A 56,844-nucleotide genomic window follows, 5' to 3' on the forward strand; every position below is an offset into this window, starting at 1 on the left:
CATCGTGGTCTTGGTAGGCCGTTACCCCACCAACTAACTAATGCGCCGCGGGCCCATCTCACAGTGACAGCCGAAACCGTCTTTCAACATCTCTTCATGCGAATAAATGGATTATTCGGTATTAGCCCCGGTTTCCCGGAGTTATCCCCATCTGTAAGGTAGGTTGCCCACGTGTTACTCACCCGTCCGCCGCTAATCTTTAGGAGCAAGCTCCCAAAGATTCGCTCGACTTGCATGTATTAGGCACGCCGCCAGCGTTCGTCCTGAGCCAGGATCAAACTCTCCATAAAAGAGAAATTCGAGTTAGCTCGATTTCTTGCTGGCATCATTTAAGATACTCATTTTGTTTATGTCATCGACAGAGTCGATGCACAAACGTTTATTTCGTTAACGTTTTGCTGTTCAGTTTTCAAGGTTCATTTGGTTAAATAATATGGAGCGGGTGAAGGGAATCGAACCCTCATCATCAGCTTGGAAGGCTGAGGTTTTACCACTAAACTACACCCGCATATAAATTGTAATGAATAGCATGTTTGGTGCGGTAAAGAGGACTTGAACCTCCACGGGGTTAACCCCCACTAGGCCCTCAACCTAGCGCGTCTGCCATTCCGCCACTACCGCTCTGTTTTAGCGACAAACTCTATTATACATGATCGAAATGATAAGTCAACAACTTTTTTTGAAAAAGTGGTGAGCCATACAGGATTCGAACCTGTGACCCTCTGATTAAAAGTCAGATGCTCTACCAACTGAGCTAATGGCTCGTTTTGAAAGTAAAAAACGAGATGTTCCAAATACCATACTTGATCCTTATAACACTTTAAAAAGTGATGTTATAAAAATGGCTGGGGTAGCTGGATTCGAACCAACGAATGACGGAGTCAAAGTCCGTTGCCTTACCGCTTGGCTATACCCCACTACTGATAAACTGTTCGTCAGACTTCTAGGCATTCGTTTAATTTTACTAAAGTGACCCCTACGGGATTCGAACCCGTGTTACCGCCGTGAAAGGGCGGTGTCTTAACCGCTTGACCAAGGGGCCTTAGTTATATTGTCCGGTAAACTAATGTGCGATTTGTTCCGCATGTCTCAGTCGACTTTTCCTATTATAGACAGGGTCATCAAATTCGTCAACCTTTTTTATCAATCTTTTTAAAAAAACTTTCATTATTCTTCTAGAACCTTGATTTAACAAGCTTTCACTTTAAATTTTTTTGTTTTATTTTGTATAGCCTCTATCCCGATTCTAAGATCCTTCTGAAAACATTTCACTTTAACAATACTTGCTTGTGGGTCAAAAAAACTTTTTATTCATTCTTGGAAAACGCTATTACGATGAGAATATATAATATAAGACTGGTATGGTCCTACGAGACTTTAGCGCGTCTCACTGAGTTCATTGCCAATATTTACGAGTAAAGGCTGCCATATAAAAGACATTTCAGTTTTTCATGACAGCCCTTTTCTTTATTTATACTACTTTGACGATCTTCCCCGCACATTTTCCGCAACGATATTTACGGCAATCCATTCGTCTTCGTCTTTGATAGTTGCACCCACAGGCAGTACAACGATAATGGTGGACGACCGTACTTTTCGTTCTTCGCTCTGCAAGCGGCTTACAATGACGTGGCGAATTTGTCTGTCGTAACAGTTTTTTAAAATCGGTATCCCCATGTTTATATCCTTTACCTTCTAAATGAAGATGGTAATGGCATAGTTCATGTTTGATGATTCCAACCAATTCATCCTCGTCGTAAAGTTGGACAACAAGTGGATTAATCTCAATATAATGATTGGATAGCTTATAGCGTCCTCCTGTTGTACGCAACCTTTTATTAAAGATTGCTTGATGGATGAAAGGTTTATAGAAGACGTCGAGTGAGATTTGCTCGACTAGTTGTTGTAGTTGTTCATCCGACATACTCATATTCTCCCTTACTTAGATAAAGGCAGCATGGATAAAGCAATACGTCCCTTTTGTCGATCAACTGAATCGATCCACACTGTCACAATGTCACCGGAGGCTACGACGTCTAATGGGTGTTTGACGAATCCTTTTTTCATCTTCGATATGTGAACCAGACCGTCTTCGGAAACACCAATATCAACAAAGGCACCAAAATCCACGACATTTCGGACAGTCCCTTGCATTTCCATTCCTTCGTGCAGATCTTTAATATCCAAAACATCCGCTTTCAGTAATGGTTGTGGATAGTCGTCACGAGGGTCACGGTTGGGGCGTTGCATCGTTTCGATAATGTCCTTAAGCGTGATCTCTCCAACCTCTAGCTGTCTAGCCAGTTGTGCAATGTCGACTTTCCCCAAAGCCTCTGTCGCTTCACTCGTTCCCAATTGAGTTTTATCCAGCGCTACTTCTTTCAAAACGGATTCTGCAATTTTATAGCTTTCCGGGTGAATCCCTGTTGTATCAAAAGGTTCTTTGGATTCTGGTATGCGCAGGAAGCCGATTGCTTGCTCATATGTTTTGGAACCTAATCTTGGAATCTTCTTTAAGTCTGTTCGCTTTTTGAATTTACCTGCTTCTTCCCTTGCTTTGACGATGTTTTCAGCTACAGTTTTTGAAAGCCCTGAAACATATTGCAAAAGTGAAGAAGAGGCGGTGTTGACATTGACACCTACCTGGTTTACTGCCGTTTCTACGACAAAGGACAAGGACTCCGACAGATTCTTTTTTGCCACGTCATGCTGATATTGCCCCACACCTATTGACTCAGGATCAATTTTGACGAGTTCTGACAGCGGATCTTGCAAACGACGTGCAATCGATACAGCGCTACGCTGTTCGACTTGGAGATCAGGGAACTCTTCCCTTGCTTGCGGTGACGCCGAATAGACACTGGCACCTGCCTCGTTTACTATCACGTAGGAAACTGGCTCTTCAGCTTCTTTAATTAGTTCGACAATGAATTTCTCGGTTTCTCTTGAAGCTGTTCCATTGCCGATTGCAATGATCGAAATCGGATATTTCTTCAATAAATCCATTATTACTTTTTTCGATGCCTCTTTTTGCGGTTTGGGCGGATGTGGATATATCACGGAGATATCATGAAGCTTACCCGTCTCATCTACGACCGCCAACTTACACCCTGTACGGAAAGCAGGGTCCACGCCGAGAACTGTTCTGCCTTTTAAGGGAGCTTGCAGTAAAAGGCTCCGAAGATTTTCGGAAAACACATGAATCGCCTGCGCTTCGGCTTTTTCAGTCAACGCTGTTCGTACTTCCCTTTCAATAGAAGGAGCGATTAACCGCTTGAATGAATCTTCCAATGCGTTCTTTATATAAGATGCAGATGGCGAACCTGTTTGTTTGAGGTACGCCCGCTCCAGATCTCCGACAATCCGATCAGCCGGAAAACCTACACCGACACGCAGTACATCTTCCTTTTCTCCACGATTGATAGCAAGCACTCTGTGAGGAACAATTTTATTCAACGGTTCTTCGTAATCATAATAATTTTCGAAAACTTTCCGCTCATCTTCCGCACCTTTTTTCAAAGCAGCCGTCAAGCGTCCTGCAGACCACGTAGTTTTACGGATACGTTCCCGCATTGTGGCGTCTTCAGAAACTCTTTCCGCAATAATGAATTTAGCACCTTCAAGAGCATCTTCGATTGTGTGAACCTCTTTTTCCGTGTTCACGTACACAGCAGCTGACTTTTCGATACTACTGTTTGTTTGTTGCATCATCTCATCAGCCAGCGGTTCTAAACCGCTTTCGATAGCGATCATCGCCTTCGTTCGACGTTTTTGCTTGTATGGACGATATAAGTCTTCAATTCGCTGCAATACAGTCGCCCGCTCAATATCGGCCTTTAATTGATCGTTCAGCTTTCCTTGCTCTTCGATCAAACGAAGTACTTCCTCTTTTCGTTGTTCCAATGATTTTACATAGTGATAAGAGTCTTCAATCTCTTTTATCTGCACTTCATCTAATGAACCTGTCGCTTCTTTACGGTAACGCGCAATAAAAGGTACTGTGTTGCCTTCTTCCAATAGCGCGATAACACTTGCAGTTTGACGTTTGCCAATGCCTGCTCGGCTCGCGGTTGCTTCCATAAGATCTATTGACAATTCAACCACCCCTTCTTCTTTCCATATAATAGCATAGGTCGAATTCAGATTCCTGCCTTACCTATCTGATAAGTACATACAAAAAAACCCACTTCAAATTAATGAAGCAGGCTTGCCGCGATGAATGTCGCATCATCATTCGAATCGATTGTACTTTCAATTTTTCTGTACAATTGATAGGATGTGGTGTTCTCTTGTAAATACTTTTTAGGGCTACGCAAGCTCACGCCATCTGAATGTAAGAAAAATCGATCATTCTTATGATATGGATAGCGTTGCGTACGAAGTGATTGCGGACGTCCTGACAGGTAGCCCATGACAGGCAACGGATAAATCATCTGACCATTTGACTGTAGGATATATAGACGGATATTACCAACACAACTGTACTCCAAAGTTTGCTGGGTAAAATAAACTTTTACAATTCCGACCGCTGCGCCACGTTTGTGGAACATTAATTTATTGCAACGTAGCAACAAATCGTCAGGTGATTCATGATGGTACTCTTCCAATACGTTCGGTATCACTTCGGCGGATTCCTTAGCGTCTGTTCCGCTTCCTAAACCGTCTGCGATTGCACAAATGAAATAATCTTCTTCTGAATGAATGTAGTATGCATCCCCAGAATCCTTATTTCCCTTTTTCGACTGTTGGTATATATATGCCTCTACATATTCATTCTCGAAAGTTTTCACTACTTCGCACCACCACTTGTTAGTATTACTTCTTGCAGTTTCTTAATTGCTTTTCTTTGCAGTCTAGATACATGCATTTGAGAGATATTCAGTAATTCCCCAGCTTCTTTCTGACTCATCTGGTCAATATATGTATACTGGATAATTTGGCGCTCACGTTCGCTCAATACACTTAATGCATCTAAGACCAGCATTCGTTGGTCTGTCTTTTCAAATCCACCGTCTGTTTCACCTATAATATCAAGCAGCGTAATTGTGCCACCTTCTGAATCCGCATCCAGCGTATGGTCAATGGATAACGCTTGATAGCTTCTGCCCATCTCCATTGCTTCCAATACAAGTTCTTCGTCAGTGTCAAGATACTCTGCTATTTCGTATACCATAGGCGAGCGTTGAAACTCTGTTGTCAGCGTCTCAACAGCCGCTTTAATTTTAGGGCCCAATTCTTTTATACGTCGCGGTACATGGACAGCCCATGTCTTATCGCGAAGGAAACGCTTGATTTCGCCTATAATTGTTGGTACGGCAAATGCTTCGAAACTTCTTCCTTGCTCAGGATCATAGCGACGAATCGCACCTAATAACCCGAGCATACCTGCCTGCACGATGTCTTCGTGATGTGATTGGCCACGGGAATATTTTCGGGCAATCGAATGAACCAAACGCTCGTAATGCAAGACTAACTGCGTTTGGGCGTCGTCATCTTGTGTCTCTTGATATTCATGTATCCACTGGATTACTTGTTCCTTTGTCTCATTGTCACGAGAAGACCGTTGGTTTGACATGTCCTTCTCCTCGCTCTCTGCCCAAGTATTTGGTCATGAAGACGATGACACCCTCCCCATGATCAATCTTCACTTCATCCATTAATGCTTCCATCAAGTAAAGGCCTAATCCTCCTTCCCTTAATGGCGATTCCTCGTTCCAGTCTTGGTATGGACCAATCTTCTTCTTCGTTTCTTCAAAATCGAAGCTTCTGCCATGATCTGTCACGACAATTTCTAATCGGTCCTCATAAAGGGCACAGCCTAAAATCACTTCACCTACTTTCTCGTCATTGTAGGCGTGCTGCACTGCGTTCGTCACAGCTTCACTTGCAGCGATTTTCAAATCCTCGATCTCGTCGTATGTAAATCCTAGACGGCTCGCCAAGCCTGAAATCGCCAATCGAGCTACCCCAACATATTGTGGTTTCGCCGGAACTTTCACTTCAATATAATCAAACGCTTGCATCATCTTCGCCACCTTCTATCTGTTCTATCTCCATAATTTCATTCAACCCTGTGATTTCGAATAATCGATAGAGGCGCTGATTCAATCCTTTGATCACCAGTTTAGCGTTATGTGCTTTAATCTCTTTATAGAAGCCGACGAAAACGCCTAATCCTGTACTATCCATGTAATTGACCTCAGATAAGTCCAGCTCAACTTCCATTCCTTCTGCCTGCTCCAGCTTTGCCAAATGTTCCTTCAACTTTGGTGCCGTATATATATCAATCTCACCAATAATCTTAAATTTATGAACTAAATCTTTGTCTACTTGCTCAACTTGTAAATTCATTTCGCCACCCCGATCGGTTTCTCTATTTTTCCAATTTATGCGCATCATCATTTCGATATTTGCACACATCTTGTAATATACCCGCTTTCCAAACTTCAAAACATTTATTTTGTTTTTTTCAAAATAACCAGTGTAAAGTCATCATGCAACTGGTAGTCTTGCATTCTAGAAAGTTCATTAAATAAATAGTCGACCATCGCTTGTGCATTTTCGGACTTCACTTGACACAGTAAGTTTTCGATAAAATCCATTTCAATGAATCCATTTTCCGTTCGAGTTTCACTTACACCATCCGTCATTATAACGACAAAATCATTCACTTCGAGCTTAACTGTACGTTCCTCGTATTTCGCTTCTTCCTGAACTCCAAGCAGAAGCCCTTTGCTCTCCAATAGCTTAAACTCTTTTTCGGCTGCACAATAAAAAAGGGCTGGTTCATGTCCCGCTGAAGCATAGCGAAACGTAGCGGTATCCGTGTCATACTTTCCATAGAACATGGAAACGAACATCGAATCGGAAATGCTTTTTTCAATCATTTTATTAATAAAACTGAGTACTTCAGATGGACTTCTCTTTTCGTAGCGCAGACTATCCATGCCGAATTTCACCATGGACATATGCATAGCAGCAGACATCCCTTTGCCAATAATATCCGCCACCGCTAAGCACACTTGACTTGAAGTTTCATTCAAAAAGTATACATAGTCCCCATTCATCTGTTTAGCAGGCTTTGAGATCCAGCCGATGTCCAGTCCTTGTACTTCAGGAGTCGCGGTCTGTAACAGCGTATTCTGCATCCTTACCGCAATATCCATCTCCATTTGAATGGCTTCTTGCTTACGAATTAGACTTTGGTGTTCTTTCAAAGCTAGTCCATAATGGATCATCATTTCAATTAAAAAATCAAAAGAAATACTTACTTCCGGGGGCAGGTCCTCGATCAACTCTTCAATAGAGGTTTTGTGAAGGCTGATGACATCTTCAGGCGCAATTTTCTTTTCTATAAAATTACGACTGAATTGCTGACCTAAATAAAGATCTTCTTCCCCTTGGGTGCGCAGAAAACTCTTCAGCATTTGTTTATACTGTTTGCCTGTCTCCTGTGGCAATGTTCTTCAACTCCTAGTGCAACCATTTCGTCGCTGTAATGGTAGTACCAATACCCACTTCCGTCTCAACGCGAAAGTCATCCATCAATCGCTTGACTCCAGGCATACCGGCACCCAACCCTCCAGAAGTAGTAAACCCATCCTCCATCACTTTTTGCAAGTCAGTAATACCCGGGCCTTCGTCTGAAGCCGTAATAATCAATCCTGCTCGCTGACCAGCCCGGACAGGCTCGATTTTAATTACACCTTTTCCTGCATACAGATATATATTTCTTGCCAATTCGCTGATGGCAGTTGTAATTCTTGCCTGGTCCACTGTTCCAAAACCAGTTTCCTTCGCCTCATTACGGCCAAGCTGCCTTGCTGCAACAATGTCCCATTCCGTATTGATCTCTATAGAAGACCCGTGCTCCATGGTCAGGCCTCCAATTCTCTAGTCAATTTCTCTAGCCCATTTTCTAGATCTAATGCAGTCTTCACATTTTCCAAGCGTATGCCAAGTTCAATAAGTGTGATGGCTACTGATGGTTGAATACCTGTGATGACCACTTTCGCTCCCATCAGACTGGTCATGTGAATCACGTCACCAAGTACTTTCGCGATAAATGAATCAATGAAGTCAATTGGCGTCAGATCGATTACCACACCGCGGGCTGATGTCTTATGCAATTGATCCAATAAATCTTCTTGGAATTGCAAAGCGGTCTGATCGTCTAGCTCTACTTGAATGGATACGATTAATGTATCTTTTAACTTTAGAATCGGGATTCGCATCTTCATACTATTCCTCCTCCACTATCGTACGTCCTGTCATCTGCAACGCCTCTTGCATCCCTCGTCTCAGTGTGCTGGTCGTTGAAAAGTCCGTTAAGTTAATACCCAATGTCACGATAGTCTGAGCAATTTCAGGACGAATACCGACCAACATACATTTCGCTCCGACAAGCCGCACTGCATCTGCAGCCTGAATTATATGATGAGCCACCATTGTATCCACGACTGGTACGCCTGTAATATCAAGCAACACCACTTCGGCACGTTGTTTTACGACACCTTCCAACAAATTTTCCATAATCAGTTTGGCGCGCTCTGTATCGATCGTCCCTACTAACGGCATAACGGAGATTTTTTCAAATACTGGAATCAAGGAGGCTGATAATTCCTGCAAAGCAATTTTTTGCAGGCTATCTGTTTGTTCCCACTTCGTAGCGTATTCTTCAATAATACTCTCGCGCAATGGGTTGATCCAGCTGGAGAAAATGTCCATACCTTGACGCAGATTTGAATTCGTCAGAACACCCGTTTCGAAAAACAACTCATATACAACTGCGGAGAATGTATCAATCGCACGGTTAATGAATTTGATGGACCAACCAAAATGAATGATCTTCTCCGTGAACTCGTCCAATCTTTCTTTATCCACTTTCTCTCGATGGGATAAGTTAGAAGTCATTAATGTAGTAAATTCCCTGCTCGTCGTTTCTACAACACTCGCCGGCATTAAATCTAAAAATCGCTCACTGGAGTTGTCCTTCATTTGCTCCACCCAGCGTTTGGTGATGGTATCTATATTGTCGGATATGCTTTGTTTCATTACTTCATTCATCGCCACTTGTTCCTCCCTATACCTTCAGTTATCTCTATTGTAACGAAAATTTGTACAAACTACATGTATTTTGCTGTTTTTTTATTAAAGAACTATACAAAAAAAACACTAGAGCCTATTGGCAGTAGTGTTTTAGGGTAGCAGCCATCTTGTACTGCTTTTTAAAAAAACTGTAGTTAGAATATGTATGCTAAAATTTAATGAGCCCGAAACTTACTTGCAATGACTCATCGACTTGTTTCATTAACGCATCGTCTAAATGTGTTATTTTGTCTGTGAGCCTCGACTTGTCGATTGTGCGGACTTGCTCGAGCAGGATGACTGAATCCCGCTCGAATCCATGCCGTGCCGCCGTTATTTCGACATGTGTCGGCAATTTTGCTTTTTGTATTTGTGCAGTAATGGCTGCCACGATTACTGTGGGACTAAACCGATTTCCGATGTCATTTTGTATGACGAGAACCGGTCGGGTCCCTCCCTGTTCAGAACCGACTACAGGTGACAAATCTGCAAAAAAGACGTCTCCACGTTTAATTGCCAACTTTTCATCCTCCGCTGACGCAACGTTCCACGGTATGCTGAGCTTCAAATTCCGCATATAAACACTCTGCCGCTATGTTTAGGTTAATCTGCGACATTTCAACATAACCTCTGATCATAGCTTCCCGCAATAAGGAAGCTTCACCATACTCCATATGTCTCTCTGTCGTCATATAAACGAAATCATCTTGCATCTGCTCCCGCTGAAAGATTGCGTCTTCATTTTGCTGCAGCAATCTTGTTGGGGCTATACTAATTATTTCTTTTTCGTTTTTATTCGTACGCAACTTGAGCACCTCCGACAAACCCATCCCTTATTTCTATATCAAATCTATCTTACCATCGAAATACTAATAAGAAAAGACAAGGTTTGAACTCTTATGACAAGAAATGCAAATTTATTCAGTAGTTTGTCGAAATAAATGGCCGTTGCTGTGAAAGTTGCATCGAATTGTACGAGAAATATTTTACCTATAAACCCTAGGAATACGCGCTGAAAATGTTACGGCTATTTCATAAGGGATGGTACCTAGCCGTCCCGCCCATTCTTCTATCGTGATCTCCTCATCTCCTTGCCTGCCGATTAATATCACTTTTTCACCTTCTGGATATTCGTACGGGAGTTTGATCATACATTGATCCATGCAGATCGTGCCGACAATCGGGACACGTCTGCCTCCTATCAATACTTCTTGCCCTTCTAATGAACGTTTTAAACCATCTGCATAGCCGATCGGCAACGTGCCAATCCATTCATCTTCTTCTGTTTCATAGGTCCCGCCATAACTGATTTGTTCGCCGGCAGGCAACTTCTTCACATAAGCCAACTCGGTTTCAATCGACATTGCTTTTTCAAGCACAAAGGGTAATTTTTTCTCAACGGCTGCGGATGGTGCGATACCGTACAGACTCACACCAAAGCGAACCGCATCTAGTGCATATTCAGGGAACATCAGTGTCGCAGCACTATTAGAAGCATGAACCAGGCGCGGCTTTTTCGGAAAACAGTCGACCAGTTGTGTAAATCGTTTAAATTGCAATCGAGTCGGCTCTGCATCCTTTTCATCCGCCCGGGCAAAATGAGTAAACGTTCCTTCAATAGACAGGTGATCGGACTGATTAATCAACTCGGTCAGATTAGTCAACTCCGATTCAGTCCGTACCCCGATTCTACCCATTCCGCTATCAATTTTTACATGTACTTTGCATTTTTTATCGAATTGCGGTTGATCGTTAACTTGTTTCACCCATGCAGCGCTTGTAATAGTCAGCATAATACCTTGTTCTGCCGCTACTTTCGCAAATGAAATAGGTGAAGGACCCATCACGAGAATGTCGACTGCATGATGATGTTTCCTAAGCGTGATTGCTTCGTCGGGCGTAGCCACAGCCAGCATCTCGGCTCCGGCCTCCAGCGCAGCATTTGAAATCTGTACTGCGCCGTGACCATAGCCGTCCGACTTCACAACCGCGATCAATTTCGTTTTGTTAGGAAGATAAGAAATAACACGCTGGACATTATGCTTAACTGCTGTTGTATCAATAATCGCTCTTGTTGGCCGATAATCGGTCTCGTTGAACATCTCGCTTCACCTCATTGGATAGACTGTGTCTTGTTTAATTAATTATCTATCCGAACGCAGGATCAAGTCAATTGATTCAACCGCTGATTATTTCGCTTCTGTAACGGTCATGGAATTCGCAACAGTGATCAATTCTTCTTTGCTCAATGTTTCAGAAGCGACAAAGAAGGACACTCCATTTACTTCCCAATGGATGGATTGGTCCGTTAACGCTGCTACAGCAAATCCTAAATCCACTGGATCACCCTCTACTGAGACAGGCAGTTGGTTCATCGGCTTTTCTGCAGGTTCCTGAATAACCACAAATTCTTTCTCTCCGCTGAACGTCATCAAGATACGTTGACCATTTTCAGTCGTCACGCTCTTTTCGTCTGATAGCGTCGATCCTTCCCAATTCACTGCTGGATAATAAGTTTGAAAGCCTGTTGTTTTTTCATCAGCATCCGCTTTTTCATCAGCGCCGGCTTCCTCATCATCAGACCCCGCTTGATCACTTTCCGCTTTTGGTTGCTCCATTTCGACCGCATAATCCGCAACCTTATGCTCTACACCCAAAGAAATTTTAGAGAACTTGATCGAAATCTTTTCCTCGCCCGTTTCGTCATGGATTGTTACATGAGTCGGCAAGAGTGTTTTCTTATCGATATGAATCTTTTGCGTAGGCAATAATTTTTTATGATTATTGCGAGTTTCCGTTTCAAAGACATACTCTTTTTCCTTTTCTTCCATTGTCGCCGCTTTATCAACCTTAATGTCTTCCGCTAGCGTACCAATCAAATATCCTTGGCTGTTTTGAGCAGGCCAGTCACTTTGAAATTTATAGGTTTTGCCCAAGGACGGTGTAATGACAAAGACACCTTCTTCATTACGGACTATCATTTGTGAATCTTCATTCCCCGATTGCGTGACATTCACTTTGTAAAATTCGGGCTTTGTATGCCATACCTCCACATCGTATACCCGAGGTTCTGCGCCCGTTTTAATTTCCATTGAGGCATTCAATTCATAGCCTTTCGTTTCGTTCCATTTATTGCTGAGCTTTTTCATCACATCTTCTTTAGAAGGTTTACCGCATCCCCCTAAGACTAGCAAGACTGCTACGACAACTAACAACAGAAATCGTTTCCGCATTCAATTCATCCTTTCTCCAATCAATTCGGGTAGCTTATCTTATGAGAGTGATGAATCGAATATGCGAGCTTGTTTCAAAGTTTTGGATTGTCACTTCAGTCTTCCATTAAAATTACCTGTGCTGCCGCAACAGTTTGTGTATGTGTGATGCTGATGAACCCTTTGACAGGCTGTCGACGGAAGTACAATGCGGGTCGGCCGCTTGGTTCCGCAATCACTTCGATATCTAGAAAACCGCAATCTTGACCTATGCCTGTGCCCCGCGCTTTGGAAAACGCCTCCTTTGCCGCGAAGCGACCCGCCAAATACTCCGTTTTCCTATGACCGCTCATTTTTTCATAGATTTGCAATTCAGATGAAGACAAAATACGTTCACGGAACTTAGAGTTACGTTTGTCCAAGCGCGCAACACGCTCTAATTCCACTATATCCAGTCCAATTCCTTGTATCAAAACAGACATCTCCTTTCCCATCAGTGTGATTTACAGGTATAATCAGTACAGAAGATTGAGGTGAAACTATGTTTATACGTACAGAAAACTTTTCGCAATATGTTCGCGCTTATCCTATCGTGACATTCTTATTGGCATTGAATATCGGGATTTTTATATTGACGTGGATTCCCGGCATTGGGAACCAACTCCTTCTGTTCGGTATCGGCGATAACTTTTTAATCGCTAATGGAGAATATTGGCGCCTGGTCACCCCGATGTTTTTACATGGCGGGTTGACGCATTTACTGTTCAATATGTTTTCTTTATTCATTTTCGGTCCTGAACTAGAGAAGATCGCAGGGAAGGCTCGTTTTATTACGATCTATATGTTGGCAGGCTTGTTCGGCGATGTCGCCACGTACTTCTTGCAATCAGGAGACTATCGTCACTTGGGAGCAAGCGGTGCGATTTTCGGAGTGTTCGGCGCGTTCGGTGCGCTCGTTTATTATACGAAGCACGTCTTCCCGCAATTGAAGCAAGTGATTTTGCCGATCATCGTTATAAGCGTTGTCATGACATTTGTCGGGACGAATATTAATGTCACTGCACATATCGCAGGATTGATCACCGGTTTCCTCATCGGACTCAGTTATTTCAATCCAAAGAATATCGTCAGTTGGAGAAAGAAACGATAGATGAACAGAAAGCCAGACAAGTGATCTTGTCTGGCTTTTTCATTCTTTACTTTCCGTGGGATATTCATACCATAAAAGGAATTGCTCTGCTTGTTCTTGCGGCATGTGTCGGACCGCAGGAGCATCGACAGTCATGCCCGATTTGACATTGACCGTGACAGTGGCCACCTTTCTTCTGCGGTGGAAGTAGTTCTGATCTACCTCCATTGATTGGATACGATTCTTTTCCATAAACACGGTGTGTCGGCTTATGGACCGGAAGCGCATGGTCAACTGTTTGGGTAAGATTGAATAAGCTGCTGTCTTATATTGCCAGAGTCCGAGCCCCCACACGAATGGGAGCAACAATAACGATAATAAACCGTATGGGAATAAAAAGTACGAAGCGGCCGCCACGAGTACAAGCGTCAGGAAGAGCTTAAAGCGATAATAAAAACGTTTCCCCCGCGCATCCAGCACTTCCGTCGGCTCACCGAAATCCAAATTCGGAAACAACTCTTGCAGCGGCTCAATTATCCGATCACGTTTAGCCAATGGAAAAAGCTTGATACGCGCACCTTCCCCTACTCCCCCTGCACTGCTCAGAACGACGCTCGCATAACCAAATAACTGACGAAATGGATTCTCCACAATCGAGACATTTTGAACCCGATTCAGCGGAACCGTCACACGTTTTTTTTCGAGCAGTCCTCGCGTGATAACGAGATCATCTTTTTCCAATTTCACTTTAAAATCGTAATTCGCCAAGAAGGTCATCGCAACGGATAATAACCAAACCAGTATGAAACCTAGCAAAATCAGAATGCCGATCACAAACACGCCAAAACGAACGAATGATTCCAATTCGCCAAATAGCCAATCAAACGGGATGATTTCCTCGATTTGCGACAAAAATACGACGGCCCCCGATAAAATGACCCCAATTCCTCCCGACGTAGTTGCCAACATGAGCAAATCACCTGTTGTCATCGAAAAAACAGCGCGTACTGATCGTTCTGTTTCTTGCGTAATTTCACGGTCTCCGTGAAGCAACAATTCTTCATTTTCATAACGACGAGGAATCGGCCCTGTTATTTGAACTCGTTTCGCTCGCTGAATTTCCTGTTCAATTTGCTCGGCTGCATCCTTCGTGATGGCGGTCAATTCCGCTTCTGCATCCTTGCCCGAAGCAGAACCCGCAGTTTCTACTTTCACTTTCACCAAATTAAATGGACGATGAAAAATCCCTTCCGTATAATCAAGGCTTTGTATACGGTCAAATGGAATATAGCGTTTTTTTCGCACGAACAAACCCGAAACCATCCGCAATTCCTGATCCTCAAACCAATAGTCAAAACGACGCCATTTGACGATACCCGCTACTAGTGTAGACACAAGTAGAATACCGAATAAAATTAGGGACCAATACTGAACGAACCAAGGTTGTGTAGACTCCCCTTTAAATCCGTTGGCAACGACCAAGATAACGAAAGGTGCGATCATATCTTTCAATGTTTTGACCGTTTCCACTACTGCCGTGATCCAATGCAATTTATAGCGTTGTTCAGACATCATCTTTCGCCACCCTTGCAAACGTGGAAATCCGATTGCGCAATTCATCCGCTTCCTCCGTCACCAAAGCGGGAATAGAATGGTTCGTTGCCGCGGTGGAGATGGTAATCGAAGCCAAACCATATTTACGCAAAATCGGCCCTTCCGCTGTATCCACATGTTGCACGCGAACCATTGGAATTAACGTCCGATTGACAATAAAAAGGCCATGTTGCAGCTCGATCTCTGCTTCACGCACTTCATAACGCCACCGTTCCCATCTAATTTTCGGGAATAGATAAATAGAGAAAAATGCATACAGCATGACAACCACTGCCGCTACTATACCTATCCAAATAGGCCATTCAAAGTAATACATGAGAAAACCGATGCCGATCGCGACGGCCATTAAAATTAAAGTTTGTATAATTCCATACAATCTCCAGACGGTCAGTCCTTTTCTTGAGATTTGATTTGCAGGTTGCTGTCTCAATCACATCTACTCCTTTCCACAATACCTACTATGTATACGAAATAAACTTGAAAACGTTTCATTCTGATTGATCATATCATAACATCTAAAAAAAAATCCGAACTGCTGGAAGCAAGTTCGGATTTTGAATACTCTATTTTTATCGTTCTGTACGGTTGCTGCGTGAACGGCTGTCTCTTCTGCCGCCGTCGCGTCCACCGCCACTGCTGCGTCGTGAACCACCAGTACCGCCGCTGAAGCTTCTGCTGCGTCCGCCTTGAGAACGTCCGCCGCCGCTACGGTTGCCTTTATAGCCACCACGGTTGCCGGATGAAGTTCTACGTGAAGGCAATGGGCGTTCTTCCGTAATAGTGACCGGTGTCTCATCTACATCTTTAGTCAACGAGCGAAGAGCTGCTGCCACAATGTCTTTTGCATCATACTGATCAAGCAATTGTGCTGCAAGTCCTGCGTAGTCTTCTAAATTATTTTGCTTAATTGTTTCTGATAAAGATTCAACCGCTATCTTCTTCTGTTCGAACAATGCTTCGTCAGATGTTGGCGGACGTAAAGGTGTCATACGCTTCTTAGTTGTTTCTTCAACTATACGAAGGTAGCCCATTTCACGTGGTGTGACAAAAGTAATCGCCATCCCGCTTTTACCTGCACGGCCTGTACGTCCGATCCGGTGAACATAGCTTTCTGGATCTTGTGGAATATCAAAGTTGTATACATGTGTTACACCTGAAATATCCAATCCACGTGCCGCTACGTCTGTTGCCACTAGAACATCAATTTTGTTATCTTTAAATTGACGCAAAACTGACATACGCTTTGCTTGTGTCAAGTCACCGTGAATTCCTTCTGCCAAGTATCCGCGGATGCTCAATGCATGTGCTAACTCATCGACACGACGCTTTGTACGACCAAAGACAATTGCAAGTTCTGGTTGGTGAACGTTTAACAATCTGGAAAGAACATCGAACTTCTCACGCTCATGTGCTTTAACGAAAAACTGTTCAATATTTTCGACAGTCATCTCTTTGGATTTAATCTTCACGATCTCAGGGTTTTTCATAAATGTTTCTGCGATTTTACGAATCGGAGCTGGCATAGTTGCTGAGAATAACAGCGTCTGACGCTCAGCCGGAACGCTCGCAAGAATCGTATTGATATCTTCGATGAATCCCATGTTCAACATTTCATCTGCTTCGTCCAATACAAGCGTTTGGACATTGTCTAGCTTCAATGTTTTACGGTTAATATGGTCCAAGATTCGTCCCGGTGTTCCGACTACGATGTTTGGATTGTTGCGTAGTGCACGGATTTGACGCCCGATTTCTTGTCCGCCATAAACGGAAAGAACTTTCGCACGGCTGCCGTAGCCCACTTTGTAGATTTCTTCGGATACTTGGATTGCCAACTCACGCGTAGGTGCAATGACTAATGCTTGGACTGCCGGATTTTTCGGATCAAGTTTCTCGATGATCGGAATACCAAAAGCCGCTGTTTTCCCTGTACCTGTCTGAGCTTGACCGATTACGTCTCGGCCTTCCATACCAAATGTAATCGTACCTTCTTGGATCGGTGTTGCTTCTTCAAACCCCATGCGTAGCAAAGCGTTTTGTGTTGTTTCACTAATATTCAATTCTGAAAACTTCGTCAAAATATTCAATCTCCTTTGTTTCTTCATTTGACAATTGGTTACATTTGCAAATGAAAGCGCGGCAATTCGAGCCATGTACTTTGAAAGTTGGGAGCCTTTCCGATATATCCATCTGGCGTTTGAAATCTCTAATGGAAGGATTCCTGCGGATGCAGAGGGGGCATATCAATTACATCTAGCGTAATTGTGTCCAGATTTATTATGCAGCACAATGCGAAACCTGTGACATACAAGGAAAGCTCAGTCCTTGCCGAGCGGTTGGATCGGCAACTCATTGCTAGTTTGCCTAAGTATCCACCGTTTTATTCAAAAAAAAGTACTCTTCACAAAACGGAAGAGTGCTGTTGTAAATGTATCCAATTCCTTTCATTAGTCTAACACGCATCACCCCGGACTGCAACGAATCAGCTTATGTTCCATTAATCAGTCTTCTGTCAAGAAGTTCAGCACCTTAGAAAACCACAAATCTCGGTCATCGCTATAGCAAATATGATGCTTTCCGCGTTCCGAATAAATCAATTTCTTATGCTCTGATCCAAGCTGTCTGAATAACACAGTAGCTGTGGAAGCAGGTACGATTCCGTCTTGTTCACCTTGTACGATGCAGACCGGCGTCCGCACCCTATGGTAATACGGTTTCACCAAACGGACGACACGCAAAAATTCAAGCGTCGCCCGCATCGGTGTATGTGTGAGTTTGTAATTGTACAAGTGGTAGAAAGAATCTGCGGGATAGCGACGCTGAATGGAAGATATCATCATGACATGTGCATCTTCCATCAATATCCGCGGACTTATGTATTTCGCTGCAGCGCTTAGCAACACAAGCTTTGCTATTGGATAACGCAAAGCCAAGTACATGGCGATTAAACCACCCATCGAGAAACCGATGACAATCACATGATCCACTTCTTTCTGCAACTTCTGTAACTCAAGCTCTGCCGCCATCATCCACGAAGCGGCAGAACCTTCTTGTAAACCGATTTCCAATTCATGTCCCGGTAAAACGGGAGACCTCACAATCCAATCGGTACGAGCATTCAAAAACTGCTTCAAGGGAGCGATTTCAAAAGGGCCTCCTGTAAATCCGTGAACAAAGAGCACGCCAGTCGTCACGGCGTTTCCTCTGCCAGGGCCTGGATGATTCGCTCTAACTCCATTCCTCTTGAACCCTTAAACAGCACGACTGTCTGTTCCGTCAATTTTGGTCTAAGTGCATCCGTAATCAGTTCGACATCATTCGCAGTCCACATGATTTCACCCGGAAAGTCCGTCAGCTGATCCGCCAGCCATTTCATCCGTCTGCCGAATAGTGCGATGCCTTGCAGATCAAGCTCGTTCAAATCATTTGCAAGCCCTTCGTGGTAGTCTTGCTCTTCTTCCCCAAGTTCCAGCATATCTCCAAGAACAAGCCATTTATCTCGACGAACGGATGTATCCTTAATAAAACGGAACGCCGCCCGCATAGAAGTAGGTGCTGCATTATATGCATCGTTAATCAGCAAGGAACCATTAATTCCTTCTACGGGTTGCATGCGCATATCAGTCAGTTCAGTCTGCTCCAATGCGTTTTTAATTTGCTCATCCGTTAGCCCGAGTTCATCGGCAATGAGTATCGCCGCCAACGTATTTTTCACTTGATGGGCACCATAAACAGGAATCGTGAATTGTCCTTGCAGTTTACCCCGAACAGCAAAAGAACTGCCTTTGTCGGTAGACTCAATTTGTTCCGCTGTCAAATCCGCTCGTTCGTATCCGAATGACATACTGCGCACTGCAGGCTGACTCGCAATAAGGTTCTGCAACAACGGTTCGTCGCCGTCATAAAGCAGCAATCCGTCTTTCTTCAGCCCATCGATTATTTCAAACTTCGCTTTCGCAATTCCTTCACGAGAGCCAAGGTCTTGCATATGCGCTTCCCCAATATTGGTGATCACCGCGAAGTGAGGAGCCGCAAGCGTTGATAAGAAAGAGATTTCCCCAAACCCACTCATGCCCATTTCAAGTATGGCAACTTCGGTTTCCTCTTCGACCGACAATAACGTCAGTGGAAGACCTAACTCATTGTTGAAATTACCTTCCGTCTTCTTCACTTTAAAATACGGAGACAACACACCAGCTAATAAATCTTTTGTCGACGTTTTACCATTGGAACCTGTTACGCCGATAATCTTACAGTTTAACTTTTGCCGATAGCTGCGTGCAATTTGCTGTAGTGCCAGTTCTGCATCCTCGACAAATAAAAGTGGCAGGTGAGCAGGCGGGTTGGGTTCGTCTTTCAGCCAGAGTGCGGCGACGGCGCCTTGTTCGATCGCACCCTCCACAAATTTGTGGCCATTCACCTGTTCCCCACGAAATGGTATAAACAAATCCCCGGCCTGGACTTGGCGGGAATCGATACATACGCCTGTTACAAGTTGTTGTGCAATATGCTGGCCATCCGCCTTCAACCACCGCTGTATTGTTGATAGATTTCGTTTCACGTTATATCCTCCGCTCAATCCATTGTGTAATGCAATTTCTGCTTTTCAGCATGACGTTCAAATGCCAGCTCGATCAGTCGGTCGATCAGATCCGGATATGCAAGCCCGGATTTTTGCCAAAGCAATGGGAACATACTTGTCGGAGTAAAGCCCGGCAGAGTATTTACTTCATTGATCAACACTTCATCGTCTTGTGTCACGAAAAAATCTGCACGAACAAGCCCAGAACAATCGAGCACTTTGAATGCACGGAACGCCATGTCTTTCATATGCCGTGCCGTTGGATCAGAAATTTCAGCCGGTATTGATAATTCGGTGCTTTGATCCTGATACTTTGCTTCATAATCGTAAAACTCTGCGACCGGACGGATTTCACCTGCAACTGATACTTCCGGGTGATCGTTACCAAGTACCGCCATCTCGATTTCACGCGCTTGGATGCCTTGTTCTATAATGATTTTACGATCGAATCTCAGTGCCAGTTCGATTGCCAGTTGAAGTTCGTTTCGATCATCCGCCTTGCTGATCCCCACACTCGAACCAAGATTTGCCGGTTTAACAAACATCGGATAGGACAATTTCTGTTCTGCCTGGTCTAATAAAGCTGCGGCGTCCTCCTGCCATGCATTGCGAATGAAATGAATATATTCTACTTGAGCCAATCCGGCTTGAGCGAATAATTGTTTCATGACAACTTTATCCATGCCCGCTGATGAAGCAAGCACACCATTTCCTGCATATGGAATATTCAGCACTTCAAACAATCCCTGGACTGTACCGTCTTCCCCATTCGTTCCATGCAGAAGTGGAAGGATCACATCCGGCATATCCCCTTTTAAAAATTCCTCAATATGATCCGGTTGCGACACCCCTTCTTTTTTCAGACGCAAAATGTCGATTTCCGTGACCGGTCCTTCGAGCGGCTGACCTTTCAGCCATTCTCCTTGCAGCGTAATGTAAATCGGCAGTACTTCATATTTATTCAAATCCAGCGCCTGTGTAACTGCACGCGCTGTGGAAAGTGAAACTTCATGCTCCGCGGATTTCCCGCCATATACTAGCCCTAATCGTTTTTTCATACAATCTCCTCGCAATCCGTAGATTTGATTCATATAGTTTACCATGAAACGAGACTGTTCATGAACGGAAAACTAACGTTGGACATTCTTTTTACAAGTTATAGAAACCATTCATTTCACAAAGCGTCAATTAATAGGTGTACTTCTTAAAAACATTTACGATATAATAAGTGATTGTAATGAATATTGATAAAAGCTAGCAAAATGATGGCTATAGAAAAGGTGAGTTCGTAATTGAAACAAACAAACAGGCTAGGTGAACGATTCGACTGGACACTTGCCTTTATCATTATGTTATTCGGGGTTATTAGTTTAGTTGTCATTGGTTCTGCTCAAACTTCTGAGCAATATACTCAAAACTTTGTTATCAAACAAGTTACATGGTACGTTCTTGGATCGTTCATTGTCGCGATGGTAATGTACTTTGAACCAGATCAATATAAGAAAATTGCTTGGTATGTATATGGCTTCGGGATTTTCTTATTGCTATTCCTTATGCTTGCACCGGGCGGACCGGGTCAAATCGCAGAGATGCGCTATAGTGCGAAGCGCTGGCTTCACCTACCGGTTATCGGAACGATCCAGCCTGCCGAGTTTATCAAAACATTTTTCATTCTCGGGCTTGCACGGATGGTCAGCTCACATAATGAAAAAGTGTTGCATCGGACCTATCAATCAGATCTCAAGTTACTTGGTAAGATTGCACTCATGCTGGTCGTGCCATTGTTCTTCATCATGAAGCAGCCCGACTTAGGAACTTCTCTCGTTTTCGTCTCGATTACAGCTGCGGTCGTCATTGTGTCGGGTATTTCCTGGAAGTTGCTCGCTCCATTGTTTTCAATCGGAGCGGCACTGGCAGCAAGCGTGCTCTGGATGGCTATCTATGCGCAGGATTTCTTGGATAAAATCGGATTTTCCCCTTATCAATTCAAACGAGTGTACTCATGGCTTGATCCGTATTCCTATCCAACAGATGAGGGGTATAACTTGATCACGGCGATGACTGCTATCGGCTCTGGAGAGTTAACAGGGAAAGGCTTTCTTGGTCGTATTGTCTACATCCCTGAAAATCACACCGACTTTATTTTCAGCGTTATCGGTGAAGAATATGGATTTATCGGTGCTTGTGTCGTCATCACTTTATATTTTATTTTGATTTATCACTTAACCAAAGTGGCGCTTTCACTTCACGATCCATTCAGTGTCTATGTGTGTACAGGTATTATCGCCATGATCTCCTTTCACGTGTTCGAGAACATCGGCATGAATATTCAGCTGTTACCGATTACCGGTATACCTTTGCCTTTCATAAGCTATGGCGGTAGTTCCTTGTTCAGTAATATGCTGGCGATCGGTTTGATTTTCAGTATGAAATTCCATCATAGAACGTATATGTTCGCTTCAGACGATGAAGACTGATTATGCGTAAAAAAGAGACCTCCTTTCCTGACAGGTAGAAGTTGTGTAAACTGTACAGAAAAGGGGGAGTTTTTTATGCCAACATTACCAAATTGTCCAAAGTGTCAATCTGAATATACATACGAGGATGGAAACCTTCTCGTGTGTCCTGAATGCGCGCATGAGTGGACAGAGGAATCCATGGAAGAGTCTGATCACGAGAGCCTAGTAGTGAAAGACGCCAACGGAAATCTCCTGCAGGACGGAGACACGGTTAGCGTTATCAAGGATTTGAAGGTAAAAGGAAGTTCCACTGCACTGAAGATGGGGACAAAAGTGAAAAGCATTCGCCTGGTCGACGGCGACCATAACATCGACTGTAAAATCGATGGATTCGGCGCCATGCAGTTGAAGTCTGAATTCGTCAAGAAAATTTGAAGAATCCCTAATAAAAAGATCACCTCCGAGGATTCAGAGGTGATCTTTTTATCTTATTGCAAATTTAATTGGGTTGTACGGGCGGTGCTTGTACAGCAGGCGTCAGAGATTGAAGCATATCACTTCTCGATTTCGTCAACGTTGCGGAAACTCCAAGCTTTGCCAAGTTGGATATAATTTTCTTTATGTCCATTTCTTTAGCCATTCATCCCACCTCAACCTTCCTAGTTAATTATATAGACGCATTACCAGCTTATGAAGTTCTATTTTGATGATTAATTCTTATTATCCCTATTATACCACTGTGAAAGCATTTTAAATCTTTCATTTTTGTTACAGTTTCATTTATTTTGCAAGTATTTTGCATTGGAATATAAAATCTGAAGCAATGGAAAAACAGAACTTCTTCATTACTGATTGGTTGTAGATGTCATTTTAGTTCTCTCGATACTTGAACGCTATCCGCATTCATCGTACGATGTGAGAGAAACTAATTACTCAGAAAGCGGGTTACCTATGAAGAAAACGATTCTTTTATTGATGTCCGTCCAATTCTTTGTCTATTTGGGATTTGGCATTATTATTCCTATCTTACCCGAAGTCATCCTGGCTGAAGGCTATTCAGAAGTACATGTCGGAGGATTGCTGACCATTTACGCCCTTTCCTCTTTTTTCACGGCTCCATTATGGGGTTCACTATCTGACCGGACAGGCAGAAAGAAGCTGATCATGATTGGATTGCTTGGTTTTAGCGCAAGCTTCTTCTTGTTCGCAGTATTCATGCACCATTTACCGCTATTATACGTTTCACGGATTATCGGCGGCATCTTTTCTGGAGCTCTTTATACAGCGGTCACCGGCTTTGTAGCGGACTTAACTACAGAGGAGAACCGTAATAAATATATGGGGCTTCTCGGCATGTCAATCGGACTTGGTTTTATTTTCGGCCCTGCAATTGGTGGGATACTTGGTGATATACAGTTGCAAATTCCTTTTCTTGCATCGGGCACGCTGACACTTTTATTAACCGTTTATGCGTCCATCATTCTAAAGGAACCCGACAGACATAATTCTGCAAACAAACGGGCGATCATACCAAAAGGAGCCTCTACACTTTGGACGTATCGAATTCGCTATTTATTCATCACTTCTTTCATCATAACTTTCTTATTGGCAGGCGTGGAGTCGACATTCCAGTTGTTCCAAATTGATAAAATTCAAATTACGCCTTTGCAGCTCGGTTATTTGTTTATGGTCAGCGGTTTGGTGGATGCCGCAATTCAAGGCGGAGTCGTGCGCAGAGTAAAAAATGGAACAGAGACTTCCTGGATTATCGTTGCGCAAATTGTCACGGCTATTGGTTTGGCACTCATTCCGTTTTCAATGAACTTAATTTGGGCAGGTTTTGCGATGAGTGTCTTCACAGCAGGAAATGCGCTTGTGCGGACTGTTCTTGTCTCACTGACAACCAAGGAAGCAGGAGGTATGTATGGAACGGCTGCCGGTCTGTCCTATTCCATGGATAATATGGGACGGATCATCGGCCCATTGTTATTCACTTGGATTTTTACGATGGAGGCAGGGAATATGTACTTTATTTCCGCCATATTAGCGATCCTTTCGATTGGGCTCGTGTGGATTTTCCGAAAATCTACTCGTTCTTTGAAAAACGTAACGGAAACAGCCGTTTCTTGAAAGGCTAGGCAGGACGTACTCTCTAGTAATCCTTTCTTTTCCTACTAACTCCGTTATACTATAGAAATAGTATATAAATCTACGGGAGGAAGAATATGACGCAAGTGATTAGTTTGATTATCACAGGCACTTTGATCATTAACATATTTTTAGCAATTGCTTTGATCTTTTTAGAGCGCAGAGATCCAACCAGTACATGGGCTTGGCTTCTCGTCCTATTTTTCGTGCCTATCGTCGGATTCATCATTTATTTGCTACTCGGCCGCCAACTACGTGAAAAACATTTATTCCGCTGGGAAGGCAGGAGTAAGATTGGGATTGAAAGGCTCATCGATTATCAACTTGAAGCGATAGAGGATGAATCCTTTGAATTTTTGAAGGCAGACACTGAGCAATACCATGATATGATCTATCTCCATCTTCGTAATAATCATTCTGTTCTTACGCAAGATAACGATGTGCACATCTTTACGGATGGCAATGAAAAGTTTGAATCACTGCTGGATGACTTAGAACATGCTAAAGATCATATTCACATTCAATATTATATTTTCCGTTTAGATGGGATTGGACAAAGAATTGTCGATGTCTTAATACGTAAAGCTAAAGCAGGCGTGAAAGTTAGGATGCTGTTTGACGATATCGGTTCACGAGACTTACACGTGAATCATTTGCATGAGCTGACAGAGAGCGGCGGCGAAGTAGCTGCATTCTTTCCTGCCATTCTCCCGCTCATCAATCCCCGATTGAACTATCGGAATCACCGAAAGCTTGTCATCATTGACGGTCGTGTCGGCTATATTGGTGGATTTAACGTAGGTGATGAATATTTAGGACTGAGTAAAAAATTCGGTTACTGGCGTGACACACATCTGCGGATGGAAGGCAGTGCAGTTCATCCACTACAGACACGCTTCATCTTAGATTGGAATCAAGCATCTGCCAAAACTCATATTCAGTATGACGAGAGATTCTTCCCAGCAATACCACGCAAAGGTACAGTCGGCGTACAAATCGTTTCCAGCGGACCAGATTCGCAATGGGAAGATATTAAAGATGGCTACTTAAAAATGATATTCCTTGCTAAAGAGTATATTTACATCCAAACACCTTATTTCATTCCGGATACAAGTGTACTCGATGCATTGCGCATCGCTTGTTTATCTGGCGTGGACGTTCGAATTATGATCCCCAATAAACCGGATCACATGTTTGTTTACTGGGCAACATACTCAAATATCGGTATTTTACTCAAGGCAGGAGCAAAAGTCTATATTTACGAAAATGGCTTCATTCATTCCAAAATGATCGTCGTGGATGATCAAGTATCCACCGTCGGCACGGCAAATATTGATGTGCGCAGCTTCCGGCTGAATTTCGAAGTGAATGCTTTCATCTACGATCGCGAAAAATCACATGAACTGGCAGAAATCTTCGAGCAGGACATCCAACTCTGTACGGAGCTAACATTTGAGGATTACTATAACCGACCACGATTCATCAAAGTGAAGGAATCTGTTTCACGTTTGCTATCCCCTATATTATGAGAAAAATAGCCGGCAAAGGATATGTTCATCCTTTGCCGGCTATTTCATTAGTGAACTCCTAAATACTCTTCCAGTGTTATATTCCGCTTAAATATTTGCTCCGCTTTTTCCTTGCCAACATACCGATAATGCCAAGATTCATGCATATATCCAGTGATCTCTTCTTTTCCTTCAGGATAGCGAAGGATAAAGCCATACTGATTAGCATTTGCACCCAACCATTTCGCGGCTTCCGTATCGCCAAATGAAGTGGATGCCCAATGTTTTTCATGGTTGACTTCACCGATATCGAACGCCAACCCTGTCTGGTGCTCGGAATAACCCGGTCGTGCACTATAGCGGTCAGCTGCCTCCCGCCCATCCCTTTCTACGTACCGATTATACAAAGTAACTTGATAGTCATAAGAACGGTATGTACTGAATGCCTGTAAATTGATACCTGAGGTTGCGGCGGCGGCTGCCATTTCATCAAAAGCAGCTCTCGCTTCCTTACTTTCACCAGGTGCGAAATCCTTCGGTAACGGATATTGCTTACTGGCAATTAAAACTCCCTTAATATATTTAGGTTCAGCAGGCAATTCCTGTCCTTCTATATACCCTATTGGATTAGAAGGCTTCTTCTGTGCCTGTTCCGATTGAACCTTTGATTCTCCTTCTTTGGGGTCTTCTGCTGCGTTAGGCGCCTCTTTGACCTCTCTAAGAGGCGTTTCCTCAAGTTCGTTAGCTTTTTCTATTTCACTTTCCGTTGTTGCATCGTTATCTAGTTTGGGCTCGATTTCCTCAAACTCACTAGGCTGTTCAGTATTCCCTTGCAAGCTCTTAACCGCCCGTTCTACATTCCATCCATTCGCTCCGATCCAAACAACACTCCCTATTAAGAGAATAAATATCAGCCCTACTATCATATTCGTCCATTTAGTTGTTCGTTTACGTTTTTGAGTGGAAAATCTTCCTCTTTTTTTCATCCTACTTTACCCTGCTTTCTTTCTCTGAGTCGCCTATCAAACAAATCAATTACTATTCATCCTATACTCTTTTTATATAGTGTATCATCATTTTTCTTTTTAGTCTGTCTATGCTACCATTTAAAGAAATCTATCATGAGACTAATTGCGAGGTAATAAAATTGAATAATCAGCGCTGGCTCTCGATGAGTTTCTTTGCTTTTTTCTTTACATGGGGTGTTTTCTTGCCCTATTGGACTGGCTGGCTAACATCTACGAAAGGGCTTTCCGTTACGCAAGCGAGTATTATTATGGGAGCAGGCATGATTGCACGCTCATTCTCGACCTTTTTTCTATTTCCATATGCCATGCGACACATGTCTCTTCTACGCGTAATACGTTGGACTACACTGCTTTCTTTTCTGATTGCACTAGCTTACTTACCTGAAAGTCCATTTTTCATTCTGTTTGGACTGACCGTCTTATTTAGTGCAGTTTATCCGGTCATTTTACCCGGCGTTGAAAGCGGAGCTTCTTTACTCATGCAATCAGAGCAAATCCATTATGGAAAAAGCCGCTCTTTCGGTTCGATTGGCTATACCGTCGCCCTTTTACTAATAGGTATTGTGACGGCTGTTTGGGGTGAACACACCATCTTATACATGATGATTATCGGATTAGGCGCAGCCCTATGGTTCTTCTATCAAAACGCACCAGATGCCTTGCAGGCGCTGCCAACTTCTGCTTCGAACGAACAGAAAGGCCAATTACAAATTCTTTTTGCAAACAAACCTTTTCTCATTGTTCTATTCATCGCAATCTTATTGCAGGGAGCACACGCATCCTACTATAATTACGGATTCATTTTTCTGAATGACTTAGGCATCAACGGATTTTATATTGGGGTGATCCTCAATATTGCTGTTCTGTTTGAAATTTTATTTTTTAGCCAAGCAGATCGTCTGTTTTCGGAAACCAAAACCTCTACAATATTTTTGGTTGCAGCTATCGGCTCCGCAGTGCGATGGTTCTTGATCTTCCTATTTCCTATGACAAGTGTATTCGTTGCTACACAAGTATTGCATTCTGTTTCATTCGGCTTGGCGCATTTTGGGTTCATTCAATATATATCAAAAAGCTTACCTCACAATTTAATCGCCTCTGCACAAGGTGTTTATGCAGCAGTTGCCATGAGTCTCAGCGTTGCAATTTTGACATTTCCCGCAGGTTATCTGTATGATCATACGCCTCGACTGGCATTCTTAAGCATGGCGGTCTGCTCTGTTGCCGCTTTCTTCTTAACTCTACGTTTCAAAGGAAGATTTATAGTCGAAAACAGCTAAGAGGAAAGGTCACTTCTTGAGAGCGCCTTTCCTCTTATTTTTATTCAGCAGAAGACTTCCATCGCCTATAGGAATTGAGATGAATGCAGTTTTATTTCTTATTTAGCAGGTGTCATAACATCCATATATAGATCAGAGTTCCTATTGAGGCAACCGCGAAGAACATCGACATCCACAACATCCATTTGGACTCACGTGCTAATCCCTGGTTTTTATACATGACCGCGCGTGATGCATTGGTTAATGTAAACATGATCAGCATGGACAAGATAGCGAACTCTAAATTTAATCGGATAATAAAATAAAGTGAGACGGCAGCAGAAGCCGCAATCGCCAAACCCATGATCCATTTCGCTTTCATACGACTCTCCCTTTCCACTTTCGGCATCAAAAAAAGCTGGTATACGCCAGCTTTTCATGTACCTTATTTTTCTTCAGCGACTGGAGTATCGGTATGTTTATAATAAAACTTACGTCCTAGATACGTCTGGAATATTAGAAGCAATCCACCGACTGCCCAATATAACGGAAGTGCCGCCATGACAGTATAAGAAATGAACATAATCATGATGGGCGACATGTATATGAATAACTTCATTTGTTTCTGCTGCTGCTCCGGCATCGTCCATAACGATACGCGTGCTTGTACAAAATACACTGCACCTGCAACAAGCATCATAATGATATCCGGTTCTCCAAGTTTAAACCATAAGAACTCATGATTTTTCACTTCAGGTGGTGCATAAAGTATTGCAAAGTATAAACCCATGATGATCGGCATCTGAATAATAAGCGGCAGACAACCCATATTCAATGGGTTCACTCCGTGTTTAGAGTATAAGCCCATCATTTCCTGCTGCAACTTCATTTGCTCTTCTTTATCATTTTTCTCTTTGGACTCTTTCATGCGCTTCTGGATATCTTCCATTTCAGGTCGTAATGCATCCATTTTAACTTTCATATCTTGCTGAGATTTATAGTTCTTCAGCATTAACGGCATTAAAATCAAACGGATTGCTACGGTTATAATGATAATCGCAATACCGTAATTCCCATCAAACATTTCACCAAGATAATGAAGCAGCCACTCCATCGGCCGGACAAATGTGCTGTAGAAAAGACCTGTTTTATTTTCTACTCCAGAACAACCGCTCAAAAACACAGCAGTAATAGCCAGTAAACTTACGAGCCCTATTCTTTTTTTCAATGATTTCACCTACGCTATCTCAAACTATAGAAAATTATACAGCAAACAGCGTAAGATTTACAGCGAATCATCTTTTTTTATTGTAAATTGAAAGTAATTTCCGTCTAAATCTTTACGGAAACGCCGCGGCGTTACTCCCGTGTACTTTTTAAAAACACGGGTAAAATAACTTTGATTGCAAAAATGAAATCTTTCTGCGATTTCAGCAATCTTTTGGTCGGTAAAGCGTAAATAATACTGTACTTCTTCTATCTTACGAATCGTAATAAATTCCACTAATGTGACGGATGTGTACTCACGGAATATACGAGAAAGATGGCTCGTGCTTACACTAAATCGTTTGGCGATCTCTTCAACAACAAGTTGTTTCTCTACGTTTTCGTCGATGTACTGAATTACCTCATTTACTGTTTCATGTAAGAGCGAAGGTTTTTCTTTTTCTTTCAGCACATAGCAAAAGAATTCGATTAACTCGTCTCCAATTTCTTTCGCATTATCCACCGTCAGGTTTTGTTCTATTAATTCAATACAAGTGCCACTGAATGTAAAAGCATTTTCTTCATTTAAAATAGCCCTCACTTGCAATTGTCGAGTTACAATCGCTGAGAGTACGATGAAATGATATTGAATGACTTTAATTGAAAACCCAGGGGTGTACAACGCTAAGATTTGTTGGATCTCTTTGAGTGTATCGCGGGCCTTATCTCTTTCTAGAGCAAAAATCTGTTGTAGCAATTCCTCTTCTAGGCGAAAGAATGTTTTTGCTTCTTGGGTGCTGTTTTCTTTTTCCGCTGCATTGATTAATTCGAGACTTGAGGCTACTATTCTTTTGTTAGTCATGAGTATCACTCCACTCATTCTCTCTATCTCAGATAGTTCATGACGAGATATTATATGTAAATCATTTTACCTTATTCTCCAAATTTATCTACAGTTTCTAGATTTACTGATATATATAGATCAAAGCGCCCCTTCGAAAGGGACGCTTTTAGCATGAATATGATTAATTAGATTTGGTCTCTTTCGCTGCTTCATTCGTGGACTTGTCTTTGTTGTAGAGTGGCTCATTGTCTGAGGTGTTTTTATTCTTCTTGTAAAGGCCGTCTTTTTCCGAGGATTTCTTGTCTGGATCTTGAACTTCCTGGTTGTAATAGTGAACACTAGTTTGCGCACCTTCTGATACCATATTGTTGTCACCAAAGTCTTCTGGATCGGAATGTCCGACCTTTTCATCGGTCTGATCTACCAGCTTGTTGTTATTCATGAACGAATCCATTTTTTCCTTTAATGTACCAACAGTCTCCATTGCTTTGTCACGATTTTCTTTTTTACTGAAATATGCATATGCACCTGCTGCTAAGGTTGCTAATAATAATCCATTCGATTTTTTACCCGCCATGTATACCATCCTCCGTCTTAATTAATTGTAGTGCTTGTCTACTTAATCCTTAATATACCCGAGCAACATATTTTCAAACGTACCGCAGGACAGTTAGTTACTTAGCATTGAAATTTCTGCGACTGGTGGTTACCAACCGTTTCAATCGTGAATGCTAGACCCCGATGTCGACTGCACGATGTTTGGCTGCTACAATCTCATTATATTAAAACTTCTACTTGAAAGGAACTCATGTGCGCTAACCAAGTTGCCAGAATAGTATATTTCATTTTCATGACATCGTAGTTTTGAGACGACTAATTTGATATACTATATGGAAAGAATGACAGGAGTGAGACCACTATGATCAGACAAATGACATTAGAAGATATTCGAGATGTTCAATATATCGCCCTCACTTCGTGGCGACATACGTTCCAAGATGATATTCCCAGTGAAGTTCTTGAGGATTTTATTAACCGCTCTTATTCCGAGTTAATGTTACGAAAACAACTAGAAAAGACGACTATCTTAATCGCTACAGACCTGCAAGGGCTTCCTGTAGGATACTTAAGCCATACTCCGATCGACGAAGACGGGGAGTGTGAAGTGACAGCTCTTCATGTACTCCCATCACATCTCGAGAGTGGCTATGAAGAATTATTACTCAATGCTGCGTTAGATTTATTACATTCCGCACAGCGAATCGATGTATATGTAGATGAACGTGCAAATGAACTACAACACTTCTACGTAGATCACGGGTTTCTTCACGTGGAGTCTTTCCCTGAGCTATTTGAAGGAATTCCTGTTGAGACTATCCACTATTCGTTGCCGGTTAGGCAGCCTGTCTATATGTAAAAACCCTTTTCTTTAAAGAAAAGGGTTTTTTTATGGGTTTCCTCAGCTCATCCAATTCGTCTGACTGGCTTCAGATGCATCGTGTGACAGCTCAGGTGCCAGTGGATCCTTTTTCGTGAAACAAAGGATTCCAGCAATATAGAGTAGAATCGATGGCAGAGAAATGATACCGCCAAATAATCCCGCTATGATAAATAAAACTCCAGCCGCTTTCGGATTGGCATTGTTCCAAATCTTTACGGTCCCTATAATGTTCAGCACGAGACTGATGAAAGCTGCAATGACCAGAATCCAAATGAATATAGAAAATGACTCAACGAATCCCATTAACATATCGACTTCAGAAGGTGTCAATGTTCCATCACTAGCCATACCTAGACGAATTTCCTCTTGTATTTCTGGTTGAGAAAACCCCATGTTGAAAAATACTCCCACTAACACAGATCCTGCCAACCCAATAGTTGTCAAAATAGCCGCTATAATAGAAAGCACTCTTTCAGCCGTTCTGTTAATCATCTCCACATCATCCTCTTCTTCAAGTTTACTTCCCTCCCATTTATACGCTAGGGAAATGAAAAAGTTTCAAAAAAGCGATGTGGGTCATCTACTGAAAAGTTAAATGACATAGCAACATTTTTTACTCACTGTTAATTTCATTCCAAGCGATTGCAAAACTTAAGCCTTAACGTCGTTGTAGTCCTCACTACCGTCAAATGCATTCACTACGTAAGAACAAACCGCTTTCATCTTCAATCCTTTGTCGCGTGCATTTACCGCTGCTTGGTCGAGTAGCTTTTTAGCGATACCTTGACCGCGTAATGAATCATCTACAAAGGTATGTGTCATTGTCATGATGCCGTTTTCTTCTGTCCATTCGATCTCAGCTGTCACTTTACCATTGTCTTTATGCTGATAAGCGTATTTATGTCCGCCTAATTCCACAAGATCCAAATCCAACTTTTCAGGCAAATTCATATCTTTATTTCCAGTCATGCAAATCTCTCCTTTGTAGTTTCATCTCATACTCTTTAACCTACCACTATTGTAACTTAACTAAACAATGATTTGAGCGAATCTGCCATATTTCTGAAGAACTCTTTTACTTTCTCCCAGAAACTCGGATCGATATCTCCCAGTTTGTCTTTGATTTTAGACGCCATGTCGGTTAGCTGTTCATTTAGCTTTGAAAAATCGATATCCAGCTTTGAAATTCGATCCATGAGATCAATCAATAACTGACGGTCAGCATCACTTAATTGGATATTAAGCTTCTTCAGCTGTTCATTGACAATTTTCTCGACATCTTCTTTCGTTGCAGGCTTTTGCTCGGCAATTTGCTTTTTAATATCGGTCAGCAATTGAGCCACTTCATCTTTATCAACGCCTGCTTTTTCAGACAGCTTTGTCGCAAGATTCAATTCATCATTTGCTGTATCCGTACGTTCCGTGTCCAATACTTCCCCGGTCACTTCGTACGCCTTATAAATACCGACAAGCGCGGAATGGCCTGACACTTTTTTCGGAGACGCCACTTCAACGACTGCGTCCTCAATACCTGCTGTTAGCATTGCGGTAGCATACATGTCGGCAGTCACTTGTGTGATGTTATCTGGCGTCACGATATTAATGACGAGACCTTCGCCTTCTTCCTGCCTAGTGATCTTCGCAGAAGAATACATACGCGCGTTGCGGTCTCCGCCTGGTATATATTTAATTAAGTCATTACCGTCTACCGTCAATTCCTCAACTTCAGCTTCCCCCGCCACATTCAAATCCTTTTTGACGCTAGCCTTTTCGCTTTCGGATAAATTTGCACCATAGACGACAATCGGCACACCTAATTTTTCATTGATCACGTCATCTGCAAAAACAGCTGACGGCATGATGACGCCAACCATTAATATGATTGATAATAACAATGACAATCCTTTTTTCATACAATTTCTCCTCCTTGTTCTATACATATAGATACGATGAGGCAATTCAAAAAGTTGCGTCTGTCTTAAGACTTCAATGTAGTCCAGCCGTCCTGTTGCACGACTCGTCCTTCTTTCATCAATTTTCCAAGCGCGCGTTTAAATGAACCTTTACTCATTTGGAACATCTCATCAATCTCATCAGGAGACGATTTATCGGTAAATGGCATCTTGCCGCCTGCCTCTTCCAAGTAGGACATAATTTGTTCGCTATCTGTTTGCAGGCGATCCTGCTTCCTCGGCAATAATGAACCATTCAAGGTCCCGTCATCGCGTACCCCGATGATTCGAAGGTCCACTTCTTCACCTAATCGAGGTTCTTGCTGACGCTCTGTTTCATGAACGAAAATGCGGTACAAATCTTCCGTTAAGAAGAAAGATCCCACAGGCAGTAGACGATAGGCTCTCGCTTTTAGATTCTGATTGTATAAATCTTCATCAGCAATTGTAAAATGCTCCTGTACACGTTCCTCGGTAACTAAGCGACCAAATAAATTTCCACCCGGATCGGTACGTAATGTCATGTATAATTGATCGCCTGGTTGCGGCCAAAGCTTTTTTAACTGTGGAAAATCAGCACGGTTAACTAGTACTTCAAAAGATGAACCGATGTCCACGTAGGCACCTTCTTCTCTTTCAAGTCGAATGACTTTTGCCCAGCCAAATGTATCGACTGTGACAGTCGGTAGCTGTGCAGTTGCCGTTAATTCACCTCTTCGGTTGATATAGAGAAAAACTTCTACTTGCATGCCTTCCTCTAAGTCCGGTGCTTCCGAAAGATTCAAATAAATTTCTTCCCCGTCTGCATCCAGCACCCATCGAGATCCTTCCTTTCGAAGGATTTCAAGTTTTGCAAGCGTGCCTGATTGTAATTGCGTCATGAATGACCGTCCTTTCTAAAGTGCTCTTCTTTTTAATTTTTTTATAAACTCAGGATCTTGTTCCAATGTCTCCACTAAATCCGTGATGCGATCCATTGCATTCCAGCTGAGATGATGTTCAATTCCTTCGACATCCCCGTAGATGTTCTCTTCTTCCACCCCGATGATTCGAAGGAACTGTTCGAGTAGTTCATGACGACGCACAAGCTTTTTCCCAAAACGCAATCCTCGCTCAGTCAGGGCAAGACCACGATACCGTTCATAATGCACATACCCTTCCCGATCTAGTCGCTGCGCCATTTTCGTCACAGACGATGGAAGCACGGAAAGCGCCTCTGCCACATCTGACACACGCGCTTCCCCCCTTGCCTCCAATTGTAAATAAATTTGTTCAATGTAATCTTCCATACTTGGTGTAGCCAAGACATCGCCTCCTAGTTTAAATGCAAAGACACTTTAACTTCATGCCTCCAGCGGATGTCACAGATTTTTAAGGGAGCTTTTCGAGTGAGCTCAATAAATTTCTGAACACAATTATGCCTCGGCGCAATTGATATTCGTCTTAGAAGTTTAGGAATTAGTGGGTTGGGTAAATTAACTACACAACAAAGAAAAGAGGTGATGTAAAATGGCTCGTTTACTATGGCTTGTTATTGTAGTCTTAATAGCATTATGGGTAATCGGATTAGTTGCAAAGATCGGCGGCGGATTTATTCACCTTCTTCTTGTAGTGGCAGGAATCATCTTCATTCTTCAGTTACTCACCGGAAGACGATCGGTATAGTGAATAGTAAATCTCAATTAATGCTCGCTCTGCGTTCAGGTAATTCTTGCGTACAAACATGTATTTTGCAAGTCTTTTCCATTCGCGGAGGGAGCATTTTTACGTAGAATTCCTTCCAGTTCGAAACCTGCACGCATTGCTACTGCGAGTCCCTTACTGTGCTTCTCATCACAATGAAATTCCACCCGCTCTGCTTGCAATTCATCAAAGGCAAAAGCTACAATTTCTTTGACCGCTTCCGTCATATAACCTCGCCCCTCAAATTTCGTATCCAGCCAGTACTCCAATTCAAACTTACGAATCCGCCAATCAATTTGATGTAATCCTGCACAGCCGATAAATTCACCTGTATCTTTTAAAAACAAGTTGAAACATAAGTTCTTTCTGCTAATAAATTCAGCAACCGTTTGACGAACATGCTCCTCTGTTCTCTCAATTGTAAGATCGTGTTGTGCCCATTTTGTCCAGCGCCGCAAAGTCGGTATTGAACGTGAAACAGCACCCCATACATCCATTGCGTCATTCAACTCTGGCGCCCGAATCAGTAAGCGTGATGACTCGAACTGTTCTTTGAAATCCGGAATGCTTTTTTCGTAAAAGTCACGATCTTCCCAATGCACAGGGGTTGTTGTGCCTGCTATATAATCTTCCCGGGTCATCCCATAAGACACTGCGTCATAATAGGTATTCTCTTTAGGGAAAAACCAAGCTTTCCGCAAATGAGCTTCTTTGACGAAACCCGCACGCTCAAAGGCTTTACGCATCGCCGCATTATCGTGGCGGGTATGTCCTACTATACGATTTTTCTGTTCAGGCAGCTCGAACACGTACTGCGTCAGCTTCTTCAGCGCACGCGAACCATATCCATAACCTCTGAAACGATCCGCAATTCGCAAGTCAAACAACGGAACATCTTCTTGTAAATCATAGACTTTGACAATACCCACTTTTTCATCTTCATTATTCTCTATCCAGAACGTCTTCACGTCATCGGATGCATAGCCGCCTTCTTCTATCGACTTTTCCAATAACTCACGCCCGGGCTCGCTAATATCATGATATGGCCAGGAGTTCGTTGTCATAAACTGAATTAGTAAATCTTGTTCCTCTATCGTCCATTCTTGTAAGCGCATCAAAATTCCTCCATCATGCTCGCTCTTTAGCAAGCATCTCACTGCACAGTTCAATTACATCGTGTGTTGTTCCTCAATTGCATGTTCATACGCAATCTTCACCAAGTCAGCAACATGCTTATCTGCTAAAGCATAGTATACCATTTTTCCGCGTCTTTCCGATTTCGCCAATGAATGTTCACGCAAATACCGCAAGTGATGGGAAGCTGTAGCCGACGAAGATTGAATAACAGCTGCTACATCACAAACACACATTTCAGATTCCAATGTCAGGGAATATGCAATCCTCAGCCGCGTTTCATCGGCTAACGCTTTGAATATTTGTACCATTTCCCCTACATCCGGAAGCTCGTTTTGAATTTTCCGCACAACGTCCTCGTGTACGATCGTCACGTCACATGAATCTGTATTCGCCACATTTCCACCCCATTCCATAGACTGTAGATTATGGTCATTATATAGAACATACTAAGTAAAATCAATTTACTCAGATAGGAGTTTGATCATCCTATCCATTGGTTTTATCCTCATTCACTCCATGGATCTTCTCATACAGTTCATCTTCAGTTGATATGTCTGCCAATTTAACTTTGGAACGATATGCCGCCCGAATGATCACATGTCCAGCGACTGGTGCTGTCAAAAAAACAAAAGCTATCCCCAGCAATAACCGCACACTAATGAAATTTTCAGCGGCAAGGAAGTATACAAAAGCACCCGACAGAGTCAAAAGCACTGCGAGTGTTGAGCTCTTGGTCGCGGCATGCGATCGGGTATAGACATCCGGCAGCCGGATCAAGCCAAAAACACTGAGGATACTCGCGACAGCTCCGGTCAAAATCAACAATGCACCTGCAAATTCACCCATCTCGCTTACGCTCAACGATTTTCCCCCTCTCAATGAATTTAGAAAATGCGATCGTCCCGATGAACGAAAGAATACCGAGAATCAAAATAGCTTCCAAGAATGCTTTCGTATTCATCATGACTGACACGACAGCAATCGTCGCAATCAAGTTCACGCCAATCACATCTAGTGCCACGACCCGGTCCGGCAACGACGGACCTAAAATAATCCGAATGACCGCCACTAAAATAGTCAGCGCGAATAAAGTGACAGATATTGTCAGCATGCCTGTAATCATCGTGTCACCTCCATAATCGCCTTCTCAAAGTTCTTCAATTGCTTGATGAGACCTTCTCGAGATTCTTCTACGTCCATCGCGTGAATGTACAATTCATTTCCAGAGTGTGAAACCTCCATTACGACGGAACCTGGCGTCAGCGTGAGCAACATCGACAGCATCGTTACTTCTACATCACTCGTCAAAATCGTTTCATACTTAAAAATCCCCGGTTTAATCCGCAATGTTGGTCGCAAAATCTGAGAAATGACAACCACACTGGACTGAGTCAATTCCCGAATGAAGATGAGCAGGAGCTTACAAGCTGCGTACACTCTGCGTAAATAAAAATGCATGCCGAAAAAACGGCTCATAAAAAAGATGATGCCGATTCCGACTAAAAACCCCATAAAAAACGTTGTGAATTTCAATTCATCTTCATCTATCAGAGTCATCCATAAAAATGCGATGAATAAATTCAGCAATAGCTGGACTGGCATGCCGCTCTCCCCCTCTCTACTTCAAATCATTATCGAGAACTGCCCGAATATATTGTTCTGGATTCGCCAATGTATTAGCTGCATCTTGAATATATGGTGAAAGCAATTCCGCTCCGATTCCCATACCAACCACTAACATTGCAAGCAACACAAGCGGCAGTCCGAGCGCCTTCTTAAACGACACTTGGTCATCTTCACTGATCGTCGTTTCTCCCCAAAAGCTATTTAGGAAAATGCGAAGCAAAGAATACAGAACTCCAATACCGGATATGAACGCGACTGCCAACAACAGATAGGAACCTGTTTCAATCGCCCCTAAACCGATATACACCTTTCCAATAAAACCACTTAACGGCGGAATTCCTGCAACTGCTAACATCGTCAGGAAAAATAGCCAGCCCACCAGCGGATAATTCCGGATCAACCCGCTAATTTCATCGAACTTTGAGCGACCGGTCAAATGTACCACGGTACCCGCAAGTAAAAATAACAATGCTTTACTAGCCATATCGTGAACCAAATAATAACTGGCACCCTGAAATGCCGTAGTCGTCGAAATTGCAAGTCCTGTTAATACAAAGCCAACTGAAATGATGACATTATAGGAAACAATTTGTCGAATATCCCCGTAGGCAATGGCACCCAAACAACCACCGATCATCGTGACAACCGCTAATACGCCGATCATTTTAAAGACTAATGGATCGTGAATGAAAATTAGCGTAAACATCCGATATAACGCATAAATTCCAACCTTCGTCAGCAGAGCACCAAACAATGCAGCGACTGCTGTAGGAGGTGCAGCATACGACCCGGGGAGCCAGAAGTATAGGAGCAGTCCAGCTTTCAAACTGAATACTATTAAGAACACGATACTGATCAAAGTAAGCAATGGTCCTTGACCAGCTTCCGCGACACGAACCGCGATATGCGCCATATTCAAAGTACCGACCGTGCCATACAGATATGCAATGCCCAGCAAGAAGAACCAAGATGCCAGCACATTGATCAGCACATAAGTAATACCTTCCTTCAGTTGCATCTTGCGTCCGCCTAAGGTAAGAAGAACATATGATGCCAGCAGCATGACTTCAAAACAGACAAATAGATTAAACAAATCACCCGTCAGAAAAGATCCGTTAACACCCGCCACTAAAAATAGAAAGAATGGATAAAAAAACATCTTTTCCGTTTCTATACCTGTCGTCACGAATGCATAGAGCAATATTATGCTCGATACAACACAAGCTGCCAAAACAAGTAACATCGCAAATGAATCACCTACAAATAATATGCCATGTGGCGGTAACCAATCCCCAAAATCCAATCGCATAATACCTGTACGGCGGATATATTCCAAACAATAAGCCGCAACACCGGCTGACAGCACCATCGTCAATAGGCTCAGCACACGCTGAACCCTAATATACGGCCTGAAAAGCACTAGGATTACACCCATCAATACAGGCAGAATCATAGGCAACACTAGTAAATTATTCATCTTGGTGCCCTCGCAATTCAGGTCCTCGACCAGATTCCTGATAGACGCGGTATGCCAGCACTAATAAAAATGCCGTCACAGCGAAGCTAATGACAATCGCCGTTAAAATCAAAGCTTGCGGCAAAGCATCCGTATATTCTGCTGCTGTTTCATGAAGCAACGGCACATCCCCTTTCTTCAAACCGCCCATCGTTAGTAATAATAAATGAATGGCATGAGAAAGAATCGCCGTACCTAAAATAACTCGCAACATTTCTTTCGATAGAAGCAAATAAACACCGACCATCACCAACACACCAACCAGAAGGGTAATTAATGTTTCCATTACTCCACATCCTCACTGATTCCCAAAATAATCGTTACTACCACTCCAAGTACCGTCAGTGCGACGCCCGCTTCGAAAATCGTCATAGTTCCAAGTTCCGTCTCTCCGAAAACCGGTAGATCGAATTCTCTTGTCGACTGCGATAAAAAAGGAACACCAAACAATAAAGATAAAACGCCTGTCCCTACTGCCAATAAAACACCTAACGCAGCCACCCGCTTAAAATCGAATGGCGTGCCTCGGTGAACCGTCTCAATATCATATACAAGATAAAGCAAGACGAACGCAGAAGAGAGCACCAAACCGCCGATGAAGCCGCCACCTGGATTGTTGTGGCCAGATATAAACAGCTCCACGCCAAATGTTAAAATAATGAAGAATACAATTTTCGTTACGGTCTGCAGGATCACATCATTTTTCTTCAGGACGATCCACTCCCTTCTTGCGCCGCAGCTTCACTAACGAGAACACACCAAGTCCGGCGATAAACAGCACCAACACTTCCAGCATCGTATCAAACGCCCGGAAATCACCGAGGATGGTATTAACTACGTTCAGCCCTCCCGCAATGCGCGAAGCTGTTTCATAATAAATCGAGATAGTTGGATACAACGAATGACCTTGGACCAACAAAGCCACTACAGTGACAATGACTCCCGAAGCCGCTGCAATCAGCCCATTGCGCCATCTCATGGATACCGCTCTATGTTCCGCTCTCCACTCAGGTAAAAAGTAAAAGCACAGTAAGAACAACACAGTCGTAACTGTCTCCACAATAATTTGTGTCAAAGCCAAATCAGGTGCGCGGAATACGACAAATAAAATCGCTATGGAATACCCAAGCACACCGTTTAGAATTATGGCTGTAATTCGGGAGCGCGCAAACAAAACCGCCACGCTCGAACACATCATCACAAAAACGATGACGCCTTCATTCATTTCTATAGATGCATCGTTTGAAAAATCAAAGACAAATTGCTGGAAACCAGCTAATCCGATTCCGATAAACGCAATGAAAATCAGCATGATATATGCGACATAATCACGCACAGAACCCGTCATATAGCCTCTCGTAACACGTGTCGCCACTCGTTCCATCCGTAAGAGTGTCCCATTATAGAAACGATCCAACGTCCATTGCAGAACTCCTAATCGATAGACGCCTTTCCAGTAACGTAAATAACGATAGAGCAAGGTTCCCGCTATGATTACACCAAGCGTCATAAAGACCGGAGCCTTCCATCCATGCCAAACATAGATCTCAGGAACCAAGCCTTCCATGTTCCCAAGATGCGGATACACCGCAAGCATGGCAGGTCCCAAAATATACGTCCCCAAAATATTCGGAAAGAAGAAAATCAAAAGTACTAAACTGCCTAGCACAATTGGCGCCACCAACATTTGGATGGGTGCTTCATGAGCAGGGCGCTGGCCGGGGAACGGTTCTGGCACCTTTCCCAAAAAGGACTGAAACACAATAACCATACAATAGATGAAAGTAAAGACACTGCCGACCCATGCAACGATGGGAAAGAGCAGAGCAAGTGAATCCATCGTCAATAAGTTGGCATTTTTCAGTGACAGCATGGCCTCAAAAAATAGCTCTTTACTTAAGAAACCATTGAAAGGAGGCAATCCTGCCATGGAAAAACTCCCGATCAACGCAATCGTAAACGTGATCGGCATAATTGTCGCCAAACCACCCAACCGTCTAATATTACGCGTCCCAAGCTGATGGTCTAAAATTCCGACAACCATAAACAGCGATCCCTTAAAGGTCGAGTGATTGACCAAATGAAATAATGCAGCAAATGTAGCCGCTGTAAATAGCGCCACGTGCGAGCTTTCTGAAGAAGCAAATGCAAGTGAGCCAACGCCGAGCAGGCTCATGATCATACCGAGCTGACTTACCGTTGAAAAGGCCAATAACGCCTTCAAATCGGTCTGTTTCACAGCATTGACAGACCCCCATAGCATCGTCAACAGACCCACACATGAAACGATATAGAACCACACCGCATGACCCGCAAATACAGGTGTAAAGCGAGCAACGAGATAAATACCGGCTTTCACCATCGTGGCAGAATGCAAATACGCACTGACCGGAGTTGGTGCCTCCATGGCATCAGGCAGCCAAATATGGAAAGGAAACTGCGCGGACTTTGTAAACGCACCCAGCAATACGAGCAGCATGGCAGGAATGAAAAGAGAATCTGCAGCGATGATATCGCGCATTCCGATCAATTCACGTAAACTAAATGTTCCGGTCATCGTGTATAGCATTAAAAACCCTGCCAGCATGAAAATACCGCCAGTCACGGTGATCAACATCGACTTTTTAGCACCATATCTTGATTGCTTACGGTGGAACCAGAATGCAATCAGCAAGAAAGAGGAAATACTTGTTAATTCCCAAAAAACATACAGAACGATCAGATTATCAGACAAAACTACCCCGAGCATCGCACCCATGAACAGTAGTAAATATGTATAAAAGCGGCCAATCGCTTCTCGTTCAGAAAGATAAAATATTGAATAGAAAACGACTAGACTACCAATCCCTGTAATCAACAAGGCAAAAATCATACTTAGCCCATCTAAATACGTCGAAAAATAGACATCCGCCGAAGGTATCCAAGGAAGGGAATATGTATAAGTTGCGCCATGTGAAAGCGAGGGAACTAAACGAAGAAGAAGTACGAATAAAAGCAAGGGAACAATGATTACAAACCAACCGATTTTCCTACCGGTTAAAAATTTATGTACGAATGGCACCAAACATGCTGCGATAAATGGAATAAAAATTGCCAGCAAGACGGTAATCAACCTTACACCTCCTAAAAAATTCTAACGTAAACATCGACTAACCACCCAACTCCTCTTGACTGAACCCCATACGTTATGCATAATGGGACTCTAAGCAAAGAGTATATTGTCTACTCGAAAGTATACACTACTTTACAGGAATTCGCATAGAAAGCGCAGTTGAAATGTTGTATGATTGCTGAAGTATGCAACCAAATAGATAGGATGTATACAGTGGTAAACTAATTATTTTATCGAATATGAAGAGGTGAAGAGTCATTATGGGCAAAATGAAAAGCCGTATGGACGAGAGTATTCTCGTTTGTGTGTACTACGGTCCAAATGGTGAACGTCTCATTAAAAGAGGATATAAAATCGCAGCAATCATGGATTGTCCGCTGTACATCTTAACCGTCGATCCTGCACCACTGGATGACTTTGATGCGGAGAAATCGGAGTACATCGAACGCTGGCAAGAACTTGCTGAAGAGCTAGACGTGGAAGCGTTCATTATCCGAGACGATGAAACGCGACCCGCAGCCAAGGTCATTAAAGAAGTCGCACACCAATACGGCATCACACAAATCATCATCGGGCAAACAGCGCAAAGCCGTTGGGAAGAAATTACGAAAGGCTCCTTCATGAACGTACTGCTAAGAGAGATCCCATTCGTTGACTTCCATGTAGTCTCTGTAGATCGGGCGATCAAACATGAGGAGGAAGGGTCTTTTGAAAAAGGCGTGCGTGCCTACCTTGTTCAAGACGGTGATGGTTATCGCATTAATTTCACACTCTCCAAACGTGCACAATACGAAGGTATCTTCTTCAAAGAAATTGGAACAGATTTTAATAACGGCATTTTTAAATTCATGCAAAACAATAAAATTTGCCAAGTTCAAATTGAAGAGGACCAAGTGCTGGAAACGAGCAAGATTCAATGCAAAGTCTATGATTAATACTGACATCTGTGCATATCATTTTGAAAAAAAGCAGCATCCCGACTTTCGGGATGCTGCTTCTTATCATTCAGAGAGCTCTTCTCCTACTATTTTCACTTCCATCTCCAGATCGATGCCAAATTTCTTTTTGACTTCTGCTCTCACCATTTCAATCGTCTGGATATAATCTGTTGCAGTTGCGTCTTTTTTATTAACGATAAACCCGGCATGTTTCGTAGAAACTTCTGCTCCGCCAAATCCTTTGCCTTGCAGCCCACTATCTTGAATCAATTTTCCTGCAAAATAGCCTGGCGGTCGCTTGAAAACACTACCCGCCGAAGGATATTCAAGAGGCTGCTTAGATTCGCGCTGAAACGTAAGGTCTGCCACAGCCGCATCGATATCACATTGTACGCCAGGCGTCAATTGGAATTCAGCAGATAGTACATAGTAGCCCTTCGTTGTAATAATGCTTTTTCGATAACCAAGTTCCAGCTCTTCTTTGGATAGAATGAAGATCTTCCCCGTATCATCCATCAATGTAGCTTGTGTAATAATATCCTTGATCTCACCGCCGTATGCCCCGGCATTCATTGCCATTGCTCCGCCGATCGATCCTGGAATCCCACAAGCAAACTCCAAACCAGTCAAGCAAGCTTTTGCCGCTGCCTTGGATGCATCGATGATATGTGCCCCCGCTTCCGCGATTAGCGTACTTTCCTTAATCTGAATTTCATTAAGATTGGCCATGTACAGGACAATCCCACGAACACCGCCATCCCGTACAACCATATTCGATCCGTTACCCAATAATAAAATCGGAATGTTTTGTTCATATGCGTAGGTTACAACTGCTTGCACTTCTTCTATAGTTCCAGGTGCTACGACAACATCTGCTTTTCCACCTAGACGCGTTTTCGTGTATTTGTTTAGCGGTTCATCAAGCAATACCCAACCGTTCTTTATTTTCATTTGAAGGTCTTCAAACCAGCGATGTTTTGACATTCACATCCAGTCCTTTCACTTTACCTGTCTCCAAACAAGGAAACATTCTTATCACTCTATTAGTATGCTTCCAATCGGTCTTTTTGACAAGGTTTTTCATTTTGACTTTTATAGGCTTTTCCTTTACAGTTTACATAACTAAAGACCCACAAGGAGGAGAGAAAGTGAATAAATGGAAAGTTGATTCCACAGCATCCACTGTCGAATTTTCCGTTCCCCATATGATGGTATCGAGCGTGAAGGGCAAGTTTGAAGAGTTTTCAGGGGAAATCGAAGGAAATGCACTGGATTTGGCGAAGAGTTCTGTCCAGTTTCAAGTGGCTGTTCGTTCTATTCAGACAGACAATAAGGAGCGCGATGTGCATTTATGCTCACAAGACTTTTTTGACGCACAATCCTTTCCATATATGTCGTTTCTCTCTCGATCTATTTATCTAGAGAAGGATAATATGTATAGAATGACTGGAGATTTGATCATTAAACAGACTACGAAAAAGCTATTGTTTTGTGTTACACCTTTAGCGCCTGAAACATTTGATGCCCGCTATCTAGCTGAAGGCAAGATTAAGAGGAAAGAATTTGGCCTGATATGGAATAGGGCTATCGAAGCAGGCGGTGTCATGGTCGGCGATACAATTGATATTCAGCTGACCATTGCCGTAAAGAAAAAATGAAAATGCCTGAACAGATGAATACCAGTGCTCAGTCAGAAGCATTTACTTTTTACTGAATTTAAACGAAGATCAAATTGCCCAGTCTACGCAATTTAGGGATTGAAGCGGAAGACGGTCGACTCCGGGAAAGCGTACCGTCTAGAGCGCAAATCCTCACGGATACCCCCCTGCCGCACTTACTCGACGAAAACTTGACCAGCTGTATTCGTATAACTTTTGCTTCACTTAAAATGGAAATCTCGATAATAACAATGTGAAATATCTCCAAATCATCTCATCTGGTAAGGTAACTCAATAATCTCGTACATTTAAAGAAGCAACAGCCGAAATGCCATACGAGCATTCCGACTGCTGCTTTTCTATCCTTATTTACACATCACACGAGTCATCATCACACTGCCCCCCGCTATCTTTTCCTAGCATCTGCAGAGTTGATTTGATTCCTTCCTCTTCTGCAATCTTTTCGAGCGCCTCCACAAATGCTTCGATCGGCTGAGCACCAGAAATTGCATACTTCCGATTGATGACAAAGAACGGTACACCCTGTACGCCAATCTGACGTGCTTCTTCGATGTCAGCTTGCACTTCATCTGCAAAATCATTACTGTGGAGCATTGCTTTCGTCAGCTCTGCATCGAGACCCGCTTCTTGTGCGATCGATACGAGTACTTCCTCTGTGTCGATACGTTCACCTTCCACAAAGTGACCATGCAACAAACGCTCGGTCACTTGCTCTTCCGCCCCATGCTGTCCAGCAAATTTCGCTAGACGATGTGCATCCTGCGTATTGGAAGTCTTCATTTTTTCCACTTGATAATGAAGCCCCACCGTTTTTGCTTGCTCTTCAACATTTTTCATCATATTTTCTGCTTCAGTCCTGCTGATGTTATACTTGTTTGCCAACCCTTCAAGTTGCGATTGGTCAGATGCTACAGGTGTATTCGGATCCAGCTGATAGGCCTTGTACTGCACCTCTGCTTTCTCCTCTAGCCCTGCTTGCTTCAGTGCCTGCTCCAAACGTCTCTTTCCGATATAGCAAAACGGACAAACATAATCGGACCATACTTCAATTTTCATTTATTCCGCCACCTTTCTACTATCAATTTTAGATTCAATAAAATTTGGGTACAATATAAATGCTTGAACTATTTGAATATAAAAGGACTGGTGTAAAAATGAATGAGTCACTATGGCTGGCAACCGCATATCCAAACGAAGAATATCCTGTGGTAGAGGATAATCTATCATGCGAGGTTTTGATCATCGGCGGAGGTTTAAGTGGGATTGCAAATGCCTATTTCTTAGCGTCACAAGGTAAAGATGTCATTTTATTGGAGAAAAACAGCATTTTACACGGAGCGACCGGGAACTCAACTGGTAAACTAACTGCGCAACATGACTTGGTATATGCCGATTTGATTGAGCAATTTGACTTGGAAAGCGCAAAGCTTTATTTCAATGCGAACGAAAGTGCTTTGCAATTCGCTCGTTCCATTGCAGATGCAAATGAGCTGCAAACTGCACATTCCGCACTTTACTCACAAACTGCAAAAGGTACAGAACAATTAATGAGAGAGAAAAAAGCCTATGAGGAAATAGGAATTCCGTTCACATTAGCTGGCAAGGCAACCGATTTACCTTTTCAGACTACAAACACATTAATCATCGAGAACGAAGCTCAAATACATCCAGTTCGTTTTGGACAAAAGTTAGCACAGCTTGCAACCAAGGCTGGTGCTCGATTATTTGAACATGCACAAGTTGCGGCACTCGATACAGACCGCCATTTCGTTAAGCTTTCTTCTTCCACAGAAATTCGTTACCGTCAGCTGATCATCTGTTCGCATTATCCGATTGAGGCACTTGAAGGTATGCAAATTCTCAAATTAGACGTCGATCGTTCTTATATAGCAGCGGCAAAAACAACCACCCCTTTCGCCCATCAATATATCGCCGTTGATAATCCGAAACGCTCAATACGCACAACAACCATTGACGGTCAATCGTATTTATTACTGGCCGCAGAATCTCATCATGCGGGGGCAGAAAAAGAAACGCAGATCCATTATGACCGCATTACAGAGGACCTAAAAACGAACTTGCAACATTCGGACATCATCTACAAATGGTCTGCGCAAGATCCGTCTACGCCAGATCTAGTGCCCTACGCAGGAGCTATTTCAGATGCATCGCCTGATGTCTTTATTAGTACTGGCTATCGAAAATGGGGGCTCTCCAACTCCATGGCCAGCGCTCAAATCATCTCGGACGCAATTGTCGGGCGACACAATCCTGCCAGCGAACTATACTCTCCTCGACGCACGGATTTTGGCGCATTATTCAACAGGGCTCTTTTATTGACAGGGCGCACAGTGAAGGAATTTGCAGGTGGTCATATCGCACGCACGGACTCGCCTATTTGCACACATATGGGTTGCCGTACTCGCTGGAATAAAGGCGACCAAACATGGGATTGTCCTTGTCACGGCTCTCGTTTCCGTGCAGATGGTTCAGTACTCGAAGGTCCTGCCACTCAGCCTCTTGATTTAAGTTAAAAAAGACTGTCATGGAAACCGGATGAATTTCCGATTTCTAGACAGTCTTTTCATTAGGATAACGCTTCAGTTAATACTGGTACAATCTGTTTTTTGCGTGACACGATGCCTTTTAGCAATGCGGAGTTATTATCGAACGATACATTAAACGCGGAGCCTGCACGTTCTGCTTCTTTACCTAATGCAATGATGACAGAATCACTGTTAATGATATCCGTTACGACAAACAAGAATAAATCCAAGTTCTTTTGCTCAATCACTTGAAGAAGCAATTTTTCCAACTCTGCTTGACGCCCAAGAATATCTTGAAGGTCGACTGCATTCACTTGAGCAATCTCCATTTTGATATCGCCGAATGAAAATTCTTTTGCATCCAAGCTAACTAATTCTTGAATAGGCGTTGCACTCAAATCTGCACCGGCTTTTAGCATGGCTAGACCATACTCAGCAGCATTGATCTCGGCAATGGCAGCCAATTCATTAGCCGCTGCCTGATCTTGCTCTGTAAAAGTTGGTGATTTGAATAACAATGAATCAGAAACAATTGCCGATAGCATGAGTCCTGCGATTTCTTTCGGTATCTTGACTCCATGTTCCTTAAATAATTTGTTCAAAATTGTTGCCGTACAACCAACCGGCTCAGCCCGATAATATAGCGGATCATTTGTCTGGAAGTTTGCGATTCGGTGATGGTCAATGACTTCCAACACTTGTACTTCGTCCAAATCGTCTACACTCTGCTGCTTTTCATTGTGATCGACCAAGATAACTTGCGATACTTCAGGCGATGCCTTTTCGATTAAACGAGGGGCTTCAAAACCAAATGTTTCAAGAGCATACGCAGTTTCTTTTGAAATATTTCCTAAACGCACTGCTTCTGCATCTACTCCCAATTGCTGCTTCAAGTACGCATATGAAATAGCAGATGCTATTGAATCTGTATCTGGGTTTTTATGCCCGATGACTAACACTTTTGACATTGTTAAATCCTCCTAATTCACTCTGTTTACTAATTTTATTTTACCACACTATTTAAGTTTGAGTAGTGGGAAATAATAAAGCATGAATTTCATCTTTATTATGAACGAAGTCTGCTATTGTATAACGGTCCAGCACAGCAAAATAGGCTTGTAATGCTTCATACAATACACCTTTCAGATGACAGGCCGATGATAGAACACACATATTTTTATTTGGATCAAAGCATTCAACCAAATGAAAATCATCCTCGGTTTTACGGACAAGTTCTCCGACATTGATATCATTAGGGTCTGTACAAAGGCGAATTCCTCCTCCGCGACCACGAATCGTTTCAATCAGCTGCAGCTTTCCTAATTCATGGACAATTTTTGTGAGGTGATTTTTAGAGATTTGATAAGCATCCGATATTTCCTGCACAGTGGAAAGTTCATCATGTTGCTTGGACGCTAGAAAAATCAGAACACGCAGCGAATAATCAGTGTACATAGTTAAACGCATAATATCACCACTTTCTGTTCTTTTTCCATTATAGCATTTTCATTCAAAAATTCCTTATTTACCGCCGCGAGTCAGATGAATAACAACGTTGATCCATTTAGGGTTTAAACTTGTCAGAACCGGCTATCATTAAAAGATAGCTTTTTTAGTGTATGGCGGTTTATTGAATGAACTGTGTCCATTTTTTGTATTCTATTTAAACATGTATTTTATATATAGCTTTTAAGCAAAAAGTGTTTTATGATGGGTTTATCAAATACGGAAAGGTTGTGCATTACCATGTTAGATCAAAAAACAATCGATATTATTAAATCAACAGTACCAGTACTGGAGCAACACGGTAAAACGATTACAACAGTTTTCTACAGAAATATGTTTGAAGCACACCCAGAGTTACTCGACATTTTCAATCATGCAAACCAATCACAGGGACGTCAGCAAACGGCACTCGCTAATACAGTGTACGCAGCAGCTCAACACATTGACGACCTAGGAGCAATTCTTCCAGCAGTCGTGCAAATCGCACACAAGCATGTATCTTTAGGGATCTTGCCTGAGCATTATCCAATTGTAGGGGAGTATTTATTAGGTGCAATCAAAGAAGTACTAGGTGATGCAGCAACTCCTGAAATCATCGACGCATGGGCAGCAGCTTACGGAGTGATTGCAGATGCATTCATCGGATTGGAAGCAAAAATGTATGATGACAACGAATCTGCCGATGGCGGCTGGAGAGAATTCAAGGATTTCGAGATTGTCGATAAAGTAGAAGAAAGTGATGTTATCACTTCCTTTTATTTAAAACCAGTTGACGGCAAAAAGTTACCGTACTACTTGCCAGGACAATATATTACAATTCGCACTTCAATCCCAGGTGTGAAAAATGTCGTTAATCGTCAATATAGCTTGTCGCAAAAATCCAATGATGAGACATTCCGCATTTCCGTCAAACGTGAAGATTCACTGCAACCGAATGGCGTTGTTTCTTGCTACTTGCATAACGAAGCAGCCGTTGGCGATATAATCGAGGTAAGCGTACCTGCAGGAGACTTCTATCTAGAGCCGACAAAGACAACACCTGTAACATTGATCAGCGGCGGTGTAGGAATCACACCAATGAAAGCAATGTATCAAACAATTGCAGACGTGTCTCCTGAACGTGAAGTCGCATTCTTGCACTCCGCCCGTACACGCAGCCAACAAGCATTTGCTACTAAATTAGAGCAGTTGAACGCAAAATTACCGAACTCCAGCTACAAAGCCCTTTATTCAGAAGAGGGAGACGGCATGTTCACACGCGAATTCTTGCAGGAAAATGTCATCGAAGGCAGCGATGTCTATGTCTGTGGACCTACTGGTTTCATGGAATTCGTTATCCAACAGCTTTATGCAATCGGCGTACCAGAAGAAAAAGTACACTTCGAATTCTTCGGACCTGCTGTACAACTTGATTTAGCAACTGTTTGACTATACTAACAAACCCCGCGAATTTGATTCGCGGGGTCTTTCTTTGGCTTTTAGTTCATTTCTAACTGTGTTTCGCTTTATAATTTCTTAGGCATACGGATTGAAGCAAAAATCAGTGCAGCCACTAAAAAAAGTCCTAAATAGCCGACAAGCGGGTAAAAATTGCTGACCAAGTTCGTAAAACCGAAGAAGCTCAGCCCATAGCCGATTACTAATGAAACAGCTACGAAAACTTTAAACGTCTTCGTACCAGATTCAATGAATCTCGCACCAAATGCATAGAACATACTGACTGCCGTATTGAAGATCATGCCGTACAGCACAAGCGCCATAAATATCGCGAATATAGGTGAAATAGAATTGATAATCGCAAGCATTGGCAATTCTGTTCCCGCCACGTCATCTACCTTCGAGAATATTGCCAAGTGACTCAATAAAATCAAGATACCGAGACCAAGGCCCCCAACAAAACCGCCCCAAGCAGCTGTCTTCTCATTTTTTTCCGCGCCTCCCATCACAATGGACATAGATGCGCCCACTGCAATATTGAACGACACATAGTTGATTGCCGAAACAAACCAATTTGGTAATGTCGTCGGCACCGCTTTAGCTACAGGATCCAGAACCGCAAATGTTGTATCCATCGTCCATACACTATAGATCGATACGCCAACAACTGTGATGATCAGAAATGGTGTAATACTGCCAATCACCGCAACCACTTTGTCGACATTCAATAAGATTGTTAAAAATACGAGCACAATCATCAGCAAACTGCCGACATAAGAAGGCAACCCAAATTGCTGATGTAAATTAGCTCCGGCGCCAGCCAGCATAACCACTCCAACGCCGAACAGTGTAAAGATAATAATGCCATCCACCACGACGCCTAAGTAACGCCCGCTAATTTTATAAATGACATCCTTGTGAGAATTCGTCTGCATCCGACTGCCAAGACGCGTCAATACCATCCCCAAATAAGCAAATAATACAGTACAGACGATAGCACCCAGGATCCCCCAGAATCCAAAACTCGTAAAATACGTCATAATTTCATTCCCGGAAGCAAAACCAGCCCCGACAATTATGCCGATGAAGGCACTTCCCATCTTTAATATGTCTCTCATAATTTCCCCTATTCTTCTCTGTCACGACAAGGCCGCGAGATGATCTTTACCCCCACTTCATTTCCTGTATTTCGAAACAAAAGGGTTGTCTTTTTCATAAAACCGCCAAGGATAATGGACAGCCTCACCTGAGTTTCCAATACCTACGCGCGGACCTGCTTCCACTTCATTTTGCGGAAATCCTTCTGAAATATAAAGCGGTTTCTGTGCCCAATGATGACCGTAGTAGTCCATCGTGACCCCAAGTGCTTTTGAGAGCTTACCCGGACCATTTGTCAGATCGGTCATTTTCTTAATGTGATTCCCACGGTTTTCTTGCATATGAACCAAACCTTCTACAGGCTCGCCTGCTCTCAGCAAAACGGCATGCGGAATTCCTACCTTTGCACCCACGACATTCATCAGCACGTGGGTGTGCATCTGGTATGTATACACCGATCCCGCTTCTCCAAACATAATTTCTGTGCGCTTTGTTCGACGATTACCGAAGCTATGAGCCGCACGATCTTCGGGTCCGTGGTACGCTTCAGTCTCTACGATTCTAACAACCAGTAAGCCGTCCGAACGCTCATGAACAATATGCTTTCCGACTAAGTTGCGTGCAAGTTCTAAGACAGGAGCTTCAAAAAAAGACGGATCGATCGGTTCATACATTGTAATCTTCTCCTTTCCACATATCAGGCCAAACCTTGACCCGCTGCGAACTCACGATAGAGGTCATGTGATTCCAATAATTCTTCATGCCGTCCTCGCCCCGTAATCTTGCCGCTCTCTAAAAACAACAGTTGATCGGCATGCAAAACCGTCGCCAAACGGTGCGCAATAATCAATGTAGTTCGGCCATTCATCAAATGCTGTAATGCCTCCTGCACATGAGTTTCGGACCCGCTGTCTAAGTTGGAAGTAGCTTCATCCAATAACAAGATTTCCGGGTTATGCAATAATGCACGGGCTATGGCAATCCGTTGGCGCTGGCCTCCTGACAGTTTCATACCGCGTTCCCCGACCAATGTCTCGAATTGATCCGGCATCTCTTCGATAAACGTGTAGGCATTGGCCGCCTTTGCTGCTTCGATAATCTTATCAATAGAGGGTCGCCGCTCTAAACCATAAGCAATATTATCTAGAATAGTGCCGCTCAATAATGGACTTTCTTGTGAAACATAACCAATTCGTCCACGCCACTCTGCTAGTGGTATGTCCTTTATAGGCACCGCGCCAAGTAAGATTTCTCCTGAATTCGGTAGATAGAAGCGTTCGACTAATGAAAAGATTGTTGTTTTCCCGCCACCGCTTGGGCCTACGAATGCAGTGACCGTCCCTCTACCCGCTGTAAATGAAATACCATTCACTATGTGTTTATCCGGATCATAAGAAAAGTGCACATCTGAAAACGTTAGTGCCCCTTCTGATTGCGGTGAAAATTTGCCCATTGCCGGCTCAGACTTCATTTGTAGAATTCCCTGGATGCGCTCTGTCGCTCCGACTGCTTTTTGAAACGAGGTAAAGAACTGTGCCATTTGGGCAAACGGCATGATGATTTGAAACAGTAAGAAAATAATGGCTACTAACGTTCCTGCAGACAAAGCACCTCTTGCAACTTGTGCTCCGCCGTAACCAAGGATCACTACTAAGATCCCCATCATCGTCAGCATCATGATGGGTGAGATGACGGCTTGAATCTTCGCTTCCTTTAACCCATACCGGAATAACGATTGAATTGCCGTCTTCCCTTTCCCTCCTTCTGTCGGCTCTGCCCGATACGCCTTTACTAACCGGATATCACCGAGCACACGACCTAAGTGCCCCGAAAACTTCGCCATTTCAGCTTGTGTCGCCTTCGCTACTTTATGCATCAACCGTCCTAATGGGATTAATATGACCATACTGACTGGCACACTAATCAGCATAATGATGGTCATTTTCCAATCCAGCACCAACAAAATGACAATGGCTCCGATAATGGAAATCATGCCGGAAATGAAAGATACTAGATGTTCAGACACTAACGATTTGAGCACAGTTGTATCTTGTGTAATCCGACTCATCGTCTCCCCGGTTTCATTCTGATCGAAATATGGGATCGGTAAACGCAGAACCTTCTGCCATAATTGATTGCGTAGATCTGCCACTACCGTTTCTCCAATATAAGCAAGCATATAGTAGGAAAAGCCACCAGCAATTGCTTGGACAACGAATAAACCCAGCAAGAATACGCCTGTTTTCCAGTTCATCAGTTCGCTCGTGAAAGAGTCCACCAAATCTTTGGTGATCAAGGGAACGACCAACCCTGCTACTGTCTCGATAAGTGATAAAAGCAAGGCAAAGGCTGTAACTGCAACAGGCCAATGTAATGTCTTGATTAAACTTATGAAATTTTTCAATGATCCGGTTGCTTTTGCTTGATTGTTCATCACTCGCCTCTTTTCTATCTTATTCCAATGCGTTGTAATTTAGCCCTTGGATATATTCCCCAATGCGCAACCAATCCTCTTCTAAATCAGTTCGCAGGGACGGACGATAAAAGATGGATGCCGGGTGAAATGTCGGTAGAATGGTATACGAATGGTCTGTCCAGCTATAGTGCGTATCATTCAATGATTTTAGATACTGAACAGGCTGTGTCAATAGCTGACCGTGAAGTGTTGTTATTTTGGCATGCTTTCCGAGCAATCGTTGTAAACCAATATTACCAAGCGTAACGATGAGCTTCGGCTTAAGATTCGCCACTTCATAATCCAATACCGGTGCATGGGCAAGTTGTTCCTTTTGTGTTGGCGGACGATTGTATTTACGTTTCGTCAAGCTACCGTCACGTTCTTTCTTTGTTCCCCATTTATAAGGTCTACTGCGGAATGAACTTGTCATATAAACATCTTCTCGCGAAAGTCCTACCGAGGCAAGAGATTTCATCAGTTCGTCACCTGCTCTGCCGATGAATGGCACGCCATGTACGGCCTCATGTTCTCCAGGCGCTTCTCCGACCAGCAAGAGGGTCGGTGATTCAGGACCTTCACCTCGTACAAACCCTTCCACCTGAAAACCTTCACTGCGTTCAAGTGCAGTCTGTGCTATATCATCCGGAATACGAAACATCCTATCAACTCCCTTGTCACAATTATAGAGGTTCTTAGGCAGAATCAAAAATATTTACCATTGAAAAAGCCGCCCCCATTTATGTTAAATGGAAACGACTTAACCTATACTATGCTAACTCCGTTTGTTTTGTTTCTGTTCCGAGTAATACAACAGATAATACCCCCACCAGGATGGCGGCACAGAAGATACCGAATATGATACCGAACCCATAGCCTGCCGTCAGCAATGAACCGACAAGCAACGGACCGAAAATACCGCCAACTCGGCCAACAGCTGCTGCAACGCCTGATCCCGTTGCCCGTATTGCGGTTGGATATTGCTCAGGTGAATAAGCATACAATGCTCCCCACGCGCCTAAATTAAAGAACGATAAAAATGCGCCTGCAATCATTAATGTCGTTAGCGTATCCGCATTACCAAAAGCCAGCGCGCTAAGTGCCGTGCCGAATAAATATGTGGCCAAGACAAACTTTCGTCCAGCTCGTTCGATCAGCCAGGCAGCGCTGAAGTAGCCAGGAAGCTGGGCCAGTGTCATAAGCAAAACATATCCAAAGCTTTTGATTAAACTAAAACCTTTTAATACCATGACGCTCGGTAGCCATAGGAACATTCCGTAATAGGAAAAGACAACAGCAAACCAAACGATCCAAAGCATAACGGTGCGCTTTCTATATGTCGGAGCCAACAATAGCTTCAGTTTTTGTCCAGTAGACTGTTCTGTTCTTCCTTCTTTTATAAACCTCTTTGAATCCGGCAAATTCCGTCGTAAATAAATTGCATAAAATGCCGGTAATGCTGTTATGATCAATGCAATCCGCCAACCATAACTCGGGATGACAAAGTACGCGATCAGCGCTGCAATCAGCCAACCTGCCGCCCAGAAACTTTCAAGCAATACGACAACACGCCCGCGCTCTTTCGCTGAAACACTTTCCGATACTAACGTAGACGCAACAGGAAGCTCACCGCCTAATCCTGCTCCCACTAAAAAACGCAGAATCAGAAACGCCCATAAAGAGGTGGTTAAGGCGGATAATCCGCTAGCGACTGAAAATAAGATGAGCGTGATCATGAACACCTGTTTTCTCCCAATACGATCCGCAAGCAATCCAAAACCAAACGCTCCAACAGCCATACCGATTGAATTGATACTTCCGATCCAACCCATCTCTGAAGACGTCAGCTGCCAATCAACAGCGAGCGCTGCAATGATAAATGACAGGATGCCGACATCCATTGCATCAAACATCCACCCGGTACCCGCGATGCCAAGCAATTTATTACGTGAGATTTCCTTCGTTTTCACTAGTGCTCTACCTTTCTATTGTACAATCTTTAGGTGTCTTTACATATGTAATTATAGCACTTTATGAGGTAATTTGACTAGCGTAGTTTTACTTAAGAAAGAAGTATGAGCTAAGGTGGGTAATTTATGAGCGCAATTCAGCCTTTTATGTTCATCGCACGCAAAATCCATTACACCACTCCATAGAAAAACCCCGAAGGACTAAGTCCTTCGGGGTGGCATTTCTCTTTATAGTGCAGATTCGACTTCTTTGATCATTTCTTTAAATGATTGTAGCCCGCCGCCAGATAAGTACCAATATTCACCGTTTAGGTAAATCATTTTATCGTTTTTGAATGCGTTTGTTTTCTTCACTAGGTCGTTTTCAATGGAATCTTTTGCACTTCCATCGCCGATAGCTGCATCACGGTCGATGATGAATAGGATATCAGGGTTTGTTTCCAAGATATATTCAAACGTGATATTTTGTCCATGTGTAGATACTTCGATACCTTCATCTGCTGGTTTAAAACCGAACACATCGTGGATGATTCCAAAACGTGAGCTAGGACCATAAGCACTTACTTTACCTTCTGTTCCAAGGATGATCAATGCGTTGCTATCTAATTCTGCTGTTTTTGCTTTGATTCCTTCAATACTTGCGTCCACATCGTTCAACTCAGTTTTCATTTCATC

General features: G+C 43.0%; 63 protein-coding genes, 5 tRNA genes and 1 rRNA gene (1 of these 69 only partly in view). 12 read left to right on the forward strand and 57 right to left on the reverse strand.

Annotated features, from left to right (window positions below; genetic code table 11):
* The 21 genes from B5D59_RS12915 to acpS form a co-directional block, all read right to left on the reverse strand.
* Positions 1–290, reverse strand: a 16S ribosomal RNA gene (locus B5D59_RS12915); the annotation flags it as partial.
* 144 nt (positions 291–434) lie between these two features.
* A tRNA-Gly gene (locus B5D59_RS12920) sits at positions 435–508 on the reverse strand.
* Between the two features lie 26 nt (positions 509–534).
* Positions 535–621 (reverse strand) — tRNA-Leu (locus B5D59_RS12925).
* A 67-nt stretch (positions 622–688) separates the two neighbouring features.
* Positions 689–764, reverse strand: a tRNA-Lys gene (locus B5D59_RS12930).
* Positions 765–842: 78 nt separating this feature from the next.
* Positions 843–917: transfer RNA gene (locus B5D59_RS12935), tRNA-Gln, on the reverse strand.
* A 53-nt stretch (positions 918–970) separates the two neighbouring features.
* Positions 971–1,042 (reverse strand) — tRNA-Glu (locus B5D59_RS12940).
* A 429-nt stretch (positions 1,043–1,471) separates the two neighbouring features.
* The gene (locus B5D59_RS12945) at positions 1,472–1,924 is read right to left on the reverse strand and encodes a SprT family protein (protein WP_040759888.1); all 453 of its coding nucleotides are present in this window, start codon (positions 1,922–1,924) and stop codon (positions 1,472–1,474) included.
* 14 nt (positions 1,925–1,938) lie between these two features.
* Complete coding sequence (locus tag B5D59_RS12950) at positions 1,939–4,080, reverse strand: Tex family protein (protein WP_009498854.1); 2,142 nt, start codon at positions 4,078–4,080, stop codon at positions 1,939–1,941.
* A 113-nt stretch (positions 4,081–4,193) separates the two neighbouring features.
* Positions 4,194–4,790, reverse strand: coding sequence for a PP2C family serine/threonine-protein phosphatase (locus tag B5D59_RS12955; RefSeq protein ID WP_009498855.1), 597 nt, complete (start codon positions 4,788–4,790; stop codon positions 4,194–4,196).
* Positions 4,790–5,575: an RNA polymerase sigma factor SigB gene (sigB, locus tag B5D59_RS12960; protein WP_009498857.1), complete on the reverse strand. Its 786-nt coding sequence runs from the start codon at positions 5,573–5,575 to the stop codon at positions 4,790–4,792. Before sigB ends, B5D59_RS12955 begins: the two co-directional genes overlap by 1 nt.
* Positions 5,550–6,023, reverse strand: coding sequence for an anti-sigma B factor RsbW (rsbW, locus tag B5D59_RS12965; protein WP_040759889.1), 474 nt, complete (start codon positions 6,021–6,023; stop codon positions 5,550–5,552). The genes sigB and rsbW overlap by 26 nt, the downstream gene beginning before the upstream one ends.
* Positions 6,010–6,351 carry an STAS domain-containing protein gene (locus B5D59_RS12970; RefSeq protein WP_040759890.1) on the reverse strand — a complete coding sequence of 114 codons (342 nt, stop codon included), beginning with the start codon at positions 6,349–6,351 and terminating at the stop codon, positions 6,010–6,012. Before B5D59_RS12970 ends, rsbW begins: the two co-directional genes overlap by 14 nt.
* A gap of 104 nt (positions 6,352–6,455) precedes the next feature.
* Complete coding sequence (locus B5D59_RS12975) at positions 6,456–7,460, reverse strand: PP2C family protein-serine/threonine phosphatase (protein ID WP_176132587.1); 1,005 nt, start codon at positions 7,458–7,460, stop codon at positions 6,456–6,458.
* 13 nt (positions 7,461–7,473) lie between these two features.
* Complete coding sequence (locus B5D59_RS12980; RefSeq protein ID WP_078818250.1) at positions 7,474–7,875, reverse strand: anti-sigma regulatory factor; 402 nt, start codon at positions 7,873–7,875, stop codon at positions 7,474–7,476.
* Positions 7,876–7,877: 2 nt separating this feature from the next.
* The gene (locus tag B5D59_RS12985; protein ID WP_009498863.1) at positions 7,878–8,240 is read right to left on the reverse strand and encodes an STAS domain-containing protein; all 363 of its coding nucleotides are present in this window, start codon (positions 8,238–8,240) and stop codon (positions 7,878–7,880) included.
* 1 nt (position 8,241) lies between these two features.
* On the reverse strand, positions 8,242–9,066 hold the full coding sequence (locus B5D59_RS12990) for an RsbT co-antagonist protein RsbRA (protein WP_078818251.1): 825 nt from the start codon (positions 9,064–9,066) through the stop codon (positions 8,242–8,244).
* 190 nt (positions 9,067–9,256) lie between these two features.
* Positions 9,257–9,607, reverse strand: a complete 351-nt coding sequence (locus B5D59_RS12995; RefSeq protein ID WP_009498865.1) for a type II toxin-antitoxin system PemK/MazF family toxin — start codon at positions 9,605–9,607, stop codon at positions 9,257–9,259.
* A 4-nt stretch (positions 9,608–9,611) separates the two neighbouring features.
* Complete coding sequence (locus tag B5D59_RS13000) at positions 9,612–9,917, reverse strand: hypothetical protein (RefSeq protein ID WP_009498866.1); 306 nt, start codon at positions 9,915–9,917, stop codon at positions 9,612–9,614.
* A gap of 156 nt (positions 9,918–10,073) precedes the next feature.
* The gene (alr, locus tag B5D59_RS13005; protein ID WP_078818252.1) at positions 10,074–11,189 is read right to left on the reverse strand and encodes an alanine racemase; all 1,116 of its coding nucleotides are present in this window, start codon (positions 11,187–11,189) and stop codon (positions 10,074–10,076) included.
* 87 nt (positions 11,190–11,276) lie between these two features.
* A complete protein-coding gene (locus tag B5D59_RS13010) occupies positions 11,277–12,320 on the reverse strand; it encodes a LolA family protein (protein ID WP_078818253.1) in 1,044 nt (347 codons plus the stop codon).
* 95 nt (positions 12,321–12,415) lie between these two features.
* Positions 12,416–12,772 carry a holo-ACP synthase gene (acpS, locus tag B5D59_RS13015; protein ID WP_078818254.1) on the reverse strand — a complete coding sequence of 119 codons (357 nt, stop codon included), beginning with the start codon at positions 12,770–12,772 and terminating at the stop codon, positions 12,416–12,418.
* 68 nt (positions 12,773–12,840) lie between these two features.
* Here acpS and B5D59_RS13020 point away from each other — a divergent pair, with 68 nt between their 5' ends.
* Positions 12,841–13,449: a rhomboid family intramembrane serine protease gene (locus B5D59_RS13020; RefSeq protein WP_009498870.1), complete on the forward strand. Its 609-nt coding sequence runs from the start codon at positions 12,841–12,843 to the stop codon at positions 13,447–13,449.
* Between the two features lie 39 nt (positions 13,450–13,488).
* On the opposite strand, the gene B5D59_RS13025 is transcribed toward B5D59_RS13020, so the two are convergent.
* The 6 genes from B5D59_RS13025 to B5D59_RS13050 all read right to left on the reverse strand — a co-directional run bounded on the left by B5D59_RS13025 (position 13,489) and on the right by B5D59_RS13050 (position 20,679).
* Positions 13,489–15,003, reverse strand: coding sequence for a PH domain-containing protein (locus B5D59_RS13025; protein WP_176132588.1), 1,515 nt, complete (start codon positions 15,001–15,003; stop codon positions 13,489–13,491).
* The gene (locus B5D59_RS13030) at positions 14,993–15,472 is read right to left on the reverse strand and encodes a PH domain-containing protein (RefSeq protein WP_078818256.1); all 480 of its coding nucleotides are present in this window, start codon (positions 15,470–15,472) and stop codon (positions 14,993–14,995) included. The genes B5D59_RS13025 and B5D59_RS13030 overlap by 11 nt, the downstream gene beginning before the upstream one ends.
* 139 nt (positions 15,473–15,611) lie before the next feature.
* The gene (gene cshA / locus B5D59_RS13035) at positions 15,612–17,117 is read right to left on the reverse strand and encodes a degradosome RNA helicase CshA (RefSeq protein ID WP_040759893.1); all 1,506 of its coding nucleotides are present in this window, start codon (positions 17,115–17,117) and stop codon (positions 15,612–15,614) included.
* A gap of 423 nt (positions 17,118–17,540) precedes the next feature.
* The gene (locus B5D59_RS13040; RefSeq protein ID WP_009498874.1) at positions 17,541–18,233 is read right to left on the reverse strand and encodes an alpha/beta hydrolase; all 693 of its coding nucleotides are present in this window, start codon (positions 18,231–18,233) and stop codon (positions 17,541–17,543) included.
* Positions 18,230–19,600, reverse strand: a complete 1,371-nt coding sequence (locus B5D59_RS13045) for a UDP-N-acetylmuramoyl-tripeptide--D-alanyl-D-alanine ligase (protein ID WP_078818257.1) — start codon at positions 19,598–19,600, stop codon at positions 18,230–18,232. The genes B5D59_RS13040 and B5D59_RS13045 overlap by 4 nt, the downstream gene beginning before the upstream one ends.
* A 14-nt stretch (positions 19,601–19,614) precedes the next feature.
* The gene (locus tag B5D59_RS13050) at positions 19,615–20,679 is read right to left on the reverse strand and encodes a D-alanine--D-alanine ligase (protein WP_078818258.1); all 1,065 of its coding nucleotides are present in this window, start codon (positions 20,677–20,679) and stop codon (positions 19,615–19,617) included.
* Between the two features lie 234 nt (positions 20,680–20,913).
* Here B5D59_RS13050 and B5D59_RS13055 point away from each other — a divergent pair, with 234 nt between their 5' ends.
* Both B5D59_RS13055 and B5D59_RS13060 read left to right on the forward strand, forming a co-directional pair.
* Positions 20,914–22,098 (forward strand): FtsW/RodA/SpoVE family cell cycle protein, encoded by a 1,185-nt coding sequence (locus tag B5D59_RS13055; protein ID WP_281250676.1) that lies wholly within the window; start codon positions 20,914–20,916, stop codon positions 22,096–22,098.
* Positions 22,099–22,173: 75 nt separating this feature from the next.
* Positions 22,174–22,515, forward strand: a complete 342-nt coding sequence (locus B5D59_RS13060) for a zinc ribbon domain-containing protein YjdM (RefSeq protein ID WP_009498879.1) — start codon at positions 22,174–22,176, stop codon at positions 22,513–22,515.
* A 64-nt stretch (positions 22,516–22,579) separates the two neighbouring features.
* Here B5D59_RS13060 and B5D59_RS18265 read toward each other — a convergent pair whose 3' ends face one another.
* Positions 22,580–22,720, reverse strand: a complete 141-nt coding sequence (locus B5D59_RS18265) for an Lmo0850 family protein (protein ID WP_009498880.1) — start codon at positions 22,718–22,720, stop codon at positions 22,580–22,582.
* Positions 22,721–23,031: 311 nt separating this feature from the next.
* On the opposite strand from B5D59_RS18265, the gene B5D59_RS13065 reads away from it, so the two are divergent.
* Both B5D59_RS13065 and cls read left to right on the forward strand, forming a co-directional pair.
* Positions 23,032–24,210 (forward strand): MFS transporter, encoded by a 1,179-nt coding sequence (locus B5D59_RS13065; RefSeq protein ID WP_009498881.1) that lies wholly within the window; start codon positions 23,032–23,034, stop codon positions 24,208–24,210.
* A 95-nt stretch (positions 24,211–24,305) separates the two neighbouring features.
* Positions 24,306–25,757, forward strand: coding sequence for a cardiolipin synthase (gene cls, locus B5D59_RS13070; protein WP_078818259.1), 1,452 nt, complete (start codon positions 24,306–24,308; stop codon positions 25,755–25,757).
* A gap of 47 nt (positions 25,758–25,804) precedes the next feature.
* On the opposite strand, the gene B5D59_RS13075 is transcribed toward cls, so the two are convergent.
* Positions 25,805–26,722, reverse strand: coding sequence for a M15 family metallopeptidase (locus B5D59_RS13075; protein ID WP_078818260.1), 918 nt, complete (start codon positions 26,720–26,722; stop codon positions 25,805–25,807).
* A gap of 161 nt (positions 26,723–26,883) precedes the next feature.
* Here B5D59_RS13075 and B5D59_RS13080 point away from each other — a divergent pair, with 161 nt between their 5' ends.
* Positions 26,884–28,044, forward strand: a complete 1,161-nt coding sequence (locus B5D59_RS13080; protein ID WP_139366020.1) for an MFS transporter — start codon at positions 26,884–26,886, stop codon at positions 28,042–28,044.
* Between the two features lie 112 nt (positions 28,045–28,156).
* Here the strand turns inward: B5D59_RS13080 and B5D59_RS13085 are convergent, their stop codons facing one another.
* The 4 genes from B5D59_RS13085 to B5D59_RS13100 form a co-directional block, all read right to left on the reverse strand.
* The gene (locus B5D59_RS13085; protein ID WP_078818262.1) at positions 28,157–28,405 is read right to left on the reverse strand and encodes a hypothetical protein; all 249 of its coding nucleotides are present in this window, start codon (positions 28,403–28,405) and stop codon (positions 28,157–28,159) included.
* 63 nt (positions 28,406–28,468) lie between these two features.
* Positions 28,469–29,251: a membrane protein insertase YidC gene (gene yidC / locus B5D59_RS13090; protein WP_078818263.1), complete on the reverse strand. Its 783-nt coding sequence runs from the start codon at positions 29,249–29,251 to the stop codon at positions 28,469–28,471.
* Between the two features lie 57 nt (positions 29,252–29,308).
* The gene (locus tag B5D59_RS13095) at positions 29,309–30,091 is read right to left on the reverse strand and encodes an AraC family transcriptional regulator (RefSeq protein ID WP_176132589.1); all 783 of its coding nucleotides are present in this window, start codon (positions 30,089–30,091) and stop codon (positions 29,309–29,311) included.
* A gap of 163 nt (positions 30,092–30,254) precedes the next feature.
* A complete protein-coding gene (locus tag B5D59_RS13100; RefSeq protein ID WP_245799530.1) occupies positions 30,255–30,650 on the reverse strand; it encodes a hypothetical protein in 396 nt (131 codons plus the stop codon).
* Between the two features lie 342 nt (positions 30,651–30,992).
* Between B5D59_RS13100 and B5D59_RS13105 the strand changes: the two genes are divergently transcribed.
* Complete coding sequence (locus tag B5D59_RS13105; RefSeq protein WP_078818266.1) at positions 30,993–31,490, forward strand: GNAT family N-acetyltransferase; 498 nt, start codon at positions 30,993–30,995, stop codon at positions 31,488–31,490.
* A gap of 42 nt (positions 31,491–31,532) precedes the next feature.
* Here the strand turns inward: B5D59_RS13105 and B5D59_RS13110 are convergent, their stop codons facing one another.
* From B5D59_RS13110 to mntR, 5 genes are all read right to left on the reverse strand, one after another.
* Complete coding sequence (locus B5D59_RS13110; protein WP_078818267.1) at positions 31,533–32,006, reverse strand: DUF4064 domain-containing protein; 474 nt, start codon at positions 32,004–32,006, stop codon at positions 31,533–31,535.
* Positions 32,007–32,165: 159 nt separating this feature from the next.
* Positions 32,166–32,483, reverse strand: a complete 318-nt coding sequence (locus tag B5D59_RS13115) for a GNAT family N-acetyltransferase (protein WP_078818268.1) — start codon at positions 32,481–32,483, stop codon at positions 32,166–32,168.
* 56 nt (positions 32,484–32,539) lie between these two features.
* Positions 32,540–33,427, reverse strand: coding sequence for a DUF1002 domain-containing protein (locus tag B5D59_RS13120; protein WP_078818269.1), 888 nt, complete (start codon positions 33,425–33,427; stop codon positions 32,540–32,542).
* Between the two features lie 65 nt (positions 33,428–33,492).
* Complete coding sequence (locus tag B5D59_RS13125) at positions 33,493–34,347, reverse strand: CvfB family protein (RefSeq protein ID WP_078818270.1); 855 nt, start codon at positions 34,345–34,347, stop codon at positions 33,493–33,495.
* A 15-nt stretch (positions 34,348–34,362) separates the two neighbouring features.
* The gene (mntR, locus tag B5D59_RS13130) at positions 34,363–34,770 is read right to left on the reverse strand and encodes a transcriptional regulator MntR (RefSeq protein WP_078818271.1); all 408 of its coding nucleotides are present in this window, start codon (positions 34,768–34,770) and stop codon (positions 34,363–34,365) included.
* Between the two features lie 205 nt (positions 34,771–34,975).
* On the opposite strand from mntR, the gene B5D59_RS18055 reads away from it, so the two are divergent.
* Positions 34,976–35,131, forward strand: coding sequence for a lmo0937 family membrane protein (locus tag B5D59_RS18055; RefSeq protein ID WP_139366021.1), 156 nt, complete (start codon positions 34,976–34,978; stop codon positions 35,129–35,131).
* A 35-nt stretch (positions 35,132–35,166) separates the two neighbouring features.
* Here B5D59_RS18055 and B5D59_RS13135 read toward each other — a convergent pair whose 3' ends face one another.
* From B5D59_RS13135 to B5D59_RS13175, 9 genes are all read right to left on the reverse strand, one after another.
* Positions 35,167–36,264, reverse strand: a complete 1,098-nt coding sequence (locus B5D59_RS13135; RefSeq protein ID WP_078818272.1) for a GNAT family N-acetyltransferase — start codon at positions 36,262–36,264, stop codon at positions 35,167–35,169.
* A 54-nt stretch (positions 36,265–36,318) separates the two neighbouring features.
* Positions 36,319–36,699 carry an ArsR/SmtB family transcription factor gene (locus B5D59_RS13140; protein WP_009498897.1) on the reverse strand — a complete coding sequence of 127 codons (381 nt, stop codon included), beginning with the start codon at positions 36,697–36,699 and terminating at the stop codon, positions 36,319–36,321.
* 73 nt (positions 36,700–36,772) lie between these two features.
* Positions 36,773–37,147, reverse strand: coding sequence for a Na+/H+ antiporter subunit G (locus B5D59_RS13145; protein WP_040759905.1), 375 nt, complete (start codon positions 37,145–37,147; stop codon positions 36,773–36,775).
* Positions 37,125–37,409 carry a Na(+)/H(+) antiporter subunit F1 gene (locus B5D59_RS13150; RefSeq protein WP_009498899.1) on the reverse strand — a complete coding sequence of 95 codons (285 nt, stop codon included), beginning with the start codon at positions 37,407–37,409 and terminating at the stop codon, positions 37,125–37,127. The genes B5D59_RS13145 and B5D59_RS13150 overlap by 23 nt, the downstream gene beginning before the upstream one ends.
* A complete protein-coding gene (locus B5D59_RS13155; RefSeq protein WP_009498900.1) occupies positions 37,406–37,888 on the reverse strand; it encodes a Na+/H+ antiporter subunit E in 483 nt (160 codons plus the stop codon). Before B5D59_RS13155 ends, B5D59_RS13150 begins: the two co-directional genes overlap by 4 nt.
* A gap of 16 nt (positions 37,889–37,904) precedes the next feature.
* Positions 37,905–39,389 carry a Na+/H+ antiporter subunit D gene (locus B5D59_RS13160; RefSeq protein ID WP_078818273.1) on the reverse strand — a complete coding sequence of 495 codons (1,485 nt, stop codon included), beginning with the start codon at positions 39,387–39,389 and terminating at the stop codon, positions 37,905–37,907.
* Positions 39,382–39,714: a Na(+)/H(+) antiporter subunit C gene (locus B5D59_RS13165; RefSeq protein WP_009498902.1), complete on the reverse strand. Its 333-nt coding sequence runs from the start codon at positions 39,712–39,714 to the stop codon at positions 39,382–39,384. The genes B5D59_RS13160 and B5D59_RS13165 overlap by 8 nt, the downstream gene beginning before the upstream one ends.
* On the reverse strand, positions 39,714–40,139 hold the full coding sequence (locus tag B5D59_RS13170) for a Na(+)/H(+) antiporter subunit B (RefSeq protein ID WP_078818274.1): 426 nt from the start codon (positions 40,137–40,139) through the stop codon (positions 39,714–39,716). Before B5D59_RS13170 ends, B5D59_RS13165 begins: the two co-directional genes overlap by 1 nt.
* Positions 40,126–42,540: a Na+/H+ antiporter subunit A gene (locus tag B5D59_RS13175; RefSeq protein ID WP_176132590.1), complete on the reverse strand. Its 2,415-nt coding sequence runs from the start codon at positions 42,538–42,540 to the stop codon at positions 40,126–40,128. Before B5D59_RS13175 ends, B5D59_RS13170 begins: the two co-directional genes overlap by 14 nt.
* 260 nt (positions 42,541–42,800) lie before the next feature.
* Here B5D59_RS13175 and B5D59_RS13180 point away from each other — a divergent pair, with 260 nt between their 5' ends.
* Positions 42,801–43,475, forward strand: a complete 675-nt coding sequence (locus B5D59_RS13180) for a universal stress protein (RefSeq protein ID WP_078818275.1) — start codon at positions 42,801–42,803, stop codon at positions 43,473–43,475.
* Positions 43,476–43,541: 66 nt separating this feature from the next.
* Here B5D59_RS13180 and murB read toward each other — a convergent pair whose 3' ends face one another.
* Positions 43,542–44,462, reverse strand: a complete 921-nt coding sequence (gene murB / locus B5D59_RS13185; RefSeq protein WP_009498906.1) for a UDP-N-acetylmuramate dehydrogenase — start codon at positions 44,460–44,462, stop codon at positions 43,542–43,544.
* A gap of 164 nt (positions 44,463–44,626) precedes the next feature.
* On the opposite strand from murB, the gene B5D59_RS18270 reads away from it, so the two are divergent.
* Positions 44,627–45,136 (forward strand): YceI family protein, encoded by a 510-nt coding sequence (locus B5D59_RS18270; RefSeq protein ID WP_176132591.1) that lies wholly within the window; start codon positions 44,627–44,629, stop codon positions 45,134–45,136.
* Positions 45,137–45,505: 369 nt separating this feature from the next.
* Here the strand turns inward: B5D59_RS18270 and B5D59_RS13195 are convergent, their stop codons facing one another.
* A complete protein-coding gene (locus B5D59_RS13195) occupies positions 45,506–46,213 on the reverse strand; it encodes a DsbA family oxidoreductase (protein ID WP_078818276.1) in 708 nt (235 codons plus the stop codon).
* A gap of 98 nt (positions 46,214–46,311) precedes the next feature.
* On the opposite strand from B5D59_RS13195, the gene B5D59_RS13200 reads away from it, so the two are divergent.
* The gene (locus B5D59_RS13200; RefSeq protein ID WP_078818368.1) at positions 46,312–47,691 is read left to right on the forward strand and encodes an FAD-dependent oxidoreductase; all 1,380 of its coding nucleotides are present in this window, start codon (positions 46,312–46,314) and stop codon (positions 47,689–47,691) included.
* Positions 47,692–47,744: 53 nt separating this feature from the next.
* Here the strand turns inward: B5D59_RS13200 and B5D59_RS13205 are convergent, their stop codons facing one another.
* Together B5D59_RS13205 and B5D59_RS13210 are read right to left on the reverse strand one after the other, a co-directional pair.
* Entirely contained in the window at positions 47,745–48,671 is a 927-nt protein-coding gene (locus tag B5D59_RS13205; protein WP_078818277.1) for a manganese-dependent inorganic pyrophosphatase, read from the reverse strand.
* 52 nt (positions 48,672–48,723) lie between these two features.
* A complete protein-coding gene (locus B5D59_RS13210) occupies positions 48,724–49,170 on the reverse strand; it encodes an RrF2 family transcriptional regulator (protein WP_078818278.1) in 447 nt (148 codons plus the stop codon).
* Positions 49,171–49,413: 243 nt separating this feature from the next.
* Between B5D59_RS13210 and hmpA the strand changes: the two genes are divergently transcribed.
* Positions 49,414–50,637, forward strand: a complete 1,224-nt coding sequence (hmpA, locus tag B5D59_RS13215; RefSeq protein ID WP_340760629.1) for an NO-inducible flavohemoprotein — start codon at positions 49,414–49,416, stop codon at positions 50,635–50,637.
* Positions 50,638–50,714: 77 nt separating this feature from the next.
* On the opposite strand, the gene B5D59_RS13220 is transcribed toward hmpA, so the two are convergent.
* The 6 genes from B5D59_RS13220 to B5D59_RS13245 form a co-directional block, all read right to left on the reverse strand.
* A complete protein-coding gene (locus B5D59_RS13220; RefSeq protein ID WP_078818280.1) occupies positions 50,715–51,764 on the reverse strand; it encodes a YkvI family membrane protein in 1,050 nt (349 codons plus the stop codon).
* Between the two features lie 57 nt (positions 51,765–51,821).
* Positions 51,822–52,418: a DNA-3-methyladenine glycosylase gene (locus tag B5D59_RS13225; RefSeq protein WP_078818281.1), complete on the reverse strand. Its 597-nt coding sequence runs from the start codon at positions 52,416–52,418 to the stop codon at positions 51,822–51,824.
* A 23-nt stretch (positions 52,419–52,441) separates the two neighbouring features.
* Entirely contained in the window at positions 52,442–54,178 is a 1,737-nt protein-coding gene (locus tag B5D59_RS13230; protein WP_078818282.1) for an ABC transporter ATP-binding protein, read from the reverse strand.
* A 19-nt stretch (positions 54,179–54,197) separates the two neighbouring features.
* On the reverse strand, positions 54,198–54,860 hold the full coding sequence (locus B5D59_RS13235; RefSeq protein WP_078818283.1) for a uracil-DNA glycosylase: 663 nt from the start codon (positions 54,858–54,860) through the stop codon (positions 54,198–54,200).
* Positions 54,861–54,969: 109 nt separating this feature from the next.
* Complete coding sequence (locus B5D59_RS13240; protein WP_176132593.1) at positions 54,970–56,112, reverse strand: MFS transporter; 1,143 nt, start codon at positions 56,110–56,112, stop codon at positions 54,970–54,972.
* Between the two features lie 285 nt (positions 56,113–56,397).
* Positions 56,398–56,844, reverse strand: the 3' portion of a protein-coding gene (locus B5D59_RS13245; RefSeq protein WP_078818285.1) for a siderophore ABC transporter substrate-binding protein. The gene runs 513 nt beyond the window's last position; only the last 447 of its 960 coding nucleotides appear in the window; the start codon falls outside the window, past its right edge — the gene reads right to left on this strand; it ends in the stop codon at positions 56,398–56,400.

The sequence above is a fragment of the Sporosarcina newyorkensis genome (assembly GCF_900167515.1).
In the GTDB taxonomy this organism is placed as follows: domain Bacteria; phylum Bacillota; class Bacilli; order Bacillales_A; family Planococcaceae; genus Sporosarcina; species Sporosarcina newyorkensis.

What these genes read in the sequence shown, in the direction of transcription:
- B5D59_RS12945 (WP_040759888.1), bottom strand. Translation starts at nt 1,924, where the DNA reads ATGTCGGATGAACAACTACAACAACTAGTCGAGCAAATCTCACTCGAC.
- B5D59_RS12950 (WP_009498854.1), bottom strand. Translation starts at nt 4,080, where the DNA reads ATGGAAGCAACCGCGAGCCGAGCAGGCATTGGCAAACGTCAAACTGCA.
- sigB (WP_009498857.1), bottom strand. Translation starts at nt 5,575, where the DNA reads ATGTCAAACCAACGGTCTTCTCGTGACAATGAGACAAAGGAACAAGTA.
- rsbW (WP_040759889.1), bottom strand. Translation starts at nt 6,023, where the DNA reads ATGCAAGCGTTTGATTATATTGAAGTGAAAGTTCCGGCGAAACCACAA.
- B5D59_RS12970 (WP_040759890.1), bottom strand. Translation starts at nt 6,351, where the DNA reads ATGAATTTACAAGTTGAGCAAGTAGACAAAGATTTAGTTCATAAATTT.
- B5D59_RS12980 (WP_078818250.1), bottom strand. Translation starts at nt 7,875, where the DNA reads ATGGAGCACGGGTCTTCTATAGAGATCAATACGGAATGGGACATTGTT.
- B5D59_RS12985 (WP_009498863.1), bottom strand. Translation starts at nt 8,240, where the DNA reads ATGAAGATGCGAATCCCGATTCTAAAGTTAAAAGATACATTAATCGTA.
- B5D59_RS12990 (WP_078818251.1), bottom strand. Translation starts at nt 9,066, where the DNA reads ATGAATGAAGTAATGAAACAAAGCATATCCGACAATATAGATACCATC.
- B5D59_RS13000 (WP_009498866.1), bottom strand. Translation starts at nt 9,917, where the DNA reads ATGGGTTTGTCGGAGGTGCTCAAGTTGCGTACGAATAAAAACGAAAAA.
- alr (WP_078818252.1), bottom strand. Translation starts at nt 11,189, where the DNA reads ATGTTCAACGAGACCGATTATCGGCCAACAAGAGCGATTATTGATACA.
- B5D59_RS13010 (WP_078818253.1), bottom strand. Translation starts at nt 12,320, where the DNA reads ATGCGGAAACGATTTCTGTTGTTAGTTGTCGTAGCAGTCTTGCTAGTC.
- B5D59_RS13020 (WP_009498870.1), top strand. Translation starts at nt 12,841, where the DNA reads ATGTTTATACGTACAGAAAACTTTTCGCAATATGTTCGCGCTTATCCT.
- B5D59_RS13025 (WP_176132588.1), bottom strand. Translation starts at nt 15,003, where the DNA reads ATGATGTCTGAACAACGCTATAAATTGCATTGGATCACGGCAGTAGTG.
- B5D59_RS13050 (WP_078818258.1), bottom strand. Translation starts at nt 20,679, where the DNA reads ATGAAAAAACGATTAGGGCTAGTATATGGCGGGAAATCCGCGGAGCAT.
- B5D59_RS13060 (WP_009498879.1), top strand. Translation starts at nt 22,174, where the DNA reads ATGCCAACATTACCAAATTGTCCAAAGTGTCAATCTGAATATACATAC.
- B5D59_RS18265 (WP_009498880.1), bottom strand. Translation starts at nt 22,720, where the DNA reads ATGGCTAAAGAAATGGACATAAAGAAAATTATATCCAACTTGGCAAAG.
- B5D59_RS13065 (WP_009498881.1), top strand. Translation starts at nt 23,032, where the DNA reads ATGAAGAAAACGATTCTTTTATTGATGTCCGTCCAATTCTTTGTCTAT.
- cls (WP_078818259.1), top strand. Translation starts at nt 24,306, where the DNA reads ATGACGCAAGTGATTAGTTTGATTATCACAGGCACTTTGATCATTAAC.
- B5D59_RS13075 (WP_078818260.1), bottom strand. Translation starts at nt 26,722, where the DNA reads ATGAAAAAAAGAGGAAGATTTTCCACTCAAAAACGTAAACGAACAACT.
- B5D59_RS13085 (WP_078818262.1), bottom strand. Translation starts at nt 28,405, where the DNA reads ATGAAAGCGAAATGGATCATGGGTTTGGCGATTGCGGCTTCTGCTGCC.
- B5D59_RS13095 (WP_176132589.1), bottom strand. Translation starts at nt 30,091, where the DNA reads ATGACTAACAAAAGAATAGTAGCCTCAAGTCTCGAATTAATCAATGCA.
- B5D59_RS13100 (WP_245799530.1), bottom strand. Translation starts at nt 30,650, where the DNA reads ATGGCGGGTAAAAAATCGAATGGATTATTATTAGCAACCTTAGCAGCA.
- B5D59_RS13105 (WP_078818266.1), top strand. Translation starts at nt 30,993, where the DNA reads ATGATCAGACAAATGACATTAGAAGATATTCGAGATGTTCAATATATC.
- B5D59_RS13110 (WP_078818267.1), bottom strand. Translation starts at nt 32,006, where the DNA reads ATGATTAACAGAACGGCTGAAAGAGTGCTTTCTATTATAGCGGCTATT.
- B5D59_RS13115 (WP_078818268.1), bottom strand. Translation starts at nt 32,483, where the DNA reads ATGACTGGAAATAAAGATATGAATTTGCCTGAAAAGTTGGATTTGGAT.
- B5D59_RS13120 (WP_078818269.1), bottom strand. Translation starts at nt 33,427, where the DNA reads ATGAAAAAAGGATTGTCATTGTTATTATCAATCATATTAATGGTTGGC.
- B5D59_RS13125 (WP_078818270.1), bottom strand. Translation starts at nt 34,347, where the DNA reads ATGACGCAATTACAATCAGGCACGCTTGCAAAACTTGAAATCCTTCGA.
- B5D59_RS18055 (WP_139366021.1), top strand. Translation starts at nt 34,976, where the DNA reads ATGGCTCGTTTACTATGGCTTGTTATTGTAGTCTTAATAGCATTATGG.
- B5D59_RS13135 (WP_078818272.1), bottom strand. Translation starts at nt 36,264, where the DNA reads ATGCGCTTACAAGAATGGACGATAGAGGAACAAGATTTACTAATTCAG.
- B5D59_RS13140 (WP_009498897.1), bottom strand. Translation starts at nt 36,699, where the DNA reads ATGGAATGGGGTGGAAATGTGGCGAATACAGATTCATGTGACGTGACG.
- B5D59_RS13150 (WP_009498899.1), bottom strand. Translation starts at nt 37,409, where the DNA reads ATGATTACAGGCATGCTGACAATATCTGTCACTTTATTCGCGCTGACT.
- B5D59_RS13155 (WP_009498900.1), bottom strand. Translation starts at nt 37,888, where the DNA reads ATGCCAGTCCAGCTATTGCTGAATTTATTCATCGCATTTTTATGGATG.
- B5D59_RS13160 (WP_078818273.1), bottom strand. Translation starts at nt 39,389, where the DNA reads ATGAATAATTTACTAGTGTTGCCTATGATTCTGCCTGTATTGATGGGT.
- B5D59_RS13165 (WP_009498902.1), bottom strand. Translation starts at nt 39,714, where the DNA reads ATGGAAACATTAATTACCCTTCTGGTTGGTGTGTTGGTGATGGTCGGT.
- B5D59_RS13180 (WP_078818275.1), top strand. Translation starts at nt 42,801, where the DNA reads ATGGGCAAAATGAAAAGCCGTATGGACGAGAGTATTCTCGTTTGTGTG.
- murB (WP_009498906.1), bottom strand. Translation starts at nt 44,462, where the DNA reads ATGTCAAAACATCGCTGGTTTGAAGACCTTCAAATGAAAATAAAGAAC.
- B5D59_RS13195 (WP_078818276.1), bottom strand. Translation starts at nt 46,213, where the DNA reads ATGAAAATTGAAGTATGGTCCGATTATGTTTGTCCGTTTTGCTATATC.
- B5D59_RS13200 (WP_078818368.1), top strand. Translation starts at nt 46,312, where the DNA reads ATGAATGAGTCACTATGGCTGGCAACCGCATATCCAAACGAAGAATAT.
- B5D59_RS13205 (WP_078818277.1), bottom strand. Translation starts at nt 48,671, where the DNA reads ATGTCAAAAGTGTTAGTCATCGGGCATAAAAACCCAGATACAGATTCA.
- B5D59_RS13210 (WP_078818278.1), bottom strand. Translation starts at nt 49,170, where the DNA reads ATGCGTTTAACTATGTACACTGATTATTCGCTGCGTGTTCTGATTTTT.
- hmpA (WP_340760629.1), top strand. Translation starts at nt 49,414, where the DNA reads ATGGGTTTATCAAATACGGAAAGGTTGTGCATTACCATGTTAGATCAA.
- B5D59_RS13220 (WP_078818280.1), bottom strand. Translation starts at nt 51,764, where the DNA reads ATGAGAGACATATTAAAGATGGGAAGTGCCTTCATCGGCATAATTGTC.
- B5D59_RS13225 (WP_078818281.1), bottom strand. Translation starts at nt 52,418, where the DNA reads ATGTATGAACCGATCGATCCGTCTTTTTTTGAAGCTCCTGTCTTAGAA.
- B5D59_RS13230 (WP_078818282.1), bottom strand. Translation starts at nt 54,178, where the DNA reads ATGAACAATCAAGCAAAAGCAACCGGATCATTGAAAAATTTCATAAGT.
- B5D59_RS13235 (WP_078818283.1), bottom strand. Translation starts at nt 54,860, where the DNA reads ATGTTTCGTATTCCGGATGATATAGCACAGACTGCACTTGAACGCAGT.
- B5D59_RS13240 (WP_176132593.1), bottom strand. Translation starts at nt 56,112, where the DNA reads ATGTTTGATGCAATGGATGTCGGCATCCTGTCATTTATCATTGCAGCG.